Below are 57,671 nucleotides of genomic sequence, written 5' to 3'. Positions count from 1 at the left end.
CGGAGCTTCATGCGCTCAGCGCCAGTACGCGGGCGACCAGTTTTTCGATCCCGGTAGCGGCTTGCGCAATATTCTCCGCCAGCATATACGCCGGGGTGGTAACCACTTTGTTCTCTTCATCCACCACGATGTCGTCGACCGGGCAAGGCACATGCTCCGCCCCCATCTCCTCCACCACATCGGCGGTGTCGAGATCGGTCCCGATTGTCATCCGCAGCGGAAACGCAAAGATCTTCGGCAGCAGCGCCGGAGCGATGCACATAAAGCCCAGCGGCTTGCCGGCCTGATGCATCGCCAGCGTCAGGGCCCGCAGATCGCGGTCCACCTCACATTCGCTGCCCTCGGCGGCGAAGCTGCTTAAGTTTTTCGCCGCGCCGAAGCCGCCGGGGACGATCAGCGCGTCCAGCGTCTCCTCACGCGCCTGCGCCAGCGGCAGGATGTCGCCGCGGGCGATGCGCGCCGCTTCAACCAGTACGTTGCGTTGCTCGGTCAACGGTTCGCCCGTCAGATGGTTGATGACGTCGCGCTGCGGTTTATCGGGCGCAAAGCAGACCGCCTGCGCGCCGTTGCGCGCGATCGCCAGCAGGGTAATCACTGCCTCATGAATTTCACTACCGTCGTACACGCCGCAGCCGCTCAGTACCACACCAATTTTTTTCATCGCCTTCGCTCCTCCATGCAACTCGCTGAAACCAGTCAAAAATGTCGATTTACTCGCTATGCTTCACATATTTTACTGATTCATGTAACAAATTAGTTAAGCTTTGCTATCTTAATGAGCGAGCAATCCACTTCTCAGGTTGCGCCACGTAACAACATCACTCAAATCACACTGGCTCAACCACCAGTTCCCTGGTGTTGGCGCAGTATTCGCGCACCCCGGTCTGTCCGGGGTCATTTTTTCCCGGCCTTCGCCACCCACGCCTTCAGAACCGCCACGTCGTTTTGCCACTCGGATTTCATCTCTTCAACCCATTCAGCGACATTATCAGACCAGGCAGGCAGGTCCGGCGTCTGGATCTGCTGACCCAGCTGCTGGATGTGGCGCAGGCCAATAGAGCCCGCAGCCCCTTTGATCTTATGCCCCTCTTCAACGATCCCTTTTTGATCCCGGGCGGTGAGATTAGACTCAAGGACGGACATATAGCCCGGCATCATCTTCTCAAACACCGCGAGGCCATCGTTGATAAGCTTCGGTCCCACCAGTTCGATATATTGCTCAAGCATATCGGTATCCAGCACCGCATCGGCTTTATGCCGATCGGCCGCCGGCGCTTCCTGCGCCTCCTCTTCCGGCGCATCCCAGAATTTTTTAATCATGGCCGTCAGCGCCGGCACCGATAGCGGCTTGCTCAGCACATCGTCCATGCCGGCATCCAGATACTCTTTCTTATTCTTCAGCACGTTGGCGGTCAGGGCCACCAGCGGCGGCAGCTCATCCGCGGCAAAATTCTGTTTTAGCTGACGAGAAATATCCAGTCCCGTCATATCCGGCAGCTGGATATCCAGCAGCACCAGGTCGTACTCGCCAGGCTCAAACATCTCCAGCGCGGCTTTGCCGGTCATCGCGACATCCACGCTGTTGCCCAGCTTTTCCAGCACCGAGCGCGCCACAATGACGTTGAGCTCAATATCTTCCACCAGCAGCACGTTGAGCGCCGGTAATGGCATGTCGTCTTCCGCCAGCGTATCTTCCACTTCTTCCGCAATGGCAGGCGCATGGACGGTGAGCGTAAAGGTCGCCCCTTTACCCGGCTGGCTGGTGACGCTGATATCGCCGCCCATATTGCGCGCCAGGCGACGCGATACGGCGAGGCCAATCCCGGTGCCGGTGGCGGGTTTGCCGCCGTGGCTGTCTTTGACCTGATAATACATGGCGAATATTTTGTCCTGCTCCGCTTCAGGAATACCAATCCCGGAGTCTTCCACTTCGAAGTGCAGGATATCGCCTTCGTCATAGCGCACGCGGACGTTCACCCCTCCGCCCTGTGGGGTAAACTTCACGGCGTTGCTGATAAGATTCCACAGGATCTGCCGCAGGCGGGTGCCATCGGTGATCACCTTGTGCGGCAGCGGCAGGCTCGGCTCCAGCACAAAGCGCAGTCCCTTCTGCTGCGCCTGCAGACCGGAAAGGTTTTCCAGGTCGGCAAGGAAGCTGGTGAAGTCCACCGGCTGGTTATCGAGCTGCACCTTACGGCGCTCCATTTTATCCATGTCGATAATATCATTGAAGATATTCCCCAGCGTCACCGCTGAGACATGGATGGTTTTCAGGTATTTTTCCTGCTCGCTGGTCAGTTCGGTATCCAGCAAAATTCGGCTCAGCCCGACAATCCCGTTCAGCGGGGTACGCAGCTCATGGCTGATGGTGGAGATGAAGGTGGTTTTATCCCGGCTGGCGCGTTCGAGGGCGTCCTGATAGCGTTTTCGTTCGGTGATATCGCGTCCGAAGCCCATCAGACCACGACGCTTACCGACGCGATCGTAGTACGGGACCTTGCGGATTTCGAAGCACGCTTTACGGCCATCGGGATAGTCCAGCCACTGCTCATAGGTCAGCGATACATTGTGGCGGAACACCTTCTCATCGGTTTCCAGCACCTTTTCCGCCGCCTCTTCGCTATAGACATCCTGCGGTTTGAGGTGGATCAGCTGTTTCTCGCTTTTGCCGGTCAGCAGCTCCATCGCCCGGTTACAGCCGGAAAACTCTTTATCCTCATTGCGGTAGAAGACCAGGTCCGGGGAGGCATCGAGGAAAGAGCGCAGAAAGGAGGATTGCTGTTCGAGCTGGATCTGCGTCTCTTCACGCTCTTTCATCTCGATCTTCAGCTGCTCGAGGGTGGTCTCACGCTCGGCTTCCGCCTTTTCACGTTCGCCAATCTCCTGATTCAACTGCGCGATATTGTCTTTCAGCTGCACGTTCAGCTTCAGATCGCGCTCACGCATCTCCTCCAGTTTCTCCACCAGCCGCGAAAGACGCTGGCGGGACTCTTCAAGCTGCTCCACCACCACCGAGAGAAAATAGACCGCCCACGGGGTGATCAGTAGACCGAAGAAGATAGAGCGGATAACGTCGATGCTTTCAACCTGGCCATGCAGCACCATGGTGACCGCCATCTGTACCACGATGGCCAGCACCACCAGCGCAAGTGCCAACAGCATTGAAAAGCGGACCAGACCCAGCTTCATCATCAGGTCGACATAATACTGCGCCAGCATACGAATTTGCTTCATAAGGGATTCCTTCACGACAACTCCGCACAATAATACTCAATTCTGAGCAATGCGCTGTAAGTTGTGCAAAAAATGCGGGAAGGAGCCGATATGACGGCTGGCCGCCGAGGCGAACCAGCCGCGAAAAAGAGGCATGGTCAGGAAGGGGTTAGCGCTTGCTTAGCGCCTCCCAGAGACCTTTGAGGTAGGTCACCCCGAGTGCGCGATCGTATAAACCATAGCCCGGACGTCCGGTCTCTCCCCAGATAAAGCGGCCATGATCCGGACGTATATAGCCGTCGAAGCCGTTGTCGTGCAACGCTTGCATCACCTTGTACATATCCAGGGAGCCGTATTCTGACGGATGGGCGCACTCGTAAAAGTCTTTATCCTGCATCAGTTTAATATTGCGGACGTGGGCAAAATGGATCCGCTTGCGGCGGGTAAACTCAGCCAGAATAGCGTATACGTCGTTATCCGGATCTTCGGCAATCGAGCCGGTGCAGAGGGTGATGCCGTTGGCGGGTGAATCGACAGCCCGGCAGATCCAGTCCAGATCGTCGCGGTTTTTGACCACCCGCGGCAGGCCAAATATCGAGTACGGCGGATCGTCAGGGTGGATCGCCATTTTCACGCCCACCTCTTCGCAAACCGGGATCACCGCCTGCAGAAAATAGACCAGGTTCTCCCGCAGCTTATGGTCATCCACCGCGCTATATTTGGCAAACAGGGTCTGCACTTCCGCCAGCCGTTCCGGCTCCCAGCCCGGCAACGCGAAGCCGTTTGAATTCTCAAGCACCTCCTTCACCACGTCTTCCAGCCGCTTATCGATATCTTTCTTCTCAAAAGCCATCGTCAACGAGCCATCCGGCAGGACGTAGTTCATATCCGTCTTCATCCAGTCGAACACCGGCATGAAGTTATAGCAGATGACTTTGACGCCGAAGCGGGCAAGGTGGCGAATGGTCTGCTGATAGTTGGCAATATAGCGGTCACGAGAAGGGAGGCCGATTTTGATGTCGTCATGGATGTTGACGCTCTCTATCACCTCCATTTTCAGGCCTGCGGCATGGGCCTGGCTGACCAGTCGCTCAATTTTATCCTCCGGCCATACCTCGCCCACCGCGACGTCATAGAGCGCGCCGACCACCCCCTCCACGCCGGGGACCTGGCGTATATGCTCTAATGAAACCTTATCTTCCTCTGGTCCAAACCAGCGCATTGTCATCTGCATCGTCATCACCTGCTCAACATAGTTTAATTTCACCCTACTACCATACCAGTAATCATAATTGATTGAGCCTTAACTGTCGTGATGGCGATCACATTCCTGCTGACCGGCTCGCCGGTGAGGTCGCTTTCGCTACATTCATAATTTTTCTCAATTTATTTCAATAGATTAATCATTGCCGGGCTTTTTCTGACGACCTTCGCCAAATGTGATCCAGAGCTAGTTATGATCAATTGCATACTTGTATGGTAATAAAAATCACGATATTTGTTCAGAAAACAGACAAGGGAAGGAACAGAAATGAGAAGCGTCGTTGTCAAAGAGCCAGGCCAACTGAACATCGAATCACGTCCGGTTCCCGCTCCGGGCGCCCACGAAGTCCGGGTGAAAATCGCCTTTGCCGGGATCTGCGGTTCCGATGTGCATATCTATCAGGGCCACAACCCCTTCGCGAAATATCCCCGCGTGATCGGCCATGAATTCTTCGGCATCATCGATGCCGTCGGCGAACAGGTCTCTCCGGCACGCATCGGCGAGCGCGTCGCGGTCGACCCTGTCGTCAGCTGCGGCCAGTGTTATCCCTGCTCGGTGGGGCGGCCGAATGTCTGTGCGCAGCTCCAGGTCATCGGGGTTCACCGCGACGGCGGATTCAGCGACTACGCCTGCGTGCCGGCGAAAAACGCCTGGCGCATTCCGGAAGTCATCAGCGATCGTCAGGCGACGATGGTTGAGCCTTTTACCATTGCGGCAAACATTACCGCCCAGCTGCAGCCCATGGCGCAGGATATCGCCCTGATCTACGGCGCAGGTCCGATGGGTCTGACGGTGATCCAGGCGCTGAAGGGGGTGTATGGCGTTAAGCAGGTGATCGTCGTGGACCGCATTGCCGAACGTCTGCAGATGGCGCGGGACAATGGCGCCGATCTGACGCTGGATAACACTCACCAGCCGCTGGCGGAACAGCTGGCGCAGCGGCAGATAGCCCCCACGCTGGTCATCGATGCCGCCTGCCACCCGGCGATCCTTCAGGAGGCCATTCTCCTCGCCTCTCCCGCCGCACGCATCGGCATACTCGGCTTCTCCGGCGAGGCGTCCACCCTCACCCAGCAAAGCATCACCAGTAAAGAGATCTCCATTTTCTCCTCCCGGCTGAACAGCGGACGTTTTCCGCTGGTCATCGACTGGATGGAGAAAGGCCTTATCCAGCCTGAGGCGTTAATCACCCACTGCATGCCGCTGGAGCAGGTAAAAGAGGCTATGGAGATTTTTGCCAACGATCGGAAAACCTGCTGCAAGGTATTACTGCAGCTGGGGTAAATACTAAATAACGGGCGACGTGAATATTGATATCCGTCGCGCCAGAGCTCAATAACATACTCATCACGGTGTCATCATGGGAAAAAATATCCGCTGGATTATCGTCCTGTTATTATTTTTAGTATATATGATTAATTATCTGGACCGGGTGGCGTTATCCATTACGGTACCGATGATTGAAAAGGATCTGGCGCTAAATGCCGAACAGTTTGGTATTATTTTCGGCAGTTTTTTCTTCGGCTACGCGGTATTTAATTTTATTGGCGGTCTGGCCGTGGATAAGTTTGGCGCAACGCTGGTCCTGGGGCTGGCGGTGGGGATGTGGTCGCTATTTTGCGGCTTAACCGCCTTTGCCACCGGCTTTTATTCCATGCTGATGCTGCGCGTTCTCTTCGGGATGGCTGAAGGCCCGATTTGCGCGTCGGCGAACAAGATGATCAACGGCTGGTTTCCTAAGAAGCAAGCGGCTACCGCCGTAGGGCTGCTCAGCGCCGGCTCTCCGCTGGGCGGCGCGGTTGCCGGCCCCATCGTCGGTTATCTGGCCCTCGCATTCGGCTGGCGCCCGGCGTTTATGATTATTTTCGCCATCGGTATTGTGTGGATGGTCGTGTGGTTTTTTATTGCCGCCAACTCGCCTGACAAACATAAGCATGTCAGTCAGGAAGAGCTCATGCTCATTAATAAAATGAAGCAAGAGGAGGACGCCCTGGAAACCGTAGAAAATCAAACCGCTCACTCATTGGGTTATTATCTCAAGCAGCCTATTATTCTGGTAACGGCCTTTGCATTCTTCTGCTACAACTATATTTTGTTTTTCTTCCTCAGCTGGTTCCCGTCCTATCTGGTTCAGCAGCACCATCTGGATATTAAACAGATGAGCCTCACCACCATGATCCCATGGATAGTCGGCTTTGTCGGCCTGGCGCTGGGGGGCTATATTTCCGATAAAATTTTTAAACTCACCGGACGCCTGCTGCTGTCGCGCAAAATTGTGCTGGTGGTATGTCTGCTGATGGCCGCCATCTGTGTGGGGCTTGCCGGTACCGTCAGCAGCGTCGTTCCTGCCGTTCTGCTGATGTCGGTCTCCATCTTTTTCCTCTATGTCACCGGAGCGATCTACTGGGCGATTATCCAGGACGTGGTGCATAAATCCCGCGTCGGCGGCACCAGCGGCTTTATCCACCTTATCGGCAGCGTCTCCGGCATCGTGGGGCCGATTGTCACCGGCTATATCGTGCAGTCTACCGGTAAATTCGACAGCGCCTTTGTCCTCGCCGGCACTATCGCCGCGCTCGGCGCCCTGCTGGTACTGTTCGTGATCAAAACGCCACGCGTGACAATGAAAGCCAGTCAGGCATAGTCGACAGCAATACCATGCCCGGCGCAGTCATCACGCCGGGCATCCTCTGAGACTATTTCACCGCCTGGGGCGCGACCCAGCTGCGGCCCAGCGCCGAACCCTGAGCGCCCTGCTCATTCAGATAGCGATCCAGTTCAACCATTCCGGTCCAGCGATTTTCGCACCACAGCGGCGCGAGCAGCGTGGGCCGACGGGCGCTGGCCGATATGCGATGGTAGATCACCTCCGGCGGGGTGTGGCGGATCATCTCCCCGGCGGTGACGGTATACGCCTCCAGTTCGATGCCATCGAGACGTCCGGCCTGCCATGCTTTTGCCATAATGCTGCCTTTAACGATATGCAGCGGGTGCAGCTTGATGCCATCCACGCCGGTGGTCACGACCCGCTCCAGCGTCTCGAGGCCGTGCTCCTGGGTCTCCCCGGGCAGGCCGACAATGAGATGCGCGCAAACCTTCAGTCCGCGCTCACGCGCCAGACGCGCGGTACGCTGGTAACAGGCGAAATCATGCCCGCGGTTAATGCGATGCAGGGTCTTATCATGCGCGGTCTGCAGCCCCAGCTCCAGCCATACCTCATACCCCTGCTGGTGGTATTCACTGAGCAGGTCGAGAACCGCCTCCGGCACGCAGTCCGGGCGGGTGCCGACGCAGAGGCCAACGATATTCGCCTCGCTGACGGCCTGGCGATACATCGAGCGGAGCACCTGCACTTCAGCAAAGGTGCTGGTATAAGCCTGAAAATAGGCCAGATAGCGCTTTGCCCGGTTAACGAGCTGCGCCTGATGGGCGAGCTGTTCGGCGATGGATCGATGCTGCTGGGCTTCATCCGCAAACGAGGCCACGTTACAGAAAGTGCAGCCGCCACGGCCCAGCGTACCGTCGCGGTTCGGGCAGCTAAAACCGCCGTGCAGCGTTAGCTTATGGACCTTTTCGCCATAGCGGCGCAGAAGATCCCCACCAAACATATTGACTAATTTCTGTAACTGCATAATCTGATAGACCGGCCTCAACAAAGGGGGCCAAGCCTGCCACTTTTCGTCACCGACGGCGATGACCTGGATCAATCGTCAGCGCGGCGCCCCGCTTCATTGCATAAACAATCATGATTACTGCAATTTCATTCACCCACAGGGTAATGAGTTTTCCTTATATTTCATCATCGCGCGGCCCTAATCTACTTTATGGTAAAAAACAGTATTAATATCCACCACATAAATTTATAGCAGTCAAATATGCTAATAATGAAATATATTTCAGCGCAGATCGGTAATGCAAAGCCGCGCGCACAGTGAGACAGATCACACTAGTCTTACCCTCTGCAGACGTATCCAAAGCATAAAAAATGGCATTATTTATTTTAAAAACAAAAAGTTAACACGTGTATAGCACATTTTTGTATTAATAAGATTGCCATTTGACGTAAGTGTGGATTCCCGATAAGTTGGGAATCCGCTGGAAGCTTTCTGGATGAGCACTCTGCTCATCATATTTATGCAGTAATTGAGATTCCCTCTTAACAGCAAGTCCTCAAACTTGTGTACCGATGCAAAAAGGATTTAAAGAGGGCGAATGCGAGGTGCAAACCCCGTCGCCATGCTCTTTCTGTGCCTGTGCGCAATCGGTATCGGAGGGGGTCCGTAGAGCCTGGGGAGGTTCACTGATATGTTGTACGACAAATCCCTTGAGAGGGATAACTGTGGTTTCGGCCTGATCGCCCACATAGAAGGCGAACCTAGCCACAAGGTAGTGCGAACCGCGATACACGCACTGGCCCGCATGCAGCACCGTGGCGCAATCCTTGCCGATGGTAAAACCGGCGACGGTTGCGGTCTGCTGCTGCAAAAACCCGATCGTTTCTTCCGCATCGTTGCCGAAGAGCGCGGCTGGCGTTTAGCCAAAAACTACGCCGTTGGGATGCTGTTCCTGAATAAAGATCCTGAACTGGCGAAAGCGGCACGCCGCATCGTTGAAGAAGAACTTCAGCTTGAGACCCTGTCGATTGTTGGCTGGCGCGATGTGCCGACCAACGAAGGCGTGCTCGGTGAAATCGCCCTCTCCTCGCTGCCCCGTATTGAGCAAATCTTTGTTAACGCCCCGGCTGGCTGGCGCCCGCGCGATATGGAGCGTCGTCTGTTTATTGCGCGTCGTCGCATTGAAAAACGCCTGCAGGAAGACAAAGATTTCTACGTTTGTAGCTTGTCCAACCTGGTCAACATCTATAAAGGTCTGTGTATGCCGGCGGATTTGCCGCGCTTCTACCTGGACCTCGCGGACCTGCGCCTGGAGTCGGCTATCTGCCTGTTCCACCAGCGCTTCTCCACCAACACCGTACCACGCTGGCCGCTGGCGCAGCCGTTCCGCTACCTGGCGCACAACGGTGAAATCAACACCATCACCGGCAACCGCCAGTGGGCTCGCGCCCGTACCTATAAGTTCCAGACCCCGCTGATCCCGGACCTGCACGACGCCGCGCCGTTCGTTAACGAAACCGGCTCCGACTCCAGTTCAATGGACAACATGCTGGAGCTGCTGCTGGCCGGCGGGATGGACATCGTGCGCGCCATGCGTCTGCTGGTGCCGCCAGCCTGGCAGAACAACCCGGATATGGATCCGGAGCTGCGTTCGTTCTTCGACTTTAACTCCATGCATATGGAGCCATGGGACGGCCCGGCGGGCATCGTCATGTCCGATGGTCGCTACGCGGCCTGTAATCTCGACCGTAATGGCCTGCGCCCGGCGCGCTACGTCATTACCAAAGATAAGCTCATCACCTGCGCCTCTGAAGTCGGCATCTGGGACTACCAGCCGGACGAAGTGGTTGAGAAAGGCCGCGTGGGCCCGGGCGAGCTGATGGTTATCGATACCCGTGCCGGACGCATTCTGCACTCAGCGGAAACCGATGACGATCTGAAGAGCCGCCATCCGTATAAAGAGTGGATGGAGAAAAACGTTCGTCGCCTGGTGCCATTTGAAGATCTGCCGGACGAAGAAGTTGGCAGCCGCCAGCTGGACGACGATCTGCTGGCCAGCTACCAGAAACAGTTTAACTACAGCGCGGAAGAGCTGGACTCGGTGCTGCGCGTGCTCGGCGAAAATGGCCAGGAAGCGGTCGGCTCAATGGGCGATGACACGCCTTTCGCCGTCCTTTCCAGCCAGCCGCGCATTATCTACGATTATTTCCGTCAGCAGTTCGCCCAGGTGACGAACCCGCCTATCGATCCGTTGCGTGAAGCTCACGTCATGTCGCTGGCCACCAGCATCGGGCGCGAAATGAACGTCTTCTGCGAAGCGGAAGGCCAGGCGCATCGTCTGAGCTTCAAATCGCCGATCCTGCTGTACTCCGATTTCAAACAGCTGACGACGATGGAAGAAGAGCACTATCGTGCCGACGTCCTCGATATCACCTTCAACCCGGCAGAGGCTTCCCTCAGCGAGACGGTGAAGGCCCTGTGCGACAAAGCGGAGCAAATGGTACGCGATGGTACCGTGCTGCTGGTTCTTTCTGACCGCAACATCGCCAAAGACCGCCTGCCGGTGCCGGCGCCGATGGCCGTTGGCGCGATCCAGACCCGTCTGGTCGATAAAAGTCTGCGCTGCGATGCCAACATCATCGTTGAAACCGCCAGCGCCCGCGATCCGCATCACTTCGCCGTACTGCTGGGCTTCGGCGCGACAGCTATCTATCCGTACCTCGCCTATGAAACGCTGGCGAAGCTGGTCGACAGCAAAGCTATCGATAAACCGTACCGTGCGGTGATGCTGAACTATCGCAACGGTATCAATAAAGGTCTGTATAAGATCATGTCCAAGATGGGGATCTCGACCATCGCCTCCTACCGCTGCTCGAAGCTGTTCGAAGCGGTCGGTCTGCATCGCGATGTCTCCGATCTCTGCTTCCAGGGCGTGGTCAGTCGCATCGGCGGCGCCGGCTTCGACGATTTCCAGCAGGACCTGCTGAATCTGTCGAAACGCGCCTGGCTGGCGCGCAAGCCGCTGGCTCAGGGCGGTCTGCTGAAGTACGTTCACGGCGGCGAATATCACGCCTACAACCCGGACGTGGTGCGTACCCTGCAGCAGGCTGTGCAGAGCGGCGAGTACAGCGATTATCAACAATACGCGAAGCTGGTTAACGAACGTCCGGCGGCCACGCTGCGCGATCTGCTGGCGCTCAACCCGGGCGAAGACGCCATCAGCATCGACGACGTGGAGCCGGCGAAGGAGCTGTTCAAACGCTTCGATACCGCAGCGATGTCGATCGGCGCCCTGAGTCCGGAAGCGCACGAATCGCTGGCGGAAGCGATGAACAGCATCGGCGGCTTCTCTAACTCCGGTGAAGGCGGTGAAGACCCGGCGCGCTACGGCACCAATAAAGTGTCGCGCATCAAGCAGGTGGCGTCCGGCCGCTTCGGCGTCACCCCAGCCTATCTGGTCAATGCCGACGTTATCCAGATCAAAGTCGCCCAGGGCGCGAAGCCGGGTGAAGGCGGCCAGCTGCCGGGTGATAAAGTCACTCCGTACATCGCCAAACTGCGCTATTCGGTACCGGGCGTGACGCTGATCTCCCCGCCGCCGCACCACGATATCTACTCTATCGAGGATTTGGCGCAGCTGATTTTCGACCTCAAGCAGGTCAACCCGAAAGCGATGATTTCGGTCAAACTGGTTTCTGAACCGGGCGTGGGCACCATCGCCACCGGCGTAGCCAAAGCTTATGCCGACCTGATCACCATCGCCGGCTACGACGGCGGCACCGGGGCGAGCCCGCTCTCTTCCGTGAAATATGCCGGCTGTCCGTGGGAGCTTGGTCTGGTGGAAACCCAGCAGGCGCTGGTCGCTAACGGCCTGCGTCATAAGATCCGTCTGCAGGTGGATGGCGGCCTGAAAACCGGCCTCGATATCATCAAAGCGGCGATCCTCGGCGCGGAAAGCTTCGGTTTCGGTACCGGCCCTATGGTGGCGCTGGGCTGTAAATACCTGCGTATTTGCCACCTGAACAACTGCGCGACCGGCGTGGCGACCCAGGATGACAAACTGCGTAAGAACCACTATCACGGTCTGCCGTTCAAAGTGACCAATTACTTTGAATTTATCGCCCGTGAAACCCGCGAGCTGATGGCCCAGCTGGGCGTCAAGCGCCTGGTGGATCTGATTGGCCGCACCGATCTGCTCAAAGAGCTGGATGGGTTCACCGCCAAGCAGCAGAAACTGGATCTGGGTAAACTGCTGGAGACCGCAGAGCCACATCCTGGCAAAGCGCTGTACTGCACCGAAAATAACCCGCCGTTCGATAACGGTGTGCTCAATGCCCAGCTGCTGCAGCAGGCGAAACCGTACGTGGATGAAAAGCAGAGCAAAACGTTCTGGTTCGATATCCGCAATACCGACCGCTCCGTGGGAGCCTCGCTGTCCGGGTATATCGCCCAGACCCATGGCGACCAGGGACTGGCGGGCGACCCGATCGTCGCTCACTTTAGCGGCACCGCGGGCCAGAGCTTCGGCGTGTGGAACGCCGGCGGCGTGGAACTGCATCTGACGGGCGACGCCAACGACTATGTCGGCAAAGGCATGGCGGGCGGTCTGCTGGCCATTCGTCCGCCGGTGGGCTCCGCTTTCCGCAGCCACGAAGCCAGCATTATCGGCAACACCTGCCTGTACGGCGCGACCGGTGGTCGTCTGTACGCCGCAGGCCGCGCAGGTGAGCGTTTCGCGGTGCGTAACTCCGGCGCCATCACCGTGGTGGAAGGCATCGGCGACAACGGCTGTGAATACATGACCGGCGGTATCGTCTGCGTGCTCGGTAAAACCGGCGTCAACTTTGGCGCAGGGATGACCGGCGGCTTTGCCTATGTCCTGGATGAAGATGGCGACTTCCGTAAACGCGTGAACCCGGAGCTGGTGGAAGTGCTGGACGTTGACTCTCTGGCCATCCATGAAGAGCACCTGCGCGGTTTAATCACCGAGCACGTGCAGCTTACCGGTTCGCAACGCGGCGAAGAGATCCTCGCCAACTGGCCGGCCTTCTCCGCGAAGTTTGCGCTGGTTAAACCGAAGTCCAGCGATGTTAAAGCACTGTTGGGTCACCGTAGTCGTTCCGCAGCTGAGCTGCGGGTGCAGGCGCAGTAAGGGGTTAAGATGAGTCAGAACGTTTATCAATTTATCGACCTGCAGCGCGTTGATCCGCCAAAGAAACCGCTGAAGATCCGTAAAATTGAATTTGTGGAAATTTACGAGCCGTTTTCAGAAGGCCAGGCCAAGGCGCAGGCGGATCGCTGCCTCTCCTGCGGCAACCCGTACTGCGAGTGGAAGTGCCCGGTGCATAACTACATCCCGAACTGGCTGAAGCTGGCCAACGAGGGGCGTATTTTTGAGGCGGCAGAGCTGTCGCACCAGACCAACACCCTGCCGGAAGTCTGCGGGCGCGTCTGCCCGCAGGACCGCCTGTGTGAAGGCTCCTGTACGCTGAACGATGAGTTCGGCGCGGTGACCATCGGCAACATCGAACGCTATATCAATGATAAGGCATTCGAGATGGGCTGGCGTCCGGATCTCTCCGGCGTGAAACCGACCGGTAAAACCGTCGCGATCATCGGCGCTGGCCCGGCGGGCCTCGCCTGTGCCGACGTGTTGACCCGCAACGGCGTCAAGGCGGTGGTGTTTGACCGCCATCCGGAAATCGGCGGCCTGCTGACCTTCGGTATCCCGGCGTTCAAGCTGGAAAAAGAGGTGATGACCCGCCGCCGGGAGATCTTCACCGGCATGGGCATTGAGTTCAAACTCAATACCGAAGTGGGCCGCGACGTGCAGCTCGACGACCTGCTGAAAGAGTACGATGCCGTGTTCCTCGGCGTCGGCACCTATCAGTCGATGCGCGGCGGGCTGGACAATGAAGACGCCCCGGGCGTCTACGACGCGCTGCCGTTCCTGATCGCCAACACCAAGCAGATCATGGGCTTTGGCGAAACCGCCGATGAGCCCTACGTCAGCATGGAAGGCAAACGCGTGGTCGTTCTCGGCGGTGGCGATACCGCGATGGACTGCGTACGTACCTCCGTCCGTCAGAATGCGGCGCACGTGATCTGCGCCTATCGTCGTGACGAAGAGAACATGCCGGGTTCAAAACGCGAAGTGAAAAACGCGCGTGAGGAAGGCGTTGAGTTCCAGTTCAACGTCCAGCCGCTGGGCGTGGAAGTGAATGCCAACGGCAAAGTGTGCGGCGTGAAGATGGCGCGCACCGAGATGGGCCAGCCGGATGCGAAAGGCCGCCGTCGCGCGGAGATCGTCGCCGGCTCTGAGCACGTGGTGCCGGCAGACGCCGTCGTCATGGCGTTTGGCTTCCGTCCCCACAGCATGGAGTGGCTGGCGAAGCACAGCGTCGAGCTGGACTCCCAGGGCCGCATCATTGCGCCGGAAGGCAGCGAGAACGCCTTCCAGACCAGCAACCCGAAAATCTTCGCCGGTGGCGATATCGTTCGCGGTTCCGACCTGGTGGTCACCGCGATTGCGGAAGGACGTAAAGCGGCTGACGGGATCCTCAACTACCTTGAAGTCTAATTAGGCCCGGAGTCTCAGCGCATAAAAGCCCGATGGTTAACGCCATCGGGCTTTTTTATTGCCCATTCGCCGGGCAGACCGCCGCTTTCAGCGCCGTATTATACCAGCCGCAGATATGTTCTAAGCGGGTGATCGCCGAGCCGACGGTCACCGCCCACGCGCCGCAGCGCATTGCCTCAGCCGCCTGCGCAGGCGTATTGTAGCGTCCCTCAGCGACCACTCTGCAGCCCGCGGCGCTCAGGCTTTTCACCAGCGCCAGATCCGGCTCGACCGGTGTCTCCTCTGCGGTATAGCCTGAGAGGGTGGTGCCAACCATATCGAAGCCCAATTGCCAGCATTCAAGGGCATCGTCGAGAGAGGAACAATCTGCCATCGCATTTTTCCCCTGGCGGTGAATTGCCGCCAACAACGATGCGACAGAGGCCGGACGCTGACGCCGCGTGCCGTCAACCGCAATGATATCGGCCCCTGCCTGCGCCAGGGCATTCACATCCTCAAGCCACGGCGTAATACGCACCGGGCTATCATGCAGATCGCGCTTAATCAGCGCGATAACAGGCACCGTCACTAACGGACGAACGGCCTGCAGGTTGGCCAGACCTTCGATGCGCAGCGCCACCGCCCCCGCCTGCTCCGCCGCCAGCCCCATCGCCGCGACGATGGCGGGGTTATCCAGCGGGCTGCCCGGCACCGGCTGGCAGGAGACAATTAATCCGCCATGATGACGGATATGCTGGTCCAGTTGTGCGAGTAAAGTCATGTCTGCTCCCTGAAAGCTACCTGTGGCGATGACAGTACCAGCCATGGGGCGCCTCGTTTGTGGCAGAGTTAACAAAGCGGACAGACAAAAAAAACAGGCCCCGCAGGGCCTGTCAGAGAAGGGATTTACTTCACCACGCGCAGCGCCGGGCGACCGCCGCGCGGCGGCGGCGTGTCGTCAGGATCGTCGTCGTGATTATCGGGCTTATCGCCATCAATCACCGACATCACCGTTTCGCTTTCACTCTCAGGCGCGACGTCATCATCGTTGAGGCTGCTGACGTCTTCGTCATAGGCCGCTTCCGGTTCAAACATCGTGCCGGCGCCGTTCTCACGGGCATAGATGGCGAGTACCGCAGCCAGCGGGACAGATACGTTGCGCGGCACGCCGCCAAAGCGCGCGTTGAAGCGCACTTCGTCGTTCGCCAGCTCAAGATTACCTACCGCACGCGGGGCAATATTGAGAACGATTTGCCCGTCGCGCGCATACTCCATCGGCACGAGCACGCCCGGCAGCGTGACATCCACCACCAGATGCGGCGTCAGCTGGTTATCCAGCAGCCAGTCATAAAACGCCCGCAGCAGATACGGGCGACGCGGCGTCAGCTGTGATACATCCATTATTTAGCCCCGACCGAGGCGCATTTCACGCTCGGCTTCAGTTAAAGAGGCGAGGAAGGAATCACGCTCAAATACGCGAGTCATATAGCCTTTGAGCTCTTTCGCGCCTGCGCCAACCAGCTCCACACCGAGAACCGGCAGACGCCACAGCAGCGGCGCCAGGTAGCAATCCACCAGGCTGAACTCATCGCTCAGGAAGTAAGGTTTCTGGGTGAACACCGGCGCGATGGCCAGCAGTTCTTCACGCAGTTGCTTACGCGCAGCATCAGCTTGCGCTGCGGTACCGCTCTGGATGGTGTTCATCAGCGAATACCAGTCCTTCTCGATACGTTGCATATACAGACGGCTTTCGCCACGCGCCACCGGATAAACCGGCATTAACGGCGGGTGCGGGAAACGCTCATCCAGGTATTCCATAATGATGCGGGATTCCCACAGAGTGAGCTCACGATCCACCAGCGTCGGTACGCTTTGATTCGGGTTGAGGTCAATCAGATCCTGAGGCGGGTTGTCCTTCTCCACGTGCTCTATCTCAAAACTGACACCCTTCTCGGCCAGCACAATGCGGACCTGATGGCTATAGATGTCAGTAGGACCAGAAAACAGCGTCATTACCGAACGTTTGTTGGCAGCGACAGCCATGAAAACCTCCAGGTATATTCAGAATTTTGTACTGCTGCCAGCCACTCATGGCCGGCCAGATGTAAAAACCCCAGTAGCGCGATGTCACCTTCGTTCACGAATAAAACAAAAAATGAACAATCACCAGCATTTGGGCAGAAAATTGGATGATAGTTTACCAGATTTTGAAGACGTTGTGGTGAGGGGATTCTGGAAATGCTGAAAAAGTGGCAAGAACCGGCGGTAAGCTTGTGGATAACAGCAGTTTTATCCATAAAAAAACCCGCCGGAGCGGGTTTTTTCGCAAATTGTTCTGCGTGAGCAGAAAACAATTAACGTTTGGAGAACTGCGGACGACGACGTGCTTTACGCAGACCGACTTTCTTACGTTCAACCTGACGAGCGTCACGAGTGACGAAGCCAGCTTTACGCAGTTCAGAACGCAGGGACTCGTCGTACTCCATCAGAGCGCGGGTGATACCGTGACGGATCGCACCAGCCTGACCAGAGATACCACCACCTTTAACAGTGATGTACAGATCCAGTTTCTCAACCATGTCGACCAGTTCCAGCGGCTGACGAACTACCATGCGGGCAGTTTCACGACCGAAGTACTGTTCCAGAGAACGCTGGTTGATAACGATTTTGCCGTTGCCCGGTTTGATGAAAACGCGAGCTGCGGAACTTTTGCGGCGACCAGTGCCGTAGTATTGATTTTCAGCCATTGCCTATAATCCCGATTAGATGTCAAGAACTTGCGGTTGCTGTGCCGCGTGGTTGTGCTCGTTACCCGCGTAAACTTTCAGTTTACGGTACATAGCACGACCCAGCGGGCCTTTTGGCAGCATGCCTTTAACCGCGATTTCAATCACACGCTCAGGACGGCGGGCAATCATCTCTTCAAAGGTCGCTTCTTTGATACCACCGATGTGGCCGGTGTGGTGGTAATACATTTTGTCTTCGCGCTTGTTGCCGGTAACAGCAACTTTTTCTGCGTTCAGAACGATGATGTAATCACCGGTATCAACGTGCGGAGTGTATTCCGCTTTGTGCTTACCGCGCAGGCGACGAGCCAGTTCAGTAGCCAGACGGCCCAGAGTTTTACCGGTCGCGTCAACAACATACCAGTCGCGTTTTACGGTTTCTGGTTTAGCTGTAAAAGTTTTCATTAAAAGCTTACCCAAATAATAAGTTACACGTTGGTGAACACCCAAACGTTTAGTCAGTTGAGGTTCACACGACATTGTCCAGCAAACCTACCCCTTCGAATAGCCTATGCCGGCACATAGAAAGTTTCGGGAAAAAAACCTTCTCGTAACGTGGGGTCGCAAGATTATAGAGAAGTCGGGGTCAAAGATCGACCCCTTTATGAGATTTTTCAGGCAGCTCCCGGGGCGGCCCTGCGGCCCTGAATTCGCCGGGAAAAAGTATCCTGTCAGGGCATATGCGGGCGCTTGAGGTACTCTTCGCTCTGCATCTCCTGCAGACGCGACAGACAGCGCTGAAACTCAAACTTCAGCCGCTCTCCCTGATAAATGTCGTACAGCGGCACCGCCGCGCTGACCACCAGCTTCACGTGGCGCTCATAGAACTCATCCACCAGGGCGATAAAGCGCCGGGCTTCGCTCTCCAGCTGCGCGGTCATCACCGGCACATCGAACAGCATCACGGTGTGGAACAGGCGGGAGAGCGCGATATAGTCATGCTGGCTACGGGCATCCACGCACAGCGTGGCGAACGACGCCGCCAGCGTCTGGTTTTCCACGCCGAGGGTCGGCAGCTCGCGATGGTTGATCTCCAGCGTCGGCCCGGCAGCGCGCGGCGCGCCGGCCAGCGCCAGCCACAGTTTATCCATCTGTTCGCGGGTGTCGTTATTCAGCGGCGACAGCCACAGGTGCGCCTGGGTCAGGGTACGCAAGCGATAATCGATGCCGGCATCGACGTTCATAATATCGCAATGCTGCTTGATGGCGTCGATAGCGGGCAGAAAACGGGCGCGCTGCAGGCCATTGCGATAGAGCTCATCCGGCGGAATATTGGAGGTCGCCACCAGCGTGATGCCGCGGGCGAACAGGGCCTTCATCAGCCCGCCCAACAGCATGGCGTCGGTTATATCGGAGACAAAAAACTCGTCGAAACAGAGCACGTCGGTTTCCGCTTTAAAGCGGTCGGCGACAATGTCCAGCGGGTCGCTATGGCCCTGCAGGGTGGTCAGCTCTTCGTGCACCCGCAGCATAAAGCGATGGAAATGCAGGCGCTGCTTACGCTCGCCCGGCAGGCTCTGGTAAAACAGGTCCATCAGCCAGGTTTTCCCCCGCCCCACGCCGCCCCACATATACAGGCCGCGGACGGGCGCCGCCTCGGCTGCTGGTTCGCGCTTACCCAGCAGTTTGCCGAATTTCGCGCGCAAACCGCCGCCTGACGCGACGGGCGCGGGCTGAGTCTGCAGTTCCTGGTAAATGGTATCGAGGCGGCTCACCGCTTCTTGCTGGACGTCGTCGGGTTGATGGCTGCCCTCTTTCAGGGCTGAAAGGTAACGCGATGTTGGAGACAGGCTTTGCATGATCTAATTGTTATTCCTTGAAAACCGTGATGTCGAAGCTCACGATTGACGAAAAAAAGGCCGTTCTACACTACGCGATGATACGCCAGGATTCCACTTCTGTGGAATTAGCGGTTATAGTGGCACTATCGGGCGCAGGCGGAGAGCCTAAGAGCCACCCTACGGAACCACAATACAACGGGAGATGTTCATGACCTGGGAATACGCGCTAATTGGGTTAGTCGTCGGTATCATCATTGGTGCCGTCGCCATGCGTTTCGGCAACCGCAAACTGCGCCAGCAGCAGGCGCTGCAGTTCGAACTGGAAAAAAATAAAGCCGAGCTTGAAGAGTACCGTGAAGAGCTGGTCAGCCATTTTGCGCGCAGCGCCGAGCTGCTGGATAACATGGCGCACGACTACCGTCAGCTGTATCAGCATATGGCGAAAAGCTCTAACAACCTGCTGCCGGATTCCATGGCAGACGCCAACCCGTTCCGCAACCGCCTGGAAGAGTCTGAAGCCAGCAACGATCAGGCGCCGGTCCAGATGCCGCGCGACTACTCCGAAGGCGCATCCGGATTACTGCGCGGTGGCGCAAAACGCGATTAAACAATCGCCTCTGATAAAATATTCTCCGGGCGCGCCCATCGCGCCCGCTCCTTCCCCCACTTCCCGGCTACAATTTAAACCAGTCCCCACATTGTTACCTGCGCAAAAATTCAATAACATCAGGTTATTCAGGACATTTTTCCATACACCTCAGGTTACGAGAGCCAGCATCTAATGAAGAAACAGACTTTGCTGTTGAGTGCGTTAGCGTTAAGCATTGGGTTATCGTTGTCGGTTCTGCCTCCGGCAGCAGCATCCTTACCGACTCAGGTGCCCGGCCAGGGCGCGTTACCAAGCCTGGCGCCGATGCTGGAAAAGGTCCTGCCGGCGGTAGTCAGCGTCCAGGTGGAAGGCACTGCCTCGCCGACGCTCAATATGCCGGAAGAGCTGAAGAAATATTTTGGCGATAACGCCCCGCAAGAGCAGGCGCAGCCGTTCGAAGGGCTTGGCTCCGGCGTCATTATCGACGCAGCGAAAGGCTACGTGCTGACCAATAACCACGTCATCAATCAGGCGCAGAAGATCAGCGTCCAGCTGAACGATGGTCGTGAATTTGATGCCAAACTGGTCGGTAGCGATGAACAGAGCGACATTGCTCTGCTGCAGCTGATTAAGCCGTCAAACCTGACGCAAATCGCCATTGCTGACTCCGATAAACTCCGCGTCGGCGACTTCGCCGTCGCCGTCGGCAACCCGTTCGGCCTTGGTCAGACCGCCACCTCCGGCATTATCTCTGCCCTTGGCCGCAGCGGCCTGAACCTTGAAGGGCTGGAGAATTTCATCCAGACCGATGCCTCCATCAACCGCGGCAACTCCGGCGGCGCGCTGTTGAACCTCAACGGCGAGCTTATCGGGATCAACACCGCGATCCTGGCGCCGGGCGGCGGCAGCATCGGCATCGGCTTCGCCATCCCGAGCAACATGGCGAAAACCCTCGCCGATCAGCTCATTCAGTTTGGCGAAATCAAGCGCGGCCTGCTGGGCATTAAAGGCATGGAAATGAGCGCCGATATCGCCAAGGCGATGAACCTCAACGTTCAGCGCGGCGCCTTCGTCAGTGAAGTGCTGCCAAACTCCGGGTCCGCCAAAGCGGGGATCAAATCCGGCGACGTCATCGTTAGTCTGAACGGCAAACCGCTGAACAGTTTTGCCGAACTGCGCTCGCGGATCGCCACCACCGAGCCGGGGACCAAAGTCAAACTGGGCCTGCTGCGCGATGGAAAACCGGTCGATGTCGAAGTGACGCTGGATAAGAGCACCTCCTCCACCGCCAGCGCTGAGCTGATTATCCCGGCTCTGCAGGGTGCCTCGTTCAGCGACGGTCAGATGAAAGATGGCACCAAAGGGGTGGTGATCGATAATGTCGATAAAGGCAGCGCCGCCGCCCAGGTCGGCCTGCATAAGGATGACATTATCATTGGCCTTAACCGCGAGCGTATTCATTCGATTGCCGAATTACGCAAAGTGCTCGAAGGCAAACCGCCGGTCATCGCCCTGAACGTGATCCGCGGCAACGAAAGCATCTATCTGCTGCTGCGCTGATTGTCTCCCCGGACATCGCCGCCATGTGCGATGTCCGGACAACTCATGCTATGCTGCGCCTGACCATTCATTAACGATATCTGCATCATGCCTGGAAAGTTATTACGTTCAGTACTCATCGGTTTGCTTGTCGGGGGCCTGCTGTTGGCCCTGATGCCCTCGCTGCGCCAGTGGCAGCTAGCGCCGACCACCCAGAACGATACGGCAGACGACTCCCCGGCGAGCTATAACGCCGCCGTACGCCGCGCCGCGCCCGCCGTAGTGAACGTCTATAACCGCGCCCTGAACAGCACCAGCCATAATCAGCTGACGCTTGGCTCCGGGGTGATCATGGACCAGCGCGGCTATATCCTGACCAACAAGCATGTGATTAACGATGCCGACCAGATTATCGTCGCTCTGCAGGACGGCCGGGTCTTCGAAGCGCTGCTGGTAGGCTCCGATTCCCTGACCGACCTCGCGGTGCTGAAGATCAACGCTACCGGCGGGCTGCCGGTGATCCCGATCAACCCGAAACGCACGCCGCACATCGGCGATGTGGTGCTGGCGATTGGCAACCCCTATAACCTGGGACAGACCATCACCCAGGGGATCATCAGCGCCACAGGGCGCATTGGCCTCAACCCCACCGGCCGCCAGAATTTCCTGCAGACTGACGCCTCGATCAACCACGGTAACTCCGGCGGGGCGCTGGTGAACTCCCTCGGCGAGCTAATGGGGATTAACACCCTCTCCTTTGACAAGAGCAACGACGGCGAAACGCCTGAAGGCATTGGCTTTGCGATCCCGTTCCAGTTAGCGACCAAAATTATGGACAAGCTGATCCGGGATGGCCGTGTGATCCGCGGCTATATCGGCATTAGCGGCCGGGAGATCGCCCCGCTGCACGCGCAGGGCGGCGGGATCGATCAGATCCAGGGGATCGTCGTTAACGATGTCGCGCCGGACGGACCGGCCGCGCAGGCGGGGATCCGCGCCAACGACGTGATCATCTCCGTGAATGACAAACCCGCGGTCTCCGCGCTGGAGACGATGGATCAGGTAGCCGAGATCCGCCCGGGTTCGGAAATTCCGGTGGTCATCATGCGTGATGATAAGAAAATCACGCTCCATATCGCCGTCCAGGAATACCCGGCCACCAACTAAGCGGCTCCCCGTTTGGGGAGCCACGTTAATCGCTAAATACCGGACCGGCCGGGAATCTGACCAAAAACCCGGTCATCATGAATGCAAGACAATAAAAAGCCGGAACAACAGTTCCGGCTTTTTTGAGCGTGCGAGGTTACTTGTTGACGAAGTCTTCGCCGAGCGCGATATCTTTCTTCAGGGTGTCCAGCATGCCTTCCAGCGCCTGCTGCTCAAAGGCGCTGAGTTTGCCGATAGACTGACGCTCTTCTACGCCGTTTTTCCCCAGCAGGAGCGGCTGAGAGAAGAAACGCGCATACTGGCCGTCGCCTTCCACGTAGGCGCACTCCACTACGCCTTTTTCTCCCTGCATGGCGCGAACCAGAGAAAGGCCAAAGCGCGCAGCCGCCTGACCCATCGACAAGGTCGCCGACCCGCCGCCCGCTTTCGCTTCCACGACCTCGGTACCGGCGTTTTGAATGCGTTTAGTCAGATCGGCCACTTCCTGATCGCTAAAGCTGACGCCCGGGATCTGCGACAGTAAAGGCAGAATGGTGACCCCGGAGTGACCGCCAATAACCGGGACTTCCACCTCGGTTGCCGATTGACCTTTCAGCTCCGCCACAAAGGTGTTGGAGCGGATGATGTCCAGCGTAGTCACGCCGAACAGTTTGTTTTTATCGTACACGCCGGCTTTTTTCAGCACTTCGGCGGCGATGGCCACGGTGGTGTTCACCGGGTTGGTAATAATGCCGATGCAGGCCTGCGGGCAGGTTTTGGCTATCTGCTGCACGAGGTTCTTAACGATACCCGCATTCACATTAAACAGGTCGGAACGATCCATGCCGGGCTTACGCGCTACGCCCGCGGAGATCAGCACCACATCAGCGCCTTCCAGCGCCGGGGTAGCATCTTCACCGGAAAATCCTTTAATTTTTACATCTGTGGGGATATGACTTAGATCTACCGCCACGCCCGGCGTAACCGGAGCAATGTCGTACAACGAGAGCTCTGAACCTGAAGGCAGTTGGGTCTTAAGTAGTAGGGCAAGCGCCTGGCCGATACCACCGGCAGCGCCAAGGACTGCAACTTTCATCCTAAACTCCTTATTATGGTTAATTTAGTCTTTCGTTATTCCGTCGCCTGGACCTTAATTCACAAGATGAACAATTACAATGATTATGGCTGAAGAATGCATTATTGTGCGTAGCAATAGAACAGCGGCGCACTTTATGCTTCCTGACTGACCATCCAGCAAAGCGAAGTACCGGATCGACTATTGGTTACAATACACCCAGCCAGTTGCGCAAAACAACACCAACTCAATAACATTTCATTTACTTTTACATGCCTTTAAGCGTTGTGATGAGAACATGTTCCTTATACGGTTTTTTTGCTAAAATATGCCCCCTTCATAACATTATTGACCTATCCCCTCGCGGATTATTTGCATAAAAATTCACGGTTATGCATAATGATGTTGATTTTACCACCATAATCTGGGTGACTTATGCGAAGTTCGGCAAAACAAGAAGAACTGGTTAAAGCGTTTAAAGCGCTGCTTAAAGAAGAGAAATTCAGCTCGCAGGGAGAGATCGTCCAGGCGCTGCAGGAAGAAGGCTTCGAGAATATCAACCAATCGAAGGTTTCCCGCATGCTCACCAAATTTGGCGCGGTTCGTACCCGTAACGCCAAAATGGAAATGGTCTATTGCCTGCCTGCCGAGCTTGGCGTGCCGACCACCTCCAGCCCGCTGAAAAATCTGGTGCTGGATATCGATTATAACGATGCCGTCGTGGTGATTCACACCAGCCCCGGGGCAGCGCAGCTGATCGCCCGTCTTCTCGACTCGCTGGGCAAGGCGGAAGGTATTCTTGGCAGCATCGCCGGGGATGACACCATCTTCACCACGCCAGCGCGCGGTTTCACAGTGAAAGATCTGCACGACGCTATCCTGGTGCTGTTCGAACAGGAACTCTGAGCATTCCCCTCTGGCAACCGTCAGAGGGTGATTCCCCCTCTTCTCTCCCTCCCCCCTTTCAACTCAACAAAAATTTAACATTTCGTGTGATTTAGCCTGTCTATACGTTCTTTTACGTAAGGGAAACGCCTAAAACGCACGAAAGATCAAAATCGTATACCTTTATGATTTTATTAGAAATAAAACTTATCTCTGTCTGTGACTCGTCATTTTTAATTCTTATCGGTTATAAAAAGCGCAATTTATTGTAACTATTAACGCACAAAACAATTAGCATGGTATTAATATTTTTGGTGATTAGTGTATACTTGTTTTTGTGATGAGGGTCACGAAACAAAGACCCTCAACAAAAAGATTCGACGAGGTGAACATCATGAAAATCAAAACCACTGTAGCAGCTCTCAGCATCCTGTCCGTCATGTCGTTTGGCGCTTTCGCCGCTGATGTTATCAACAGCGAGCAAGCCCAGGGCCGCGAGGCCATCGGTACAGTTTCCGTCGGCGCGGTAGCCTCTTCCCCGATGGATATGCATGAAATGCTGAACAAAAAAGCGCAGGAAGAAGGGGCTTCTTCTTACCGCATTATCGAAGCCCGCACTGGCGACCACTGGCATGCCACTGCTGAGCTGTATAAATAAGTTTTAGATCGTCAACGATTAACCCGACAAAAATTCTCTACCGCGGCCCGGCCTCATTCATCGCCCCGCCGCGGCAAAACAAAGACTGGAGTAAAGATTATGAAACGCGCAATGATCATCGCATCCCTTGGCCTGGCTTCTCTTCTCTCTTTCGGCGCTAGCGCGGCCGTTCAGCAAGTGAACGCCGAGCAAGCCCAGAACCTGCAGTCCATGGGCACCATCTCGGTTTCCCAGGTAGGTAGTGCGCCAATGGACATGCGTCAGGAGCTGGCCGCTAAAGCCGAGAAAGAAGGCGCCAGCAGCTACCGTATTATTGAAGCACGTACCGGCGATAGCTGGCACGCCACCGCTGAGCTGTACAAATAAACCCTCGTCGTCTTATTTCGACGACTTGCCCCCGCCTGCCGGGGGCTTTTTTATGCCTGCCGGGCGTTAAAACGTAACTCCCCCTCCAGCTCTTCCTCTGCTTCATCAAATAATAAAATTAACGCCCCAAAACGCCGACGCTGCTTGTCATTTAAATGGATGAACTCAATGTCCAGCGGCAGCGGCAGCAGCCCACCGGTCACCGCGTCCCATAGCGAATCAAGGTTGTTGACCTTATCCTGTGCCAGCTCGAAGGTGCGGGAAAACTCCCGGTAGAAATCCTGTTGCTCGGCGATTTCGTCAAAATCAAACGTATAGGTGGTCATGGCAGCCCCTCCCGCTTCTCTTCCTGTCGCCGTTAAGTATAGCGATAAAAAAACCGACGCCTGGGCGTCGGTTTATGGGTTAACTGCTGGTCAGCACATGCTGGTACTTGTGCAACATCTCAACCAGTCGCCGTACCGGCTCGGTCACCTGCGGCGAAGCCTCCCAGACCCGCAGCTTCTCCTGATAAACATCAAGCTCCGCCAGCAGCCGGGTAAAGTAGCGCCGACGCTTATCATCGCTCCCGGCGGAGATTACATGATCCGCGGTACGTCGCAGCTGGCGATGGAACGCCGACAGATCCTCATTCACCGGCACGGGCGCATCGCGCAGGCGCTGGTGGGCAATGATTAACGTCAACGCCAGTCGGAAACGAGCGACATCGCCGGGGAATTTGTTGAGCAATAAAAACAACTGCTGATAGAGCGCGGGCAAATGATTCTCTTTGCGACGCGCCGAGTTGGTGGTCAGCGAAGAGACCGCCGCGGAGACAAACTGGTTCAGCAGCACCCGACCGGTTCTTGCCCGGGAGTTATCCCTGACAATGAGAATAACCATCAGGGCGAGGAAACAACCGACGATCTGCCCCAGCGCGCTATCGAGGAACTGACTGAACTGGAACTGCATCGGGTTATCCAGCACCAGAATGTTGATGGTGCTCGCCAGCGCCCCCAGCGATCCGAGGCGCCTTTTCTGCACTTCGATACCGATAAAAAACGCCATCGCCGCCAGGCTGATACAAAGCAACAGCATACTCTGCTGCGTCGCCGGCATGATCACCAGAAAGTACAGGGTACCCAGCGGTAACGCCGCCAGAGTACCGTAGAGGAAGTCTATCGCCACCATTCGCGGGTTAGGCAAGCGCATCGCCAGCGCGGTAACCACGGCAATCATCACCATTGCGCCGCTGCCTGAGGTCCAGCCCGTCCACAGCCAGAACAGCGTCCCAAGGATACAGGAGACAGAGGTACGCCAGAAGTTCACCATCGCGTGGTGACGCTCGGCGGACTCCACTTTAACCACCGTTTCGCCGCGCAATACACCGTCTTCGATGCGGCTGATTTTGGTGTTGCCCACCACGCCACGCTTAAGCAGCAGGTAACGGGTGGCTGCGCCTACCCAGCTGTAGATGGTGACCGGCGTATTATGCTCGCCTTTCCAGGTCAGGAAGCGACGCATACGCTTCAGCTGCTGGTGAACATCCTGCACCGTCTCAACCGGCTCAGCGAACAGCTCGCGGTAGTCGTCCGTCACCATTTCCGGGCGCGAGTTCTGAATCAGGTAGGTTTCGCAAGCCTGGGTGATAAGCGTTAGCGAGAGGGTATTGATCGCCTTCAGGCGTTGATTCGCCTTAGCCCAGCGAGAGGATTCCATAATCAGGTTACTGCGCATTCCCTCCAGCGCCGTGGTGCGACGCACCAACGCTCCCCAGGCCTGATCCACTTCATCTTTTTCGCCGTGCGCAACGCATAACTGCATCAGCTTATACTGCGCAATCAGCAGGTTATCCAGTTCAAGGTCGATCTCTTTTTTAATCGAACGCGGGGAGAACAGCAGATCGGCGACAATGGCGCTGACAATCCCGATGACGATTTCGCTGCAGCGCTCAACGGCAAACTGCGGCGCCAGCATCGGATCGGTGTGGATGGTAATAATGATAATCAGCGCGGTGTATCCGGCCAGCCCCCAGGCATAGGAGTTTTCGACCTTGACCAGCGACGAAACCCAGGTACAAAACCCGGCCCACAGGCAGCAGACCAGCATCATCAGCAGAGGGGCGCGGATCATCAGGATGATGATGACCAGCGCCGCAATACAGCCAATAAAGGTCCCGGCAATACGCAACATGCCGCGATAGCGGATCGCGCCGGAGTACGGCTCTCCCCCGGCGGCAAAGGCCGGGCCAGCGGCGACAATCGCCGCGGTCAGCACCGCCCAGCGCGGCGTTTCGAGCTGAAAATGGAAGCCGACGAACAGCGCCAACACCACCGCGCATGCAAGCTTAATAGCAAAGCGGAGATGCTGGGGAGCAATAGTATATGTCCCCATAGCGATTAACCGAATTCGCGCAGGCGCATAGCCAGTTTCTGGAAGAAGTTGGCCTGGCTGGTATCACGGTCTTCTTTACCGGTGATCACCACCGTCGCCGTCGTGCCCGATGGCCACAGATTCCCCTGCTGGTGGTCAAGGCGAATACGAACCGGCACACGCTGCGCCAGACGCACCCATTCAAGGTTGGAATCCACCGAAGCCATCCCTTTCGAGTCGCTGCTGCTGCTGGCGTTGGTTACCCCCGCAGCGATACTGTCCACCGTGCCTTTAATGGTTTTGCTGCTGCCAAGCGGGGTAATTTCCGCCCGGTATCCAGGGCGGACGCCTTCCAGTTTGGTCTCTTCCAGATAGGCCATGACGTAAAATGTATTCTCTTTCACCAGCGCCACCGCCGTGGAGCCGCGAGTGATAAATTCCCCGGTATAGACGTTAAGGTTGGTCACCCAGCCATCCGCGGGGGCGCGAATCTCTGTGCGCTGCAGGTCCAGTCTGGCCAGGTCGCGGCTGGCCACCGCTTTCGCCAGCTGATGCTCAACGGTCTGCAACACGTTGTTCGCCTGGTCAATCTCTTCCCGCGACATCGCCTGGACGCCAAGCTTATTACGCCGACCGGCTTCGACACGTTTTTCCTGGGCTAAGGTCTGGTAGTAGGCGACATCGGCTTCCGCCTGCGCCAGCGCTTTTTGGTAACGAGGTTGGTCAATAACGAACAATACCTGGTCTTTCTTAACCAGTTGGTTATCCTTGACGTTTACCTGGGAAATCAGCCCGGAGACGTCGGGGGCAATGGCCACAATGTCGGCGCTAAAGCGCGCATCCCGCGTCCACGGCGAGGCGGTGTAGTAAACCCAGGCGCGGAAAATCGCCACGAAGGCCAAAATGACCAGTATCACGGTAATAGCGGTACGGAGGATATTTCTTGTTAGTGTTTTCACATCAACCTCAAACGAACAAGCGCGATATCAAATAAAAAAGGCAGCAATATAGCGCCGTATTAAACAGTGCAGGGTGCCAGACAAAATCGTAAATGCCGGTCGGAACCAGCAATCGGTGCACCAGCCAGAAGATGGCCAGCGACAAAAGCAACTCGAAGAAGATCGGCGGAAACGATAAGCCGAAAATCACGATGACAGGAAACAGACTCATGATGACCTTGAATAAGAAGCGTACAGGTAGTGAGCAGATGCGTTTATTATGTAGCTAACAATATATTAACGTAACGATTGCCGCATTATCTACAATGTGTGATCTAAATCACTTTTAAGCCAGAGTGAATAATGGAACGATTAAAGCGCATGTCCGTTTTCGCCAAAGTGGTCGAATTAGGTTCCTTCACCGCAGCGGCCCGCCAGCTTCAGATGAGCGTTTCCTCGATCAGTCAGACCGTCGCCAAACTGGAAGATGAACTGCAGGTGAAGCTGCTCAACCGCAGCACCCGCAGCCTTGGCTTAACGGAAGCGGGTAAAATTTACTATCAGGGCTGCCGTAGGATGCTGTTTGAAGCACAGGATGTCCATGAGCAATTATACGCATTTAACAACACCCCCATCGGAACGCTGCGTATCGGCTGCTCTTCAACTATGGCACAGAATGTTCTGGCGCGCATAACGGCGAAAATGCTGAAAGAATACCCCGGGCTCTCCGTCAATCTGGTCACCGGCATACCTGCGCCGGACCTGATCGCCGACGGTCTTGACGTGGTGATCCGCGTGGGCGCCCTGCAGGATTCCAGTCTTTTTTCCCGCCGTCTGGGCTCAATGCCGATGGTGTTATGCGCCGCGAAAAGCTATCTGGCGCAGGCTGGCAATCCGGAGAAACCGGCCGATCTTGCCGGGCATGCCTGGCTGGAATATAGCGTGCGGCCGGACAATGAGTTTGTCATTATCGCGCCGGAAGGGATCTCAACCCGCCTGACCCCGCAGGGGCGCTTTGTGACCAATGATCCCATGACGCTGGTGCGCTGGCTGACCGCCGGGGTGGGTATCGCCTATGTGCCGTTGATGTGGGCGATCGAAGAAATCAATCGCGGTGAGCTTGAGATCCTGCTGCCGAGCTACCAGTCCGATCCGCGTCCGGTCTACGCCCTGTACACCGAAAAGGATAAACTGCCGCTGAAAGTGCAGGTCTGTATCAATTATCTGACGGAGTATTTTGTCGACGTGGCGAAGATCTATCAGGGGATGCACGGCAGAGGGATCGCCCGCTGAAGCGGTTCCCGGCGACGCCGGGAACCCGCTCAGGATCAGGCAGTGCCGCCGACGGTGAGGTTATCGACCTTCAGGGTCGGCTGGCCAACGCCCACCGGCACGCTCTGGCCCTCTTTGCCACAGACGCCGACGCCGTTATCCAGACGCAGATCGTTACCCACCATCGAAATCTGCTGCATAGTCTCAATCCCGGAGCCGATCAGGGTAGCGCCTTTCACCGCCTTCGTGACCTTGCCTTTTTCGATCAGATAGGCCTCGGAGGTGGAGAAGACAAACTTACCGGAGGTGATATCCACCTGCCCGCCGCCGAAGTTAGGCGCAAAGATACCGTAGTCCACCGACTCGATAATCTCCTGCGGCGTGGACTGACCCGCCAGCATATAGGTGTTGGTCATACGCGGCATCGGCAGATGGGCATAGGATTCACGGCGGCCGTTGCCGGTCGGCGCGACGCCCATCAGACGCGCATTGAGTTTATCCTGCATGTAGCCTTTCAGGATGCCGTTTTCGATCAGCACATTGTATTGACCCGGCGTGCCTTCGTCATCGATGGCCACCGAGCCACGACGGTCGACGATGGTGCCGTCGTCCACGACGGTGCACAGCTCAGAGGCGACTAATTCCCCCATATGGCCGCTAAAGACCGAGGTGCCGCGACGGTTGAAATCGCCTTCCAGGCCGTGACCGACCGCTTCGTGCAGCAGGACGCCAGGCCAGCCGGCGCCGAGCACCACCGGCAGCATCCCCGCCGGGGCGGCGACCGCCGAGAGGTTAACCAGCGCCATGCGCACCGCTTCTTTCGCCCAGGCGTCGGCCCGTACTTCGCCCTCCTGAGAGGCGAGGAAATAGTCATAGCCAAAACGCCCGCCGCCGCCGCTGCTGCCGCGCTCGCGTTTGCCGTCCTCTTCCACCAGCACGCTGACCGAGAGGCGCACCAGCGGACGAACGTCGGCGGCCAGAGTGCCGTCGGTGGCGGCCACCAGAATCAGCTCATAGACCCCGCTCAGGCTGGCCGAAACCTCCTGCACGCGCTGGTCCGCCGCGCGGGCGACTTTGTCTACCCGGCGGAGAATATCCAGCTTCTCTTCCCGGCTCATACTCTGCAGCGGGTCGATGCTGGTATAGAGGGCGCTGTGCTCTACTGCGCCGAGGGTCTGTACTTTGCCATTGCCAGTCTCGCGCACAATGGTCCGCGCCGCCTGGGCGCTCTGCTCCAGCGCCAGCTTGCTGATCTGGTCAGCGTAGGCAAAGCCCGTTTTTTCGCCGCTGACGGCGCGCACGCCTACGCCCTGGTCGATATTGTACGACCCATCTTTAATGATGCTGTCTTCCAGAACCCAGGATTCGTGATAGCTCGACTGAAAATAGAGATCGCCGTAATCGAGGCGGCGCTCGGTCAGTTGACCAAGAATGGCAAACAGGTCCTGATGATTCAGGCCATTTGCCGACAGTAATTGTTCACTTACCAGGTTCAGACTCATCGTTATGCTACTCGTTTGTTGCCGCCTGACAGGCGGAAATACAGAAGGCTATCTATTGAGATTGCGGTAATTCCCGGCAATCGTCAAATCATTGCTTTTTGTTGCTGCGCGCCTGGCGCAGCACTTCATTGATCTGCGGCTGGTCAATCGGGCCGGTGATGCGATAGCGCAGTATCGAGACTTTGTTCCACAGCGGCCCCAGTACCTTGCTGGCGGCAAACACCGCCGCGCCGACAATCGGGTTGACGGCGAAGGCCGCCGCCACGCCGACGGTCGCGGAGATCTCCGGCGCCACCACCGCCTGCAGGTCCAGATGACGACGCACCAGATCGACCGACCCTTTCATGGCAATGTCCGCCTCCAGGCCATCCACCAGCGTATCATCGGTATGCAGTACACCATCCTTAATCCAGGCCGTACTGTTAATCGAGTCGAAGTAAAATCCTTCGCTAAAGGTATCGCTGAAGTCGAAGCGCAGTTTGCGCAGCAGGGCATCGACGCTCAGCAAACGCAGCAGCTGGCCTGCGTGTCCGGTACTTAGGTCGGTAAACTGACCCTTGCCGAGGTGGCTTTTAATGATCCCATTGAGCGACGCGACATCGGGTGACCAGGGCGGCGCGCGCCAGTGCAGATCGTAGTCGATATCAAACGGCGAATCCTTCACCGGTGTGGAAACGCCAAAGAAATCCGCAAATTCATTCGTTTTATTGCCATGCAGTCTGCCTTTCAGCGAGGTGCGCACCCCGGAAGGGGCGTTAACCCACACGCCGTCGGTCGTCAGCCGGCCAAACCCGGTATCCACCAGGCCATTGGAGAGCGTTAAGGTATCCCCCTTGATCGCCACATCGCCGTCGATACGGCCATATTTTTGCCCCCACAGCCAGCATTCCGCGCAGCGCAGCTGCAGATCGGGCCAGCCGTGGAAATCCAGCCGCGTCTCCGCCTGCGGGGCCACGTTCTCCGTTCCGCCCTTGCCGCTGGCGCTGGCCGGGTTGAAATAGAGATAACGCACATTTGCCAGCCACGGGGCATTGTCGCGCATCGTCAGGGTGGCGTTGATCTCGCGCCCCTGCGCCTCAACCTGTGAACCGCCGGTGACCGGCTGCGACATCAGACTCAGGTTGTTCCATTGCTGGCCGGCCAGCGCCAGCGACGGCGTACGCAGCACAATGCGCGGTGGAAAGAGGACACTGCTGCTGACTTCATTCGCCGCGCCCTTCTGGAACAGCGCCAGCCACTGCGCGCCATCCATCGGCGGCAGATTGAGCTCAACGCCGGGCTGGTCGGGCAGCGGAGAGGGGCCTTTGCTGTCCGTCGTGAGGATCGCTCTGTCCAGCGTCAGCTTACGGTTCAGCAACCAGCGGCTGTTGATATGATTCTTCGCGCCAACGGATCCGGTCAGGTCGAAGCTGCTCAGACCGCCGGCAACGTTAATTTTGACCGGCAGGGGTTCGCCAGCGGGCTTGTTGACCGGTGAAGGTAAGTGACTGCTCACATTCTTCAGATCGCCATTGATATCAACCTTATAGCTGGCATTGCCATGGTACGGCAGTTCGATAGCGACTTTACCCTCCCACGGAACGCTACCGCTCAGCGCCTCATTAACCGCTTTCGGCAGCAGCCCGGTGCGCGACGGCTGCCAGTTGGCGTTCATCCCGACATCCACCAGAAACGCTTTTTCGCCTTCGCGGGTGGAAAAATTGAGGTTCAGCGGCTGATTAAACCAGGTCGCGCTCAACGTTTGACTATTAAGATCGCCATTCACAAAGCTGAAATTACCGCTCAGGTTCTGCAGCGTGGTATCTAACGGCTTGATAAACAGATCGTTATTCTGCAGATGCACATCGCCTTTCGCGGTGGTCATTTCGCCATCGAGGGGAATGTTCAGATGTAAGCGAGCGCTTACATCACCATCCAGCTGCAGGGAATCCAGCGCCGCTCCCAGGGTCTCTTTCAGCGGCGTGGTGTTGAAATAAGGTCCCACCTCTTTCCCCGGGCCTTTGATATCGGCATCAATCAGCAGTTTTTCCTGCGCGTAATCCGGGATCGCGGCATCGAGATTGCTGGCGGTCACGTTGCCGAGCATCGCTTTCTCCGCCCGCATCCACAGGCCGCTGTTGATAAAATTAAGGTCGATATTCAACCCGGTCAGCGCCGGCCAGTCCGGTTGAAAAGCGAAAGTGGCATTCTTCAGCGGGACGTAAACCTGGAACTGGCCTTCGTTGTGCGGATACGGGAACAAATGTGGGTTGCCGCCATACACCAGCGTCGCATCGCGTGCCTGTCCGGCTTTAATCGCGCCGCTGAGATAGTCCACCAGCGCTTTGCCCATCAGGTTTTCCGGGAAGTAACGCCACGCCTGGCCGCCATCGTTGGTGCTGATCCCCGCCAGAATGCCCAGCCAGGGATCGTCCCCCTGCGGTTGCAGATAGCGGAAGCCGCCGCGGGCGCGTACCCCCGTCGCCTGCACGTCAATATCACGGCCATCAAGCATAAACCCTTTGTCATTTTTCACCCAGCTGAGGGTGGCTTCGCCAGCGGCGATCTCCAGCGGGGCCCGGAAAACACCGGTATACGGCATCAGCGCCTTCGTCATGCGCGCGCGCAGTTCCCCATGCTCAACGCTGCCATTCAGGCTGCCGGAGAAGTGTTCCGCTCCCGGCAGGAGCTTCCACTGCTTCCACGCCAGATCGCTCCACTGCGCCTGAAAGCGCGTTTTCTCCGTCGCCTGCAGGGGAATATCGAGAGCCAGCAGGTTGATTTTGCCGCTGGGCTGCGTGGTGCGCCAGAGTTCGCCCAAAGAAGGCGCCAGCTTATCGGCAAACGGCTGCAGTCCGCTCAGGCCGCTGAGGGCTAAGTTGCTGGCGCGAATACGTAATTCATCGCTACGCTGATGACCGCTGCCACCGACATCCTGCGCTGGGATCCACGCCATCGCCAGCGCGCCGCTTGGCCAGGGTTTGTCGTCGATCGCGATCCGCGTATCGGGAATGTAGAAGCCCCAGCTCTGCTTGTCATGGGAGAGATGCGCCGTCAGGTTATCCACTGACAGGTGATGAACCTCGCTATCCCCCTGCCAGCTGGCGCCCCCTTTTTTCAGCCATACGTCGCCGCTGGCCACATCGCCTTTTTCAATGGTCATCCAGCCTTCGAGGCTGAAGCGGGCGCTTTTCAGGGCGATATTGTCCTGCATCCAGCGGCCCAGCCAGGGCTTGACGTCAATATCGTCAGCCTGCAGCCAGACCCGGCCTTTGTTCAGCAGGCCATCCTCATCGCGGAGATCCATCCGCACCTGCATGACGCCATGCTGGCCGGTGAGACTGGAAAGGCTGAGCTGCCCCTCGGCGCGGTGACGGTTCCTGCCGTTAAGCCAGGTCAGCTGCGGGACCGCCAGCTCCGCCCGCTGACCGGAAATAGTCAGGAAGCTCAGATGACTGTCGCGCAGAGTAAAGTGGTCGAACTGACGTAAAAAGAGATCGCTGACGCGGTCGGTTTTCAGGCTTTCGCCGCCGTCATTGGTCTGAATAGGGGTATTGGTATGGATCTGCAGCTGCCAGAAGGTGAGATCGCGAAACTGCCAGCGCATATGCAACAGACTCTGCCAGACGTCCAGCGCCAGGGTCACGCGCTTGACCGCCATTGTCCCGCCATCTTTCAGCCCGACATGAATATCGCGGACATCTAATGTTGGGCCAAAAGTTTGCCAGCTGGCTGCGATCTGCGAGGCATCCACCGGCGTGCCGGTGAGAGAGGAGATCTTCTCCAGCAGCTGCGGACGCCAGGCATCGAGCTGCGGCAACACGAGACGCAAGCCACTCACCAGCAGCGCGACGATAACAATCAGTGTTGCCACGGTGAGCAATAAAATCCCGGGCAGTCGCCTCACGCCTCTCTCCTTGTCAGCCGCACAATGACGCAGTGTCTTACATCATAACCACATCGAACTGCTCTTGATTATAGAGCGGCTCAATTTGTACCTTCACCTGCTTGCCGACAAAGATCTCCACTTCCGCCAGCGCATGCGACTCTTCCCCTTTCAGGGTTTCCGCCACCGCAGGGGAAGCATAGACCAGGAAGCGATCGGAATCATAAGCATGATGCACGCGAACGATCTCACGCATAATCTCATAGCATACCGTTTCCACGGACTTTACCGTTCCGCGTCCGTGGCAGGTCGGGCATTCGTTGCACAGCACATGCTCCACGCTTTCGCGGGTGCGTTTACGGGTCATCTCCACCAGACCCAACTGGGAGAAACCGTTGATGCTGGTCTTCACCCGGTCTTTACTGAGGGCCTGCTCCAGGGAGTGCAACACCCGCCGGCGATGGTCTTCATTGTTCATGTCGATGAAATCAATGATGATAATGCCGCCGAGATTACGCAAACGCAGCTGGCGGGCTATCGCCTGGGTGGCTTCGATATTGGTATTGAAGATAGTATCGTCAAGATTGCGGTGCCCAACAAACGCCCCTGTGTTGATATCGATGGTGGTCATCGCCTCGGTCTGGTCGATGATCAGATACCCCCCGGACTTGAGCTCGACTTTACGTTCCAGCGCGCGCTGAATTTCGTTCTCAACGTCAAAGAGATCGAATATCGGCTGACGGCCGCTGTAGTGTTCCAGCTTGCTGGTCATTTCCGGAATATATTCGGCGGTAAATTCGAGCAGCGCCTCGTAGGTCAGCCGCGAGTCAACGCGAATCCGGTCGAGATGCGCGTCGGCAAAATCACGCAGCACGCGCTGAGCCAGGGCCAGCTCGCCGTACAGCTGATAGCGGGTCTGGTTGCGCTTTTTGCGCTCCATCACCTTGGTCCATACGCGCTTAAGATAGGCGGCATCGGCGGCCATCTCTTGCTCGTGAACGCCTTCCGCGGCGGTGCGAATGATAAATCCGCCCTGCTCGTCGCAGTACTCTGCCACGACCTTTTTCAGCCGCTCACGCTCGGCTTCGCTTTCAATGCGCTGAGAGACCCCCACGTGGGAGGCGCCCGGCATAAAGACCAGATAGCGGGAAGGCAGGGTAATATCGGTGGTCAGACGCGCGCCTTTGGTACCGAGCGGATCTTTAACCACCTGGACCATCAGGTCCTGGCCCTGGCGCACCAGTTCCGAAATATCGCGCACGGTAAACTGCTTTTGCTCCTCACCGGCAACGCACTCGGTATGCGGCATGATATCGGAGGCGTGGAGGAACGCCGCCTTATCCAGACCAATATCTACAAAAGCCGCCTGCATTCCCGGCAGCACTCGGCTAACACGACCTTTGTAGATATTGCCTACTATTCCGCGTCGCGCTTCACGCTCAATATGGATTTCCTGCAGAATACCGCCATCAATATACGCAACGCGCGTTTCGGATGGCGTTACGTTCACTAATAATTCAGCCGTCATCTTTATCCCTTTTCTTTACGCAGTGAGTTAAAGTTACTGAGCAACTCATACGTTTCCACCAGCGGTAAGCCGACTACGGCGTGATAGCTGCCATTAATCTTCCTGACGAAACAGCCACCCAACCCTTGAATACCGTATGCACCTGCTTTATCTAAAGGCTCGCCGCTGGCCACATAATCGGCGATATCCTGCTCGCTGAGCGGCCGGAAGGTCACTTCCGTGACCACCAGACAATCCAGCGTCTGCTGCTTATCCGCCAGCGCCACCGCGGTCATGACCTGATGGGTTTGGCCGGAAAGCAGGCGCAGCATCGCTGCAGCGTGTTCGGCGTCGCGCGGTTTTTCCAGCACTTCGCCGTTCAAAATAACAATCGTATCCGCTCCCAAAACCGGCAAATCCCGCGATGCCAGCGCCACCCCGGCCTGCGCCTTTTCGCGCGCCAGGCGCACGACATAGTGCTGCGCGCTCTCCTGCGGCTGGCGCTGCTCCTCGATACCAGGAACCAGACGCTCGAACGCGAGACCAAGCTGAGTCAGCAGTTCCTGCCGACGCGGGGAACCAGAAGCAAGATACAGAGTTGTCATATCAACCTTATTGCACTGCAAATTGCTGACGCACTTTACGCATCAGCAGGAAGAGCCATGGCCAGAGGATACCGTTTACTACACTACTCCAGAATACTTCCGGACGGAAAGAGACGTTGATCACTAAAAACTCTGCCCAGAAAACAATGATATCCACGGCGAGGGATAACAGCATGACCACCAGCGCCTGTTGCCACAGCGCCAGGTTACGGAACAGCTGATACTTCAGCGCCACCAGATAGGCGACGATGCTTAAGGACAGCGCGCGAACGCCCAGCGTCGAGCCGCTGATGAGATCAAGAATAGCCCCCATCACGAAGCCCGTTCCCACATTCACCCGGTGCGGCAGCGCGAGGATCCAGTACAGCAGGATCAATAATACCCAGTTGGGCCGGAAAACGCTGATGTCCGCCGGCCAGGGCATAATTTGCAGCAATAGCGCGATAAGAAACGAGAGCCAGATAACCCAGCGTCCCTGGCTACGGTAACTTGCCACTATTGCCCCCCTGCAGGCTGCGACGGCTGAGACGGCGTCAGCCCGGTGGCGGGCGCCGGCATCTGCGGCCCCATCGCATCCGGCGCAGGCAACACCTGCGGCATCATCTGCATCAGGCGTTCGTTAGCCACCCGATGGACCTCTTCCGGGGTCATCGGGTTAGCGCCATTGCGATCGGCGCCCCACAGCAGCAGCAGATAGCGCAAACGCTGCAGACCGGCCGTCGGACGCGCCTGGATCACCGTGTAGGCGCGCTGGGTGTCCAGTTTCACTGAAGAGACAACCCCAACCGGGTACCCTTCCGGGAAACGACCGCCCAGACCGGAGGTCACCAGCACATCGCCGACGCGAATATCGGTATTTGCCGGCAGATGCTCAAGCTGGAGGTCGTCGGTGCAGCCGTTACCGGCGGCAATGACGCGAATATCGTTCCGCAGGACCTGGATCGGCAACGCATGGGTGGCATCACAGATCAGCAGTACCCGGCTGGTCATTTTCGCCACGGCTACGACCTGCCCCACCACGCCTTTATCACTGATAACCGGCTGGCCTTCGTAGACGCCGTTGACGCTGCCCTTATCGATAACCACCTGATCGCTGTAGGGGTCGTTGACCGTTGAGATGACCTGGGTCACCATTTTTTGCTCGTCCTGGCGCAGCGGCGAGCCAAGCAGTTCACGCAGGCGCGCATTCTCCTGCTTGTACTGGCCCAGCATCAGCAGATCGCTGTTTTTCAGCAACAGCTCCTGACGCAGCGCGTGGTTTTCCAGTTCGAGCTGGTCACGGGTAGCCAGCGTCTGCGATACGCTGTCGAGCAGTTCCCGGGGACCATTAGAGACAAAGTAGAAAGGGCTGACGGCTGTATCCATGTACGTTCTGATTTGACTGAACGTACCCAGGCGGCTGTCGGCGATAATCACGCCAAGCGCCACCAGCACCGCCAGAATAAGGCGAATCTGTAGCGAGGGGCCACGGCTAAAAATTGGCTTCATAGGCTATGCGTATTCTCGTGTCAGTAAAGACCTGGGGCAGCGCGGAAGCCACCCCGGACCTTCAGGCTGACTACTCTTCGCTAAACAGGTCGCCGCCGTGCATGTCGATCATTTCCAGCGCCTTGCCGCCGCCACGCGCTACGCAGGTCAGCGGATCTTCAGCAACCACGACTGGAATACCGGTTTCTTCCATTAACAGACGGTCCAGGTTGCGCAGCAGCGCACCACCGCCGGTGAGAACCATCCCGCGCTCGGAGATATCAGACGCCAGTTCCGGCGGGCACTGCTCAAGGGCAACCATAACCGCGCTCACGATGCCGGTCAGCGGCTCCTGCAGCGCTTCAAGAATTTCGTTTGAGTTCAGAGTGAAGCCGCGTGGAACGCCTTCTGCCAGGTTACGGCCGCGCACTTCAATTTCACGCACTTCATCGCCCGGGTAAGCCGAACCGATTTCATGTTTGATACGCTCAGCGGTCGCTTCACCGATCAGAGAGCCGTAGTTACGACGCACGTAATTGATGACGGCTTCGTCGAAGCGGTCGCCGCCGATACGCACGGAAGAAGAGTAAACCACGCCGTTCAGGGAGATAACCGCTACCTCGGTGGTACCGCCGCCGATATCCACCACCATGGAACCGGTCGCTTCAGAAACCGGCAGGCCAGCGCCGATCGCGGCCGCCATCGGTTCTTCAATCAGGAACACTTCGCGAGCGCCAGCGCCCTGCGCGGATTCACGGATAGCACGACGCTCAACCTGGGTGGCGCCAACCGGCACGCAGACCAGTACGCGCGGGCTCGGGCGCATAAAGCTGTTGCTGTGCACTTGTTTGATAAAGTGCTGCAGCATCTTTTCCGTCACGAAGAAGTCAGCGATAACGCCGTCCTTCATCGGGCGAATCGCCGCGATATTACCCGGGGTACGGCCGAGCATCTGCTTCGCTTCATGACCCACGGCGGCGACGCTTTTCGGCGATCCGGCACGATCCTGACGAATGGCCACCACGGAAGGCTCATTCAATACGATGCCTTGTCCTTTTACGTAAATAAGGGTATTCGCGGTACCCAGGTCAATGGACAGGTCATTGGAAAACATGCCACGAAATTTTTTTAACATACTAAGGGATAATCCTGAAAGCTGGGGCGGAAAACAAAATCCGCTTACTTTACCAACCACACGCAGCAGCGACAAGGCGCAAAAATCACCTGCTGCGGTGAAAATTAGTGCAGTTCATTTCCTTTGTTACAAATTTTTCCGACTCCGTTCATTGCTGAAATCTTCAGCAGCGCTCCACGCCTGAATTTGTAACCTGTCAAAGGAGGGTCACTGGCATTTACATTGCGATGATCCGGCAGGTAGACAAGCACACCCCCTTCACGATGGCGCGCGTTATTCTACGTGAAATCACGCTAAACGGCAGATCAAACCGAGTATCTTTGCGAATATTTTTTCACATTTGTGTCAAGTGGCTGTGAGGTGGCAAAAAATTCCCCCTGCCCGCCCGTGACACCGCATTGGGACAGTACCAGCCACTCGCTGCGGCTGCGTACGCCCGTCGCAAAAACTTGCATAGGCATGCCTTTACAGGCTTCCACCAGGCTTTGCACCAGCAGCTGGTTCTCGCTGCGCTTTTCGATGTTGCGCGCCAGGCCCGGATGCAGTTTGATCAGCTCCGCATCCAGCTGCTTGATCCAGCTGGTTCCCACCAGGGTTAACCCTGCCTGAACCACCGCCACCCGAACGCCAAGCGCGTTAACCAACCGCATAACCGGCTGCAGACGGCCGATATATTGACAAACATCTGCCTCAGCAAGTTCAAAAATAATCCGTTGACGCTGCGATTTTTCACACTGCATTAGAGCATCGCGCAGCCAGCGCTGGAAACGCGGACGGATCAGCGACTCCACCGACAGCTGCAGCGCCAGATTCTCCTCGGGCCAGAAGCCTAAAAACGGCAGCAGGCGCGTCACCTGCAGGCGGTCATACTCCTCCGCCAGGCCAAACTGCAGCACCATCGGCATGTACTCGGCGGCAATCACCTCTTCTTTACCGTCGTACATCCGCGACATCAGTTCACGGTGATGCACCCGACCGTCGCGGGTGACGGCGGGCTTCTGGTACAACCGCGGCCCGCCGCGGCTCAGCATCTGTTCGATCAGCGTCCGCCAGCGAACGTTGCCGCGGCCTTTCTCCGGAAGGGTATCGTCATAGACCGACCAGCTGTTGCTGCCCTGCAGCACCGCGTTGCGCGTTGCCGCTTCTGCATGTTCCATCACTTGCGCCGCCGATTGTCCGCTGCGGAAAGAACAGATGCCGATATGCATCATATCGTCACGATCGAGGATCCGCGTCGGAGGCAGCGCGTCCATGGCCTTCAGCAGCAGCCCGGCGATACTATCCGCCTCTTTTAACGTGCGGTGCGGCAGCAGCACGGCGAAGTCGCTACGGTGATAGCGCGCCAGCAGCGCGCCAGGGTAACGCATAATAAAGGTAGAGAGCAGGTTGATAAGCGTGAAGTAATGTTCTTCGGCCGCCGCCCGCCCCCAGTTGTCCCGTAGCAGATCAAACTCCGGTAGACGGATCATCATCACGATGCCGTACGCCCCCACCTTCTCCTGATCTTCCAGCAGCGTGGCCAGCTGATTGTCAAAAAACAGGCGATTATTCAGCCCGGTTTTAGAATCCTGTGCCGCATAGGAGCGAATCAGCGTATCCATCCGGCTGCGCTGATCGCTGGCAAACTGCAGCTCCGACAGCAGCATATCCAGCGCGCTACTGGTGCTGGCAGGCCATTCATAGACTGAGCCGCGCACCTGCGGCCCGCGCTCGCCGCTCAGGATACGCGTGGAACGAAGCTCAAGCAGCTCCTGACCCGCCAGCTGGCGGCGGATCCAGCGGACGGCGAAGAAAATAATCACCACCATGAAGCCGATGGAGATCGACAGCGGGGCGGTAATCGACAGCGAACGGAAATAGTTCACCATCGGGTCAACGTAGACCAGATGCAGAGAGATACCGGGATGTTTCAACGACGGGACCGTGATCTCACGGAATTGCTCATGACTGCCAAGCGGGCGATAGCTGTCGGTTCGGGAGTGGCTGTAGAGCGGTTTACCGTTAAGCATGAAATCGATATGCACGATCTCTATCGGCGTCATCAGCTCATCCAGCTGCGGCTCAAGCTTATCAAAAGAGGAGGTGATGAGCCGGTTATCCAGCATGGTCGCCACCGCCTGAACCCGGTTTTCGACCTTGTTCTCAATGCCGTTGTAAAAACTCAGCGAAGCGCCAATCAGCGTGACAAAGATGGTCAGGCTAGTTAGCAGCGTGATAAAGGCTGAGAACTTCGTCGTTAATCGCATCCCTGTGTTAACTCCGCGAGTGAATGACTGCCCGATGAACCATCAGGCTCCCGTGCCGGCGCGCGCCTTGACGCTAGCATTAACCTTTTAAAGCGCGACGCATACTATCAAAGATGGCGAGTCTGGCAATGGAATGCGTATTATCGGCGAAAGTATGCCGATAGCGAGTATAGTCGGCAGAAAAAATTTGCCAATCGCCGCCCGCCTGCGGCCTGCGCCAGAAGCGCTTTAATTTTAGACGCTGGATGGCAAACCCGCGCCAGCGGCGCACATTATTGCCGATTTTCCGTCCTGCCAGCCTCCCGTCCGCTTTTTTCCCTGCTAAAGATGCCGGGTCAGGCGCGGTAAAGGAAACGTCTTGCGCCACTTTCCGATGATTCCTGGACGACCGCGCCCCTGCTTCGGCGGCGGCTCATGCTCCTAATGTGCAATTTTTCGTGACATATTCGCGATTCATCGCCGCCTCCGTCATGCTTAAGGAAACGCATGACGGAGGACACCATGAAAAGAAAAAAACTGACGGAAGCCGACGTCACGGCCGAATCCGTTTTTATGCTCCAGCGGCGCCAGGTGCTGAAAATGCTGGGCATCAGCGCGACCGCCCTTTCGCTTCCCGCCGCCGCGCAGGCCGACCTGCTGGACTGGTTTAAAGGCCATGACCGTCCGCCAGCCCCGGCGGGCAAAGCCCTGGACTTTGCTAAACCCGCTGAATGGCAGGCTAAGCTAACGCTTACCCCGGAAGATAAAGTCTCCGGCTACAATAACTTTTATGAATTCGGCCTCGATAAAGCCGATCCGGCGGCGAACGCGGGTAGCCTGCGCACCGATCCCTGGACATTGACCATCGGCGGTGAGGTGGCGAAGCCGCTGACTCTCGACCATGACGATCTGACCAAACGCTTCCCGCTGGAAGAGCGTATTTATCGTATGCGCTGCGTGGAAGCCTGGTCGATGGTGGTCCCCTGGGTCGGCTTCCCGCTGCATAAGCTGTTGGCGCTGGTGGAGCCCACCAGCAATGCGCGCTATGTGGCCTTCAAAACCCTCTATGCTCCGGATCAAATGCCCGGGCAGAAAGATCGGTTTATCGGCGGGGGGCTGGCTTACCCTTACGTGGAGGGGCTGCGGCTGGATGAAGCGATGCATCCGCTGACGCTGCTCACCGTCGGGGTGTATGGCAAAGCGCTGCCGCCGCAAAATGGCGCGCCGGTCCGCCTTACTGTGCCGTGGAAGTACGGTTTCAAAGGCATTAAATCTATCGTCAGCATTGAACTGACCCGCGAGCGGCCGCCGACCACCTGGAATCTGGCGGCACCGGACGAATACGGCTTCTTCGCCAACGTCAATCCGCACGTCGATCACCCCCGCTGGTCGCAGGCCAGCGAGCGGTTTATCGGCGCCGGCGGCGTACTCGATGTCAAGCGTCAGCCAACCCTGCTGTTTAACGGCTATGCCGACGAGGTGGCGTCGTTGTATCGCGGCATGAACCTGCGGGAGAACTTCTAGTGCGTTTCACCGTCAAACAGATCGCCTGGCTGAAGGTTTTACTTCATCTGGCGGGTTTTTTGCCGCTGGTCTGGCTATTCTGGGCCGGACATCAGGGCTACTTTAGCGCCGATCCGGCCAAGGATATCCAGCATTTTACCGGCAGGATGGCGCTGAAGTTTCTGCTGGCGACGCTGCTGGTCTCCCCGCTGGCGCGCTATGCGAAACAACCATTATTGATTCGCGTTCGTCGCCTGTTAGGTTTATGGTGTTTCGCCTGGGCGACGCTGCACCTGACCAGCTATACCCTGCTGGAGCTGGGCATTAACAATCTGGCGCTGCTGGGCTCGGAGATTATCAACCGCCCCTATCTGACGTTAGGCATGGTCAGCTGGGCGATCCTGCTGGCGCTGGCGGTGACGTCGACGCAGGCGATGCAGCGAAAACTGGGCCGCCGCTGGCAACTTTTACACAACTTCGTCTATCTGGTGGCGATCCTCGCGCCGATTCACTACCTGTGGTCAGTGAAGATCCTCTCGCCGCAGCCCATCATTTATGCCCTGCTGGCAGTGGCGCTGCTGGCATGGCGTTACAAGAAGTTCCGCCAGTGGTGGCGCTGAATCCCGTAATGTGCAGTTTCCCGCAGATCCTTTATCAACCGCGACTCTTTTTAAGATAGCGGTTGATAATCTTCCCTGATAAGACCAGTATTTAGCTGCCAATTGCTACGAAATCGTTATAATGTGCGACTTTGGCTTTCCTGACGGGGTTTTCTGACCCTGAAAAGGTGACAAGGGCGCATTGAAGGTATATGTTGTTTTTTACCCGAAAATGGCAGGAGATCGCCACACGATGGCAAAGAAGTTTCACATTTTGCTTTTGAATGGTCCAAACATTAACATGCTCGGTACCCGCGAGCCTGAGAAGTATGGTCCGCTCACGCTGGCGGAGATTGTTAACCATTTAACATCTGAAGCGGCGGCGCTGAATGTGAGCCTGGATCACCTGCAGTCCAACGCGGAGCATGCGTTAATCGACCGAATTCATCAGGCTAAAGACAACGTGGACTATATCCTGATTAATCCGGCCGCGTTCACGCATACCAGCGTAGCAATCCGTGACGCTTTGCTTGCCGTGAACATCCCGTTTATCGAGATTCACCTGAGCAATGTGCATGCACGCGAACCCTTCCGCCAGCATTCGTATCTGTCAGATGTCGCCGCTGGCGTCATCTGCGGACTGGGGGCGGACGGCTATTCATACGCTTTACAGACGGCGGTAAAACGCCTGTCACAATCACACTAAACAAAGAGTACGGAACCCACTCATGGATATTCGTAAGATTAAAAAACTGATCGAGCTGGTTGAAGAATCAGGTATCTCCGAACTGGAAATTTCTGAAGGCGAAGAGTCTGTTCGCATCAGCCGCTCTGCACCGGCCGCAAGCTATCCGGTTATGCAGCAGGCTTATGCTGCGCCGATGATGCAGCCTCAGGCACCTGCCGCCGCGGCTGCCGCGCCAGCTGCAGCAGCAGAAGCGCCGGCAAAAGCGGAAATCAGTGGTCACATCGTACGTTCCCCGATGGTTGGTACTTTCTATCGTACGCCAAGCCCGGACGCGAAAGCGTTTGTGGAAGTTGGCCAGAAAGTTAACGTGGGCGACACCCTGTGCATCGTCGAAGCGATGAAAATGATGAACCAGATCGAAGCCGACAAAGCCGGCGTGGTGAAAGCCATTCTGATCGAAAGCGGCCAACCGGTAGAATTCGACGAGCCGCTGGTAGTTATCGAGTAACGAGGCGAACATGCTGGATAAAATTGTCATCGCTAACCGTGGCGAGATCGCACTGCGCATCCTTCGTGCCTGTAAAGAACTGGGCATCAAGACCGTTGCTGTGCATTCCACCGCGGATCGCGATCTAAAACACGTATTGTTAGCGGATGAGACGGTCTGTATCGGTCCGGCTCCGTCCGTAAAAAGCTATCTGAACATCCCGGCTATCATCAGCGCCGCTGAGATCACCGGCGCGGTAGCGATTCACCCGGGGTATGGCTTCCTCTCCGAGAACGCCAACTTTGCTGAGCAGGTTGAGCGCTCCGGCTTTATCTTCATCGGCCCGAAAGCCGACACTATCCGCCTGATGGGCGACAAAGTGTCCGCGATCACCGCCATGAAAAAAGCCGGCGTCCCGACCGTACCCGGTTCTGACGGCCCGCTGACCGACGACATGGACGCTAACCGCGCCCATGCTAAACGCATCGGCTATCCGGTGATCATCAAGGCCTCCGGCGGCGGCGGCGGTCGCGGTATGCGCGTTGTGCGCAGCGACGCTGAACTGGCCCAGTCCATCTCCATGACCAAAGCGGAAGCCAAAGCGGCTTTCAACAACGATATGGTCTACATGGAGAAATACCTGGAAAACCCGCGTCACATTGAAATTCAGGTACTGGCGGACGGTCAGGGCAACGCTATCTATCTGGCTGAACGTGACTGCTCCATGCAGCGTCGTCACCAGAAAGTGGTCGAAGAAGCGCCGGCGCCGGGCATCACTCCGGAACTGCGTCGCTACATCGGCGAGCGTTGCGCGAAAGCCTGTGTCGATATCGGCTACCGCGGGGCGGGTACCTTTGAGTTCCTGTTCGAAAACGGCGAGTTCTACTTCATTGAAATGAACACCCGTATCCAGGTAGAGCATCCGGTAACTGAAATGATCACCGGCGTTGACCTGATCAAAGAGCAGCTGCGTATCGCAGCCGGCCAGCCGCTGTCCATCAAGCAGGATGAAGTGGTGGTTCGCGGCCATGCGGTGGAATGCCGTATCAACGCCGAAGACCCGAACACCTTCCTGCCGAGCCCGGGTAAAATTACCCGTTTCCACGCGCCGGGCGGCTTTGGCGTGCGCTGGGAGTCCCATATTTACGCCGGCTACACCGTACCGCCGTACTATGACTCCATGATCGGCAAACTGATCTGCTACGGCGAAAGCCGTGACGTGGCGATTGCCCGCATGAAGAATGCGCTGCAGGAGCTGATCATCGATGGCATCAAGACCAACGTCGATCTGCAGATGCGCATTATGAGCGACGAGAACTTCCAGCATGGTGGCACCAACATCCACTATCTGGAGAAAAAACTCGGCTTGCAGGAAAAATAATTCTGCTCTCTCAGCAAAAGGCCGGATTTTCCGGCCTTTTTTCTTTTTCTCTCTCCTCATCTATACCATGCGGTACAATCCCCGCTTTCTTTATCCTCAAGGGACAAAAAATGGACAAACGCTTTGTTCAGGCCCACAAAGAAGCGCGCTGGGCGCTGTGGCTGACCCTTCTCTATCTTGCCGCCTGGCTGGCCGCCGCCTATCTGCCGGGGGTGGCTATCGGTTTTACCGGCCTGCCCCACTGGTTTGAAATGGCCTGCCTGCTGGTTCCGCTGCTGTTTATTCTGCTGTGCTGGGCGATGGTCAAACTGGTTTTCTGCGACATACCTCTGGAGGACGATGATGCAGTTTGAGGTCATTATTCCCCTGATCGCCTATCTGGTGGTGGTGTTCGGCTTATCCCTTTACGCCATGAGAAAACGCGCCTCAGGAAGCTTTCTTAATGAGTACTTTCTCGGCAGCCGCTCGATGGGCGGCTTCGTGCTGGCCATGACGCTAACCGCCACCTATATCAGCGCCAGCTCATTTATCGGCGGACCCGGCGCCGCCTATAAATACGGCCTGGGCTGGGTACTGCTGGCGATGATCCAGCTCCCCGCCATCTGGCTGTCGCTGGGCGTACTGGGAAAAAAATTCGCCATTCTTGCGCGTCGTTATAATGCCGTCACCCTCAATGACATGCTGTTTGCGCGCTACCAGAGCCGTCTGCTGGTCTGGCTGGCCAGCCTGAGCCTGCTGGTAGCCTTCGTTGGCGCCATGACCGTCCAGTTTATCGGCGGCGCCCGCCTGCTGGAGACAGCTGCGGGTATTCCCTACGATACCGGTCTGCTGATCTTCGGCATCAGCATCGCGCTGTATACCGCCTATGGCGGCTTTCGCGCCAGCGTGCTCAACGATACCATGCAGGGCATGGTGATGCTGATCGGCACGATCGTGCTACTGGTGGGGGTGATCCACGCCGCCGGCGGGATTGGCCATGCGGTAGAGACTCTGCAGTCGATCGACGTCAAGCTGGTGTCCCCGCAGGGGGCGGAAGATATCCTCTCGCCAACCTTTATGGCCTCGTTTTGGGTGCTGGTCTGCTTCGGCGTCATTGGCCTGCCGCATACCGCCGTTCGCTGTATCTCCTACAAAGACAGCAAAGCCGTGCATCGCGGCATTATGATCGGCACCATCGTAGTGGCGATCCTGATGTTTGGCATGCACCTGGCCGGCGCGTTAGGTCGGGCGGTGCTCCCCGACTTAACCGTACCGGATCTGGTGATCCCGACGCTGATGGTCAAAGTGCTCCCGCCCTTTGCGGCAGGGATCTTTCTGGCCGCGCCGATGGCGGCGATTATGTCGACGATCAATGCCCAGCTTCTGCAAAGTTCCGCTACGATCATCAAGGATCTGTATCTGAACTGGCGTCCGGATCAGGCGACTAACGAAAAGCGGCTAAAACGCATGTCCGCCGGCATCACGCTCCTGTTGGGTGTTCTGCTGCTGCTCGCGGCCTGGCGACCGCCGGAGATGATTATCTGGCTGAATCTGCTGGCCTTCGGCGGCCTGGAAGCCGTCTTCCTGTGGCCGCTGGTACTGGGCCTGTATTGGGAACGTGCTAACGCGGCTGGCGCGCTGAGCGCGATGATCGTGGGCGGCGTGCTGTATGCCGTACTTGCCACGCTGAAAGTGCAGTTTCTCGGCTTCCACCCGATCGTTCCCGCGCTGCTGCTGAGTTTACTGGCGTTTGTGGCAGGGAACCGTTTCGGCCGTCCCGCACCACAGCCACCTATTTTGACTACTGATAAATAAAGAGTTTTGCTATGCCATGGATCCAACTGAAACTAAATACCACCGGCGCGAACGCTGAAGATCTTAGCGATGCGCTGATGGAGGCCGGATCGGTCTCGATCACCTTCCAGGATACGCACGATACGCCGGTATTTGAGCCGTTGCCCGGGGAAACCCGGCTGTGGGGCGATACCGACGTGATCGGCCTGTTCGATGCCGAAACCGATATGAAAGTGGTCGTTGCCCAACTGGAGCAGCACCCGCTGCTGGGCGCCGGCTTCGCGCATAAGATCGAGCAGCTGGAAGATAAAGACTGGGAGCGGGAATGGATGGATAACTTCCATCCGATGCGTTTCGGTGAGCGGCTGTGGATCTGCCCGAGCTGGCGCGACGTTCCGGACGAAAATGCCGTCAACGTGATGCTCGATCCGGGTCTGGCCTTCGGTACCGGCACGCACCCGACGACCTCCCTGTGCCTGCAGTGGCTCGATGGACTCGACCTCAACGGAAAAACGGTCATTGATTTCGGCTGCGGTTCCGGCATCCTGGCGATTGCCGCGCTGAAGCTGGGGGCCGCAAAAGCGATCGGCATTGATATCGACCCGCAGGCTATTCAGGCCAGCCGCGATAACGCGCAGCGTAACGGCGTCTCTGAGCGTCTGGAGCTCTATCTTCCTCAGGACCAGCCGGAGTCGATGAAAGCCGACGTCGTGGTCGCCAATATCCTGGCTGGCCCGTTACGTGAGCTGGCGCCGTTAATCAGCGTCCTGCCCGTTTCAGGCGGTTTGCTGGGACTTTCCGGCATCCTTGCCAGCCAGGCGGAGAGCGTCTGTGAAGCCTACGCCGATCTCTTCACCCTTGACCCGGTGGTCGAGAAAGAGGAGTGGTGCCGGATCACCGGCCGGAAAAACTAAGCGCAATGCGGCCTGTGGGCCGCATTTTTGTTTCCAGTAGCCACCAAATAATGCCAGGAAATGAGAGGCAGATCGCACTACAGAGCACTTTTTTGGCTATAAAAACAGCGTTTTATATCGCCTGGTAGCGAGTTTGTCTAAGAAAAATCGAGAAGTTTTATGATTTTATAAATGGACACAAATTATCCATCAGCCATTAAATCAATGATTAATATAAGTATTTATTCATTCCTTTTACGTTAGTCCCGGATTCATTGATCTGCAACAGAGGATTGCTCAAAGTTTGGCCTTTCATCTCGTGCAAAAAATGCGTAATATACGCCGCCTTGCAGTCACAGTATGGTCATTTCTTAACTCATGCGCATCGGACACCACCAGCTCAGAAATCGCCTGATCGCAGCGCCCATGGCTGGCATTACTGACAGACCATTCCGGACGCTGTGCTACGAGATGGGAGCGGGTTTAACCGTTTCCGAGATGATGTCCTCTAACCCACAGGTGTGGGAGAGCGACAAGTCCCGTTTACGGATGGTGCATATTGATGAGCCCGGTATTCGTACCGTGCAAATCGCCGGTAGTGTGCCGGAAGAGATGGCTGCCGCCGCGCGGATTAACGTGGAAAGCGGCGCCCAGATTATTGATATCAATATGGGATGCCCGGCGAAAAAGGTGAATCGCAAGCTTGCAGGTTCAGCCCTCTTGCAGTACCCCGACCAGGTGAAGTCGATCCTGACGGCGGTCGTGAATGCGGTGGACGTTCCTGTGACTCTCAAGATTCGCACCGGTTGGGAACCGGAACACCGTAACTGCGTAGAGATTGCCCAACTGGCCGAAGAGTGTGGCATTCAGGCTCTGACTATTCACGGACGCACCCGCGCCTGCTTGTTTAACGGAGACGCTGAGTACGACAGTATTCGGGCAGTTAAGCAGAAAGTTTCCATTCCGATTATCGCGAATGGCGACATTACTGACCCGCTTAAAGCCAGAGCTGTGCTCGACTATACAGGGGCTGATGCCCTGATGATAGGCCGTGCAGCTCAGGGAAGACCCTGGATCTTTCGGGAAATCCAGCATTATCTGGACACTGGAGAGCTGCTGCCCCCGCTGCCGCTGGCAGAGGTCAAGCGCTTGCTTTGTGCGCACGTTCGGGAATTGCATGACTTTTATGGTCAGGCAAAAGGGTACCGAATCGCGCGTAAACACGTCTCCTGGTATCTTCAGGAACATGCTCCAGATGACCAGTTTCGGCGCACATTCAACGCCATTGAGGATGCCAGCGAACAGCTGGAGGCGTTGGAGGCATACTTCGAAAATTTTGCGTAATAGAAATAAAGAGCTGACAGAACTATGTTCGAACAACGCGTAAATTCTGACGTACTGACCGTTTCTACCGTTAACTCTCAGGATCAGGTAACTCAAAAGCCCCTGCGTGACTCGGTTAAACAGGCACTGAAGAACTATTTTGCTCAACTGAACGGTCAGGATGTGAATGACCTGTATGAGCTGGTACTGGCTGAAGTTGAACAGCCCCTGTTGGACATGGTGATGCAATACACCCGTGGTAACCAGACCCGCGCTGCCCTGATGATGGGCATCAACCGCGGTACGCTGCGTAAAAAACTGAAAAAATACGGCATGAACTGATACTAGTCAGTTGCTTGCTTGATATAAAAGGCGCTCTTCGGCATGGGGAAGCGCCTTTTTTATTACCTGCGGCAGCGGGACACATTACTGATTCACCGCCCGCAGTACCGGCGTCTCCGATACACGAGCAGCACAGACTACCGCCATAATATTATCCACCAGCGCAGGCGCCTGCTGATAAAGATCGACGCGTTGCGGATCGAGCAGCCAGTTTTTAATTAGTCCGGAAAAGGCGCTGTGTAAAACAATTAATATCACTTCAATATTTGTTTCGGCTGGCAATATATTGTTACGCACACAGCACTGCAGCATGCCGCCGATGAGCGAATAATTAAAGCCAATGCGCTGGCGAATTTCATTTTCCGAAAGCATATCATTGGCAAACTCGCAGCGCTGATAAAGAATTTGCATCAGCGCGCGCTGGCGAGGATTCGCAGCAATATAGCGGAGCCCGGTAATAAACCGCTCGCGCAATGCATTTAAAGGCTCCTGTTCATTCTCTGTTGCGAGGCTATGCTGAATCAAATCCCTGAGCGGTGGCTGCTGCTGCCACATTTCATTAAACAGCTCGGTCTTACTGGCAAAATGCCAGTAGACGGCGCCGCGGGTCACTCCCGCCGCATCAGCAATATCCGTCAGGGTCGTGTTGGTCACCCCCCGCAGAGCGAACTGCTGGATCGCGGACTCAATCAGGAGCTGCCGCGTGCGTAGCGCCTCTTCTTTCGTTTTTCTTGCCATACAAGCCCCCTTCCCGCCGGACAGGATATTTAGGATTTTCTGAAGATCGCTTAACCTAACATTTGTCATGGAATATTTTTTAGCAAAAATGCAGACAAGTTAATTCTGACGCCATCGTCAAATAAATTACCCAAATCAATATTAATAAATAACTCATTCACGGGATTGATGTCTATTTATTAAGATTTACAATTAAGGTAAACAGAATAAAAAGGCAGCGCGTTTTTTTGTTTTTGCGTGCCTTGCTGATTGTCCCAAAATAACTATCCCTTACATCCAGCGGCGTTTATTTGTAGGATGGCAAACTGCTTTTTAATTCCCTCTTTCTTTCACAGATTCGCCGCCGAATTTGGCACGTAATCTATAAGGAACCGCCATGACTACTCACGCCAGAGTGACACTTTTATCCGGTTTAATTATCTCGGCCTTATTGCTTACCGGCTGCGATAATTCGGACAATCCGCAACCCCATGCCCAGGCGCCGCAGGTGACGGTCCATGTCGTGAACAGCGCGCCGCTGTCGGTCACCACCGAACTGCCAGGCCGAACTTCAGCTTTTCGCGTGGCGGAGGTCCGCCCTCAGGTAAGCGGTATTATCCTGAAGCGTAACTTTGTTGAAGGAAGCGATGTCGAAGCAGGCCAGTCGCTCTATCAGATCGATCCGGCAACCTACCAGGCGGCGTGGAACAGCGCCAAGGGCGATGAGGCAAAAGCCGAAGCCGCAGCCGCCATCGCCCACTTGACGGTGAAACGCTACGTTCCGCTGCTGGGTACCAAGTATATCAGTCAACAGGAATACGATCAGGCGGTGGCCACCGCCCGCCAGGCCGATGCCGACGTTATCGCTACCAAAGCCTCCGTGGAAAGCGCCCGCATCAACCTGGCCTACACCAAAGTGACCTCTCCCATTAGCGGACGCATCGGTAAATCGAGCGTCACCGAGGGGGCATTGGTTACCAACGGTCAGTCGGATGCCCTGGCCACCGTCCAGCAGCTCGATCCGATCTACGTCGACGTGACGGAATCCAGCAATGACTTCATGCGCCTTAAGCAGGAAAGCCTGCAACGCGGCGGCGACACCAAAAGCGTTGAACTGCTGATGGAGAACGGTCAGGCCTATCCGCTTAAGGGTTCGCTGCAGTTCTCCGACGTCACTGTCGATGAAAGTACAGGTTCAATTACCCTGCGCGCTATCTTCCCTAACCCGCAGCATGTCCTGCTGCCGGGGATGTTCGTCCGCGCCCGCATCGATGAAGGCACCGATCCGCAGGCCATCCTGGTGCCGCAGCAGGGGGTGACTCGAACGCCGCGGGGCGATGCCTCCGTCATGCTGGTGAATGACAAAAATCAGGTTGAAACCCGTCAAGTGGTGGCTTCCCAGGCCGTGGGCGATAAGTGGCTTATCACCAGCGGGCTGAAGCCGGGCGACAAAGTGATTGTCAGCGGCTTACAGAAAGTCCGTCCCGGCGTCACCGTTAAAGCAGAAGTGGAGCGTGCGGCACCGGTCGCGCAATAAGGATACCCAGCCATGTCTAAGTTTTTTATCCATCGACCGGTCTTTGCCTGGGTGCTGGCCATCATCATGATGATTGCCGGCGGTCTGGCCATTCTCCAGCTGCCGATAGCGCAGTATCCGACGATTGCGCCCCCTGCGGTGGCGATCTCCGCCACCTATCCCGGTGCGGATGCTCAGACCGTGCAGGACACGGTCACTCAGGTTATTGAGCAGAACATGAACGGTATCGACAACCTGATGTATATGTCGTCGACCAGCGATTCCGCCGGCTCAGTAACCATCACGCTTACCTTTAAGTCCGGCACCGATCCGGATATCGCCCAGGTGCAGGTGCAAAACAAACTGCAGCTGGCCACCCCGCTGCTGCCTCAGGAAGTCCAGCAGCAGGGAATTAGCGTAGAGAAGTCCAGCAGCAGCTTCCTGCTGGTGGCCGGCTTTATCTCTGATAACCCGGTCACCACCCAGGATGATATTTCCGACTATGTCGCCTCTAATGTTAAAGATCCCATCAGCCGACTCAACGGTGTGGGCGATGTACAGCTGTTCGGCGCGCAGTACGCCATGCGCATCTGGCTGGATGGCAACCTGCTGAACAAATACAACCTGACGCCGGTGGACGTCATCAATGCGCTGCAGGTTCAGAACGATCAGATTGCCGCCGGCCAGCTGGGCGGTACGCCAGCGCTGAAAGGCCAGCAGTTGAACGCGTCGATCATTGCCCAGACGCGGCTTAAAGATCCGCAGGAGTTTGGCAAGGTCACGCTGCGGGTCAATGCCGATGGTTCTGTCGTCCATTTGAAAGATGTCGCCCGCGTTGAGCTGGGCGGAGAGAACTACAATGTCGTCGCCAGAATTAACGGCAAGCCCGCCTCTGGTCTGGGTATTAAGCTCGCGACCGGCGCCAACGCGCTGGATACTGCCACCGCGATTAAAGCGAAGCTGGCCGAACTGCAGCCTTACTTCCCCCAGGGAATGAAGGTGGTCTATCCGTACGATACGACCCCTTTCGTCAAAATCTCTATTCACGAAGTGGTCAAAACGCTCTTTGAAGCGATTATTCTCGTCTTCCTTGTCATGTATCTGTTCCTGCAGAACATGCGCGCTACGCTCATTCCGACCATTGCCGTGCCCGTCGTGCTGTTGGGTACCTTCGCGGTACTGTCGATGTTTGGCTACTCCATCAACACCCTGACGATGTTTGGTATGGTGCTGGCGATAGGTCTGCTGGTCGATGACGCCATTGTGGTGGTGGAAAACGTCGAACGTGTGATGGTTGAGGAGAAGCTCTCGCCAAAAGAAGCGACGGAAAAGTCGATGTCGCAGATCCAGGGGGCGCTGGTGGGTATCGCCATGGTGCTATCTGCGGTTTTCGTGCCGATGGCCTTCTTCGGCGGTTCCACCGGCGCGATTTATCGCCAGTTTTCGATCACCATCGTTTCCGCCATGGCGCTCTCCGTGCTGGTTGCCCTGGTGCTGACGCCAGCGCTCTGCGCCACGTTGTTGAAGCCAGCCTCAGCTGAACACCATGAGAAAAAAGGATTTTTCGGCTGGTTTAACGCCCGTTTTGACCAGAGCGTTAACCACTACACCAACAGCGTCAGCGGTATTTTGCGTGGAACCGGCCGTTACCTGGTGATCTATCTGCTGATCGTCGTGGGAATGGCCGTGCTGTTTATACGTCTTCCGACATCCTTTCTACCCGATGAAGACCAGGGGGTCTTCCTGACCATGATCCAGCTGCCTTCCGGCGCTACCCAGGAGCGGACACAGAAAGTGCTGGATACCGTGACCGACTACTATCTGCATAACGAGAAGGCTAACGTCGAAAGCGTCTTTACCGTTAACGGCTTCAGCTTCAGCGGCCAGGGACAAAACTCCGGCATGGCGTTTGTCAGCCTGAAACCATGGGAAGCGCGCAGCGGTGATAAAAACAGCGTGGAGTCCATCATCAAGCGAGCCACCGTGGCCTTCAGCCAGATCAAAGACGCCATGGTTTTCCCGTTCAACATGCCTGCCATTATTGAGCTGGGTACCGCCACCGGCTTCGACTTTGAGCTGATCGACCAGGGCGGGCTAGGCCATACTGCCCTGACGCAGGCGCGCAATCAACTGCTGGGCATGGTGAAACAGCATCCGGATCAGCTGGTACGGGTACGGCCTAATGGGCTGGAAGATACGCCGCAGTTCAAACTGGATGTCGACCAGGAAAAAGCGCAGGCGCTGGGCGTATCGCTCTCCGATATCAATGAAACGATATCCGCTGCGCTGGGCGGGTACTACGTCAATGACTTTATTGACCGTGGTCGCGTCAAGAAAGTGTACGTCCAGGCTGATGCCCATTTCCGTATGCTGCCGAGCGACATTAACAATATGTATGTTCGTAGCGCCAATGGCGAAATGGTTCCGTTCTCCGCCTTCGTCACTTCGCGCTGGATATATGGCTCGCCGCGTCTGGAACGCTACAACGGTTTACCCTCTATGGAGATCCTTGGTGAAGCCTCGCCGGGCAAGAGTACCGGGGAAGCCATGGCGCTGATGGAAGCGCTGGCCAGTAAACTGCCGAGCGGTATTGGTTACGACTGGACCGGGATGTCTTACCAGGAACGCCTTTCCGGCAACCAGGCTCCCGCGCTCTATGCCATCTCGCTGATTGTCGTCTTCCTGTGCCTGGCGGCGCTGTATGAGAGCTGGTCGATTCCGTTCTCAGTCATGCTAGTGGTTCCGCTGGGTGTGATCGGCGCGCTGTTAGCCGCCACGCTGCGTGGGCTGAATAATGACGTTTACTTCCAGGTAGGCCTTCTGACCACGATCGGTTTGTCGGCGAAGAACGCGATCCTGATCGTCGAATTCGCCAAGGATCTGATGGAGAAAGAAGGGAAAGGGATCATTGAAGCAACCCTGGAGGCATCGCGGATGCGCCTGCGACCCATTCTGATGACCTCTCTGGCTTTTATTCTCGGGGTCATGCCGCTGGTGATTAGCCATGGTGCCGGCAGTGGGGCGCAGAATGCGGTGGGTACCGGCGTCATGGGCGGGATGCTAACCGCGACACTGCTGGCAATCTTCTTTGTTCCGGTCTTCTTTGTGGTCGTCAGACGACGTTTTACCCGGCACGCTGAATAACCCGGTCTGGTATTAAAGGCGCCCCTGCGGGCGCTTTTTTTTCGCCTGGTATATGAGCAACCACTACAGCTTACCGCTATCTGACAACCGCTATCGCGCGCGGCAGCGCTGGGATACGATCGTTCTCTCCATCTTTTCTGCATATTCCCCTGCTTATCTTCACGATATTTACGTGGCTCATATATTGAGATGATTTCGGCATCCGGGCCGGACAATCCGCGGTGATAAAATAAGCCATTCCGTTCTGCACTGGCTTTCAGTACAACCCTGCGGATTATCCAGAGGTAATATCATGAAAAAGTATTTAATCGTGGCGCTGCTGGCCTCTCTGCTGGCAGGCTGTGCCCATGACTCTCCCTGCGTGCCGGTGTATGACTCGCAAGGCCGCTTAGTCCACACCAATACCTGTATGAAAGGCACAACAGAAGACAACTGGGACACCGCAGGCGCGATCGCTGGGGGCGCCGCCGCGGTAGCCGGCCTCACGTTAGGGATCGTCGCGCTGACCCGCTAATTCTCCCCCGACCAGCAGATACAGGGGCTAGCGTCGAACCTGTATCTGCTCTTCTGCGCATCATCCACATGACAACCGAACAAACAAACTCACTGTCCCTTGCTGCATTACGCGCAAATCGGCTTTGACGGGCTTCCCCCTGGCGGCAGGACTGCTTATCAACAGGTAACACAAAAGCAGAAGGCCCAGTCTTTCGACTGGGCCTTCTGCTTTATTTGATGCCTGGCGATTCCCTACTCTCACATGGGGAGACCCCACACTACCATCGGCGCTACGACGTTTCACTTCTGAGTTCGGCATGGGGTCAGGTGGGACCGCCGCGCTATTGTCGCCAGGCAAATTCTTTACAACGTGCCGAACTTTAACCTAAAAAGTGGTGCTGATACCCAGAGTCGAACTGGGGACCTCACCCTTACCAAGGGTGCGCTCTACCAACTGAGCCATATCA

At 56.7% G+C, this 57,671-nt stretch carries 51 protein-coding genes and 1 rRNA gene (1 of these 52 running past the window's edge); 24 read left to right on the top strand and 28 right to left on the bottom strand.

Annotated elements, in window-relative coordinates; all coding sequences use genetic code 11:
- The 4 genes from mtgA to uxuA form a co-directional block, all read right to left on the bottom strand.
- A protein-coding gene (mtgA, locus tag L2I46_RS07985) for a monofunctional biosynthetic peptidoglycan transglycosylase (protein ID WP_023291131.1) crosses the window boundary here: on the bottom strand, positions 1 to 11 show its 5' end (the start). Its footprint begins 715 nt before the window's first position; the window shows 11 of its 726 coding nt (coding positions 1–11); the start codon lies at positions 9 to 11; its stop codon lies off the left edge, out of view.
- On the bottom strand, positions 8 to 661 hold the full coding sequence (elbB, locus tag L2I46_RS07980) for an isoprenoid biosynthesis glyoxalase ElbB (RefSeq protein ID WP_023291132.1): 654 nt from the start codon (positions 659 to 661) through the stop codon (positions 8 to 10). Before elbB ends, mtgA begins: the two co-directional genes overlap by 4 nt.
- A 233-nt stretch (positions 662 to 894) precedes the next feature.
- Entirely contained in the window at positions 895 to 3,234 is a 2,340-nt protein-coding gene (gene arcB / locus L2I46_RS07975) for an aerobic respiration two-component sensor histidine kinase ArcB (protein ID WP_032454177.1), read from the bottom strand.
- A 148-nt stretch (positions 3,235 to 3,382) separates the two neighbouring features.
- Positions 3,383 to 4,447: a mannonate dehydratase gene (uxuA, locus tag L2I46_RS07970; protein ID WP_025999212.1), complete on the bottom strand. Its 1,065-nt coding sequence runs from the start codon at positions 4,445 to 4,447 to the stop codon at positions 3,383 to 3,385.
- A 297-nt stretch (positions 4,448 to 4,744) separates the two neighbouring features.
- Here uxuA and L2I46_RS07965 point away from each other — a divergent pair, with 297 nt between their 5' ends.
- On the top strand, positions 4,745 to 5,761 hold the full coding sequence (locus tag L2I46_RS07965) for a Zn-dependent oxidoreductase (RefSeq protein WP_048335409.1): 1,017 nt from the start codon (positions 4,745 to 4,747) through the stop codon (positions 5,759 to 5,761).
- 76 nt (positions 5,762 to 5,837) lie between these two features.
- A complete protein-coding gene (locus L2I46_RS07960; protein ID WP_023291136.1) occupies positions 5,838 to 7,121 on the top strand; it encodes an MFS transporter in 1,284 nt (427 codons plus the stop codon).
- Positions 7,122 to 7,173: 52 nt separating this feature from the next.
- Here the strand turns inward: L2I46_RS07960 and L2I46_RS07955 are convergent, their stop codons facing one another.
- Entirely contained in the window at positions 7,174 to 8,109 is a 936-nt protein-coding gene (locus L2I46_RS07955; RefSeq protein ID WP_023291137.1) for a TIGR01212 family radical SAM protein, read from the bottom strand.
- A 673-nt stretch (positions 8,110 to 8,782) separates the two neighbouring features.
- Here L2I46_RS07955 and gltB point away from each other — a divergent pair.
- Positions 8,783 to 13,243, top strand: coding sequence for a glutamate synthase large subunit (gene gltB / locus L2I46_RS07950; protein WP_044524842.1), 4,461 nt, complete (start codon positions 8,783 to 8,785; stop codon positions 13,241 to 13,243).
- Between the two features lie 9 nt (positions 13,244 to 13,252).
- Positions 13,253 to 14,671, top strand: coding sequence for a glutamate synthase subunit GltD (gltD, locus tag L2I46_RS07945; RefSeq protein ID WP_032454181.1), 1,419 nt, complete (start codon positions 13,253 to 13,255; stop codon positions 14,669 to 14,671).
- Positions 14,672 to 14,726: 55 nt separating this feature from the next.
- Here the strand turns inward: gltD and L2I46_RS07940 are convergent, their stop codons facing one another.
- From L2I46_RS07940 to zapE, 7 genes are all read right to left on the bottom strand, one after another.
- Entirely contained in the window at positions 14,727 to 15,431 is a 705-nt protein-coding gene (locus L2I46_RS07940; RefSeq protein WP_085551343.1) for an N-acetylmannosamine-6-phosphate 2-epimerase, read from the bottom strand.
- Positions 15,432 to 15,556: 125 nt separating this feature from the next.
- A complete protein-coding gene (gene sspB, locus L2I46_RS07935) occupies positions 15,557 to 16,051 on the bottom strand; it encodes a ClpXP protease specificity-enhancing factor (RefSeq protein ID WP_002918465.1) in 495 nt (164 codons plus the stop codon).
- Positions 16,052 to 16,054: 3 nt separating this feature from the next.
- Complete coding sequence (gene sspA, locus L2I46_RS07930; RefSeq protein ID WP_002918467.1) at positions 16,055 to 16,693, bottom strand: stringent starvation protein SspA; 639 nt, start codon at positions 16,691 to 16,693, stop codon at positions 16,055 to 16,057.
- Positions 16,663 to 16,947, bottom strand: coding sequence for a hypothetical protein (locus L2I46_RS07925; protein WP_136070768.1), 285 nt, complete (start codon positions 16,945 to 16,947; stop codon positions 16,663 to 16,665). Before L2I46_RS07925 ends, sspA begins: the two co-directional genes overlap by 31 nt.
- Positions 16,948 to 17,004: 57 nt before the next feature.
- On the bottom strand, positions 17,005 to 17,397 hold the full coding sequence (gene rpsI, locus L2I46_RS07920) for a 30S ribosomal protein S9 (protein WP_000829818.1): 393 nt from the start codon (positions 17,395 to 17,397) through the stop codon (positions 17,005 to 17,007).
- Between the two features lie 15 nt (positions 17,398 to 17,412).
- On the bottom strand, positions 17,413 to 17,841 hold the full coding sequence (gene rplM, locus L2I46_RS07915) for a 50S ribosomal protein L13 (protein WP_002918559.1): 429 nt from the start codon (positions 17,839 to 17,841) through the stop codon (positions 17,413 to 17,415).
- Positions 17,842 to 18,107: 266 nt separating this feature from the next.
- On the bottom strand, positions 18,108 to 19,235 hold the full coding sequence (gene zapE, locus L2I46_RS07910; RefSeq protein ID WP_023291141.1) for a cell division protein ZapE: 1,128 nt from the start codon (positions 19,233 to 19,235) through the stop codon (positions 18,108 to 18,110).
- A gap of 190 nt (positions 19,236 to 19,425) precedes the next feature.
- Between zapE and zapG the strand changes: the two genes are divergently transcribed.
- The 3 genes from zapG (at position 19,426) to degS (ending at position 22,512) form a co-directional block, all read left to right on the top strand.
- On the top strand, positions 19,426 to 19,824 hold the full coding sequence (zapG, locus tag L2I46_RS07905) for a Z-ring associated protein ZapG (protein WP_012540461.1): 399 nt from the start codon (positions 19,426 to 19,428) through the stop codon (positions 19,822 to 19,824).
- 174 nt (positions 19,825 to 19,998) lie between these two features.
- Positions 19,999 to 21,366, top strand: a complete 1,368-nt coding sequence (gene degQ / locus L2I46_RS07900; RefSeq protein WP_017899931.1) for a serine endoprotease DegQ — start codon at positions 19,999 to 20,001, stop codon at positions 21,364 to 21,366.
- 87 nt (positions 21,367 to 21,453) lie between these two features.
- Positions 21,454 to 22,512, top strand: a complete 1,059-nt coding sequence (gene degS / locus L2I46_RS07895) for an outer membrane-stress sensor serine endopeptidase DegS (protein WP_002918568.1) — start codon at positions 21,454 to 21,456, stop codon at positions 22,510 to 22,512.
- 136 nt (positions 22,513 to 22,648) lie between these two features.
- On the opposite strand, the gene mdh is transcribed toward degS, so the two are convergent.
- Complete coding sequence (gene mdh / locus L2I46_RS07890; protein ID WP_023291150.1) at positions 22,649 to 23,587, bottom strand: malate dehydrogenase; 939 nt, start codon at positions 23,585 to 23,587, stop codon at positions 22,649 to 22,651.
- 414 nt (positions 23,588 to 24,001) lie between these two features.
- On the opposite strand from mdh, the gene argR reads away from it, so the two are divergent.
- The 3 genes from argR to yhcN-B all read left to right on the top strand — a co-directional run bounded on the left by argR (position 24,002) and on the right by yhcN-B (position 25,475).
- Complete coding sequence (argR, locus tag L2I46_RS07885; protein WP_002918625.1) at positions 24,002 to 24,472, top strand: transcriptional regulator ArgR; 471 nt, start codon at positions 24,002 to 24,004, stop codon at positions 24,470 to 24,472.
- Between the two features lie 373 nt (positions 24,473 to 24,845).
- A complete protein-coding gene (gene yhcN / locus L2I46_RS07880) occupies positions 24,846 to 25,109 on the top strand; it encodes a peroxide/acid stress response protein YhcN (protein ID WP_017899932.1) in 264 nt (87 codons plus the stop codon).
- A 99-nt stretch (positions 25,110 to 25,208) separates the two neighbouring features.
- Entirely contained in the window at positions 25,209 to 25,475 is a 267-nt protein-coding gene (yhcN-B, locus tag L2I46_RS07875; RefSeq protein WP_002918627.1) for a DUF1471 family stress response protein YhcN-B, read from the top strand.
- A gap of 50 nt (positions 25,476 to 25,525) precedes the next feature.
- Here yhcN-B and L2I46_RS07870 read toward each other — a convergent pair whose 3' ends face one another.
- The 4 genes from L2I46_RS07870 to aaeX form a co-directional block, all read right to left on the bottom strand.
- Positions 25,526 to 25,801, bottom strand: a complete 276-nt coding sequence (locus L2I46_RS07870) for a barstar family protein (RefSeq protein ID WP_002918629.1) — start codon at positions 25,799 to 25,801, stop codon at positions 25,526 to 25,528.
- Between the two features lie 79 nt (positions 25,802 to 25,880).
- Positions 25,881 to 27,848: a p-hydroxybenzoic acid efflux pump subunit AaeB gene (gene aaeB, locus L2I46_RS07865; protein WP_023291151.1), complete on the bottom strand. Its 1,968-nt coding sequence runs from the start codon at positions 27,846 to 27,848 to the stop codon at positions 25,881 to 25,883.
- Between the two features lie 5 nt (positions 27,849 to 27,853).
- Positions 27,854 to 28,786 (bottom strand): p-hydroxybenzoic acid efflux pump subunit AaeA, encoded by a 933-nt coding sequence (gene aaeA, locus L2I46_RS07860; RefSeq protein ID WP_023291152.1) that lies wholly within the window; start codon positions 28,784 to 28,786, stop codon positions 27,854 to 27,856.
- 7 nt (positions 28,787 to 28,793) lie between these two features.
- Positions 28,794 to 28,997: a p-hydroxybenzoic acid efflux pump operon protein AaeX gene (gene aaeX, locus L2I46_RS07855; RefSeq protein ID WP_002918640.1), complete on the bottom strand. Its 204-nt coding sequence runs from the start codon at positions 28,995 to 28,997 to the stop codon at positions 28,794 to 28,796.
- A gap of 131 nt (positions 28,998 to 29,128) precedes the next feature.
- On the opposite strand from aaeX, the gene aaeR reads away from it, so the two are divergent.
- On the top strand, positions 29,129 to 30,058 hold the full coding sequence (aaeR, locus tag L2I46_RS07850) for an HTH-type transcriptional activator AaeR (protein ID WP_002918641.1): 930 nt from the start codon (positions 29,129 to 29,131) through the stop codon (positions 30,056 to 30,058).
- 35 nt (positions 30,059 to 30,093) lie between these two features.
- On the opposite strand, the gene tldD is transcribed toward aaeR, so the two are convergent.
- The 9 genes from tldD to L2I46_RS07805 form a co-directional block, all read right to left on the bottom strand.
- Positions 30,094 to 31,539: a metalloprotease TldD gene (gene tldD / locus L2I46_RS07845; protein ID WP_004206236.1), complete on the bottom strand. Its 1,446-nt coding sequence runs from the start codon at positions 31,537 to 31,539 to the stop codon at positions 30,094 to 30,096.
- An 88-nt stretch (positions 31,540 to 31,627) separates the two neighbouring features.
- On the bottom strand, positions 31,628 to 35,425 hold the full coding sequence (gene yhdP, locus L2I46_RS07840) for an AsmA2 domain-containing protein YhdP (RefSeq protein WP_236947729.1): 3,798 nt from the start codon (positions 35,423 to 35,425) through the stop codon (positions 31,628 to 31,630).
- 37 nt (positions 35,426 to 35,462) lie between these two features.
- Positions 35,463 to 36,932, bottom strand: a complete 1,470-nt coding sequence (gene rng, locus L2I46_RS07835) for a ribonuclease G (protein ID WP_004206239.1) — start codon at positions 36,930 to 36,932, stop codon at positions 35,463 to 35,465.
- A 2-nt stretch (positions 36,933 to 36,934) separates the two neighbouring features.
- Positions 36,935 to 37,516 carry a Maf family protein gene (locus L2I46_RS07830; RefSeq protein WP_023291155.1) on the bottom strand — a complete coding sequence of 194 codons (582 nt, stop codon included), beginning with the start codon at positions 37,514 to 37,516 and terminating at the stop codon, positions 36,935 to 36,937.
- A 7-nt stretch (positions 37,517 to 37,523) separates the two neighbouring features.
- On the bottom strand, positions 37,524 to 38,012 hold the full coding sequence (gene mreD / locus L2I46_RS07825; RefSeq protein WP_002918648.1) for a rod shape-determining protein MreD: 489 nt from the start codon (positions 38,010 to 38,012) through the stop codon (positions 37,524 to 37,526).
- Positions 38,012 to 39,004, bottom strand: coding sequence for a rod shape-determining protein MreC (gene mreC / locus L2I46_RS07820; RefSeq protein WP_236947727.1), 993 nt, complete (start codon positions 39,002 to 39,004; stop codon positions 38,012 to 38,014). The genes mreD and mreC overlap by 1 nt, the downstream gene beginning before the upstream one ends.
- Positions 39,005 to 39,074: 70 nt before the next feature.
- Positions 39,075 to 40,118, bottom strand: coding sequence for a rod shape-determining protein MreB (gene mreB, locus L2I46_RS07815; RefSeq protein ID WP_002918653.1), 1,044 nt, complete (start codon positions 40,116 to 40,118; stop codon positions 39,075 to 39,077).
- A 305-nt stretch (positions 40,119 to 40,423) separates the two neighbouring features.
- Complete coding sequence (csrD, locus tag L2I46_RS07810; protein ID WP_236947725.1) at positions 40,424 to 42,364, bottom strand: RNase E specificity factor CsrD; 1,941 nt, start codon at positions 42,362 to 42,364, stop codon at positions 40,424 to 40,426.
- Positions 42,365 to 42,443: 79 nt separating this feature from the next.
- A complete protein-coding gene (locus L2I46_RS07805; RefSeq protein WP_032429221.1) occupies positions 42,444 to 42,635 on the bottom strand; it encodes a hypothetical protein in 192 nt (63 codons plus the stop codon).
- Positions 42,636 to 42,865: 230 nt separating this feature from the next.
- Here L2I46_RS07805 and msrP point away from each other — a divergent pair, with 230 nt between their 5' ends.
- The 10 genes from msrP to fis all read left to right on the top strand — a co-directional run bounded on the left by msrP (position 42,866) and on the right by fis (position 51,332).
- The gene (msrP, locus tag L2I46_RS07800; protein WP_032454192.1) at positions 42,866 to 43,867 is read left to right on the top strand and encodes a protein-methionine-sulfoxide reductase catalytic subunit MsrP; all 1,002 of its coding nucleotides are present in this window, start codon (positions 42,866 to 42,868) and stop codon (positions 43,865 to 43,867) included.
- Positions 43,867 to 44,466 (top strand): protein-methionine-sulfoxide reductase heme-binding subunit MsrQ, encoded by a 600-nt coding sequence (gene msrQ / locus L2I46_RS07795; protein WP_023291158.1) that lies wholly within the window; start codon positions 43,867 to 43,869, stop codon positions 44,464 to 44,466. Before msrP ends, msrQ begins: the two co-directional genes overlap by 1 nt.
- 232 nt (positions 44,467 to 44,698) lie before the next feature.
- Positions 44,699 to 45,151, top strand: a complete 453-nt coding sequence (aroQ, locus tag L2I46_RS07790) for a type II 3-dehydroquinate dehydratase (RefSeq protein ID WP_023291159.1) — start codon at positions 44,699 to 44,701, stop codon at positions 45,149 to 45,151.
- Between the two features lie 22 nt (positions 45,152 to 45,173).
- Positions 45,174 to 45,641: an acetyl-CoA carboxylase biotin carboxyl carrier protein gene (accB, locus tag L2I46_RS07785; RefSeq protein ID WP_004206250.1), complete on the top strand. Its 468-nt coding sequence runs from the start codon at positions 45,174 to 45,176 to the stop codon at positions 45,639 to 45,641.
- A gap of 10 nt (positions 45,642 to 45,651) precedes the next feature.
- Positions 45,652 to 47,001, top strand: a complete 1,350-nt coding sequence (gene accC, locus L2I46_RS07780) for an acetyl-CoA carboxylase biotin carboxylase subunit (protein ID WP_004174096.1) — start codon at positions 45,652 to 45,654, stop codon at positions 46,999 to 47,001.
- 110 nt (positions 47,002 to 47,111) lie between these two features.
- Positions 47,112 to 47,354: a DUF997 family protein gene (locus L2I46_RS07775; RefSeq protein WP_236947724.1), complete on the top strand. Its 243-nt coding sequence runs from the start codon at positions 47,112 to 47,114 to the stop codon at positions 47,352 to 47,354.
- Positions 47,344 to 48,795, top strand: a complete 1,452-nt coding sequence (gene panF / locus L2I46_RS07770) for a sodium/pantothenate symporter (RefSeq protein WP_023291160.1) — start codon at positions 47,344 to 47,346, stop codon at positions 48,793 to 48,795. Before L2I46_RS07775 ends, panF begins: the two co-directional genes overlap by 11 nt.
- Positions 48,796 to 48,806: 11 nt before the next feature.
- On the top strand, positions 48,807 to 49,688 hold the full coding sequence (gene prmA, locus L2I46_RS07765) for a 50S ribosomal protein L11 methyltransferase (protein WP_085551339.1): 882 nt from the start codon (positions 48,807 to 48,809) through the stop codon (positions 49,686 to 49,688).
- 357 nt (positions 49,689 to 50,045) lie between these two features.
- Positions 50,046 to 51,011 carry a tRNA dihydrouridine synthase DusB gene (gene dusB, locus L2I46_RS07760; protein WP_004144972.1) on the top strand — a complete coding sequence of 322 codons (966 nt, stop codon included), beginning with the start codon at positions 50,046 to 50,048 and terminating at the stop codon, positions 51,009 to 51,011.
- Between the two features lie 24 nt (positions 51,012 to 51,035).
- Positions 51,036 to 51,332 (top strand): DNA-binding transcriptional regulator Fis, encoded by a 297-nt coding sequence (gene fis / locus L2I46_RS07755; RefSeq protein WP_000462905.1) that lies wholly within the window; start codon positions 51,036 to 51,038, stop codon positions 51,330 to 51,332.
- Positions 51,333 to 51,416: 84 nt separating this feature from the next.
- Here fis and envR read toward each other — a convergent pair whose 3' ends face one another.
- The gene (gene envR, locus L2I46_RS07750) at positions 51,417 to 52,070 is read right to left on the bottom strand and encodes an acrEF/envCD operon transcriptional regulator (protein WP_023291162.1); all 654 of its coding nucleotides are present in this window, start codon (positions 52,068 to 52,070) and stop codon (positions 51,417 to 51,419) included.
- Between the two features lie 376 nt (positions 52,071 to 52,446).
- Between envR and L2I46_RS07745 the strand changes: the two genes are divergently transcribed.
- The 3 genes from L2I46_RS07745 to L2I46_RS07735 all read left to right on the top strand — a co-directional run bounded on the left by L2I46_RS07745 (position 52,447) and on the right by L2I46_RS07735 (position 57,223).
- Positions 52,447 to 53,586, top strand: coding sequence for an efflux RND transporter periplasmic adaptor subunit (locus L2I46_RS07745; protein ID WP_044524928.1), 1,140 nt, complete (start codon positions 52,447 to 52,449; stop codon positions 53,584 to 53,586).
- Between the two features lie 12 nt (positions 53,587 to 53,598).
- On the top strand, positions 53,599 to 56,709 hold the full coding sequence (locus L2I46_RS07740; RefSeq protein ID WP_117132948.1) for an efflux RND transporter permease subunit: 3,111 nt from the start codon (positions 53,599 to 53,601) through the stop codon (positions 56,707 to 56,709).
- A gap of 292 nt (positions 56,710 to 57,001) precedes the next feature.
- Positions 57,002 to 57,223: a membrane protein gene (locus tag L2I46_RS07735; protein ID WP_004206262.1), complete on the top strand. Its 222-nt coding sequence runs from the start codon at positions 57,002 to 57,004 to the stop codon at positions 57,221 to 57,223.
- 220 nt (positions 57,224 to 57,443) lie between these two features.
- Here the strand turns inward: L2I46_RS07735 and rrf are convergent.
- Positions 57,444 to 57,559: ribosomal RNA gene (rrf, locus tag L2I46_RS07730) — 5S ribosomal RNA — on the bottom strand.
- Positions 57,560 to 57,671 lie beyond the last annotated feature (112 nt).

Source organism: Klebsiella sp. 2019SCSN059, assembly GCF_021739525.1.
Taxonomy (GTDB): domain Bacteria; phylum Pseudomonadota; class Gammaproteobacteria; order Enterobacterales; family Enterobacteriaceae; genus Klebsiella; species Klebsiella quasipneumoniae.
Note: the sequence above shows the minus strand (reverse complement) of the source record. Positions and strands in the feature narration are given on the sequence as shown.

Bases quoted from the DNA above. Each gene is read 5' to 3' on its own strand.
- elbB (WP_023291132.1), bottom strand. From the start codon at position 661: ATGAAAAAAATTGGTGTGGTACTGAGCGGCTGCGGCGTGTACGACGGT.
- arcB (WP_032454177.1), bottom strand. From the start codon at position 3,234: ATGAAGCAAATTCGTATGCTGGCGCAGTATTATGTCGACCTGATGATG.
- uxuA (WP_025999212.1), bottom strand. From the start codon at position 4,447: ATGCAGATGACAATGCGCTGGTTTGGACCAGAGGAAGATAAGGTTTCA.
- L2I46_RS07965 (WP_048335409.1), top strand. From the start codon at position 4,745: ATGAGAAGCGTCGTTGTCAAAGAGCCAGGCCAACTGAACATCGAATCA.
- L2I46_RS07960 (WP_023291136.1), top strand. From the start codon at position 5,838: ATGGGAAAAAATATCCGCTGGATTATCGTCCTGTTATTATTTTTAGTA.
- L2I46_RS07955 (WP_023291137.1), bottom strand. From the start codon at position 8,109: ATGCAGTTACAGAAATTAGTCAATATGTTTGGTGGGGATCTTCTGCGC.
- gltB (WP_044524842.1), top strand. From the start codon at position 8,783: ATGTTGTACGACAAATCCCTTGAGAGGGATAACTGTGGTTTCGGCCTG.
- gltD (WP_032454181.1), top strand. From the start codon at position 13,253: ATGAGTCAGAACGTTTATCAATTTATCGACCTGCAGCGCGTTGATCCG.
- L2I46_RS07940 (WP_085551343.1), bottom strand. From the start codon at position 15,431: ATGACTTTACTCGCACAACTGGACCAGCATATCCGTCATCATGGCGGA.
- sspB (WP_002918465.1), bottom strand. From the start codon at position 16,051: ATGGATGTATCACAGCTGACGCCGCGTCGCCCGTATCTGCTGCGGGCG.
- sspA (WP_002918467.1), bottom strand. From the start codon at position 16,693: ATGGCTGTCGCTGCCAACAAACGTTCGGTAATGACGCTGTTTTCTGGT.
- L2I46_RS07925 (WP_136070768.1), bottom strand. From the start codon at position 16,947: ATGGATAAAACTGCTGTTATCCACAAGCTTACCGCCGGTTCTTGCCAC.
- rpsI (WP_000829818.1), bottom strand. From the start codon at position 17,397: ATGGCTGAAAATCAATACTACGGCACTGGTCGCCGCAAAAGTTCCGCA.
- rplM (WP_002918559.1), bottom strand. From the start codon at position 17,841: ATGAAAACTTTTACAGCTAAACCAGAAACCGTAAAACGCGACTGGTAT.
- zapE (WP_023291141.1), bottom strand. From the start codon at position 19,235: ATGCAAAGCCTGTCTCCAACATCGCGTTACCTTTCAGCCCTGAAAGAG.
- zapG (WP_012540461.1), top strand. From the start codon at position 19,426: ATGACCTGGGAATACGCGCTAATTGGGTTAGTCGTCGGTATCATCATT.
- degQ (WP_017899931.1), top strand. From the start codon at position 19,999: ATGAAGAAACAGACTTTGCTGTTGAGTGCGTTAGCGTTAAGCATTGGG.
- degS (WP_002918568.1), top strand. From the start codon at position 21,454: ATGCCTGGAAAGTTATTACGTTCAGTACTCATCGGTTTGCTTGTCGGG.
- mdh (WP_023291150.1), bottom strand. From the start codon at position 23,587: ATGAAAGTTGCAGTCCTTGGCGCTGCCGGTGGTATCGGCCAGGCGCTT.
- argR (WP_002918625.1), top strand. From the start codon at position 24,002: ATGCGAAGTTCGGCAAAACAAGAAGAACTGGTTAAAGCGTTTAAAGCG.
- yhcN (WP_017899932.1), top strand. From the start codon at position 24,846: ATGAAAATCAAAACCACTGTAGCAGCTCTCAGCATCCTGTCCGTCATG.
- yhcN-B (WP_002918627.1), top strand. From the start codon at position 25,209: ATGAAACGCGCAATGATCATCGCATCCCTTGGCCTGGCTTCTCTTCTC.
- L2I46_RS07870 (WP_002918629.1), bottom strand. From the start codon at position 25,801: ATGACCACCTATACGTTTGATTTTGACGAAATCGCCGAGCAACAGGAT.
- aaeB (WP_023291151.1), bottom strand. From the start codon at position 27,848: ATGGGGACATATACTATTGCTCCCCAGCATCTCCGCTTTGCTATTAAG.
- aaeX (WP_002918640.1), bottom strand. From the start codon at position 28,997: ATGAGTCTGTTTCCTGTCATCGTGATTTTCGGCTTATCGTTTCCGCCG.
- aaeR (WP_002918641.1), top strand. From the start codon at position 29,129: ATGGAACGATTAAAGCGCATGTCCGTTTTCGCCAAAGTGGTCGAATTA.
- tldD (WP_004206236.1), bottom strand. From the start codon at position 31,539: ATGAGTCTGAACCTGGTAAGTGAACAATTACTGTCGGCAAATGGCCTG.
- rng (WP_004206239.1), bottom strand. From the start codon at position 36,932: ATGACGGCTGAATTATTAGTGAACGTAACGCCATCCGAAACGCGCGTT.
- L2I46_RS07830 (WP_023291155.1), bottom strand. From the start codon at position 37,516: ATGACAACTCTGTATCTTGCTTCTGGTTCCCCGCGTCGGCAGGAACTG.
- mreC (WP_236947727.1), bottom strand. From the start codon at position 39,004: ATGAAGCCAATTTTTAGCCGTGGCCCCTCGCTACAGATTCGCCTTATT.
- mreB (WP_002918653.1), bottom strand. From the start codon at position 40,118: ATGTTAAAAAAATTTCGTGGCATGTTTTCCAATGACCTGTCCATTGAC.
- csrD (WP_236947725.1), bottom strand. From the start codon at position 42,364: ATGCGATTAACGACGAAGTTCTCAGCCTTTATCACGCTGCTAACTAGC.
- msrP (WP_032454192.1), top strand. From the start codon at position 42,866: ATGAAAAGAAAAAAACTGACGGAAGCCGACGTCACGGCCGAATCCGTT.
- aroQ (WP_023291159.1), top strand. From the start codon at position 44,699: ATGGCAAAGAAGTTTCACATTTTGCTTTTGAATGGTCCAAACATTAAC.
- accB (WP_004206250.1), top strand. From the start codon at position 45,174: ATGGATATTCGTAAGATTAAAAAACTGATCGAGCTGGTTGAAGAATCA.
- accC (WP_004174096.1), top strand. From the start codon at position 45,652: ATGCTGGATAAAATTGTCATCGCTAACCGTGGCGAGATCGCACTGCGC.
- L2I46_RS07775 (WP_236947724.1), top strand. From the start codon at position 47,112: ATGGACAAACGCTTTGTTCAGGCCCACAAAGAAGCGCGCTGGGCGCTG.
- panF (WP_023291160.1), top strand. From the start codon at position 47,344: ATGCAGTTTGAGGTCATTATTCCCCTGATCGCCTATCTGGTGGTGGTG.
- prmA (WP_085551339.1), top strand. From the start codon at position 48,807: ATGCCATGGATCCAACTGAAACTAAATACCACCGGCGCGAACGCTGAA.
- dusB (WP_004144972.1), top strand. From the start codon at position 50,046: ATGCGCATCGGACACCACCAGCTCAGAAATCGCCTGATCGCAGCGCCC.
- fis (WP_000462905.1), top strand. From the start codon at position 51,036: ATGTTCGAACAACGCGTAAATTCTGACGTACTGACCGTTTCTACCGTT.
- envR (WP_023291162.1), bottom strand. From the start codon at position 52,070: ATGGCAAGAAAAACGAAAGAAGAGGCGCTACGCACGCGGCAGCTCCTG.
- L2I46_RS07745 (WP_044524928.1), top strand. From the start codon at position 52,447: ATGACTACTCACGCCAGAGTGACACTTTTATCCGGTTTAATTATCTCG.
- L2I46_RS07740 (WP_117132948.1), top strand. From the start codon at position 53,599: ATGTCTAAGTTTTTTATCCATCGACCGGTCTTTGCCTGGGTGCTGGCC.
- L2I46_RS07735 (WP_004206262.1), top strand. From the start codon at position 57,002: ATGAAAAAGTATTTAATCGTGGCGCTGCTGGCCTCTCTGCTGGCAGGC.